The sequence below is a fragment of the Streptomyces sp. APSN-46.1 genome (assembly GCF_022815725.1).
Taxonomy (GTDB): Bacteria; Actinomycetota; Actinomycetes; order Streptomycetales; family Streptomycetaceae; genus Streptomyces.
On sequence record NZ_JALGRF010000011.1, the window covers coordinates 56,911 to 113,095 of the forward strand.

The window sequence follows — 56,185 nt, forward strand, 5'->3', positions numbered from 1 at the left end:
TCCTGGCCGCGGGTGTTCATGTACTGCGCCACGACGGCGCGGTTCTGCTCGCGTACCTCGTTGTCATCGGACATGTCGAAGTGTCGCCTCCGTGAGGATCTGCCGGGGATCTGCCAGGGGAAGGTGGACGTGCCCGGCGCGGTGCCGGTCAGACCAGGGAACTGAGGTCGCGCGGGTCCTTGCCGACCAGCGCGCGACCGTAGACCTGCTCGGGGATGCCCATGCCGAAGCCGGCGTGCCGGCTGCCCACGTTGATGTCGCGCCAGATCCGCTGGAGCGGGTTCGACTCGCTGAAGGCCGATGAACCGTAGGTGGTGACCAGCAGGTCGATCGCCTCCCGGCACTGCTGCGCCACGTGCGTGGAGTCCATCCGGGCGCGGGCCCGGGTCAGCAGGTCGGGGTTCTCGCCCGCGCGGGCGTGGCCGTCGATGGTGTCGGCCAGGCGCCGTGCGTGCAGTTTGGCGGTGTCGACCTTGACCGCGGCTGCGGCCAGGTCCAGTTGGGTAGTGGGGGAGTCCACCTGATGGGCGTAGGTGGAGCCTGCCACGGGACGAGTGTGGACCTTCTCCCGTACGTACTCCAGTGCCGCCTCCGCGCCGCCGATGAGGGATCCGATCAGTCCGATCGTGAACACCCCGGTCATGCTGTTGCGGTAGGCGTGGCTCTCGGGGACCAGGCCGTCGGTCTCACCGTTGAGGACGGGTACGTAGGGCAGCAGCCGGTGCCTGGGGATGAAGATCCCGTCCGCCACCACGGTATTGCTGCCGGTCCCGCGCATTCCGGCGAAGTGCCAGGTGTCCTTGATGGTCACGTCGGCCGCCGGCATCAGCGCGAAGTAGATCTCGGGCTTGCCCGATGCGCCACCGATCGCGATGAGGCCGCCGAACCACTCCGCGTGCAGGGAACCCGAGGCGTAGCCCCACTCCCCGGTGACCCGGACGCCGCCTTCGGTCTCCTCCACGGAGAACGCCGGCCGCCCCAGGACCTGCGCCGTGCGGGCGTCCGGATCGCTGCCCCAGACCTCGTCCTGGGCCTGGTCGGAGAAGAGCGAGACCACGTAGTTCCCGGCATTGAGCACTCCGGTGACCCACGCGGCCGAACAACAGCCGCGGCCCAGCTCGGTGGTGACGTCCAGCAGTGTGCGGACGTCCGTTTGGTATCCGCCCAGCCGCTTCGGCGTGAGAAGCCTGGTCAGGCCCGCCCCGGTGATCTTGCCGATGACGTCCTCGGAGAGCCGGCGGGTCTGCTCGCTCCCCGCGGAATCCCTGCGCAGGTCGTCCCGCAGCACGGTCGCCCGGGCCACCAGGTCGGCGTGCAGGACGTCGTCGGGGACAGCGGTCCTTTGAACAGAACTGTTCATTCCCCTTAATTCCTCCCGGCTTGATCGGGGCAACGGCTCCCGATTGAAAGAGATGCTCCGGAGTGGTTTCGGCCCGAACTTTCCCGGCCGTCCGGCAGAGTACGTCCTCGCGTCGGCCGCAGCCACCCACGTCGGATCGGACTCGTACCGGCCCGCGACCCGCGGTGTCCGACTGAGGAATTCCTCAGTTGAACGTCCGCACCGGAACGAGGCCAAGTGCGCGGTGCGCCGCTAACGTGACCTCGGTGAGGGCTGTGCCTGGCGAATGAGGCCAGTGAATTAGTTGCACCAATTGCAACACTGGAGGAGAGTTCGTATGAGCAGCAGCATCGACAAGCCTTATGATTTCGCCACCGCGGACTTCAACGCCGTCTACCGGGGCGGGGAACTGTTGGCGGACGCGGAGATCAGCAGCGTCCCGTGGGACATCGGCGAGGCCCAGCCGGGTGTGATCGAATTCGAGTCCCTGGGACGCATCCGCGGTGAGGTGCTCGACAGCGGATGCGGTCTCGGCGACAACGCCGTCTTCCTTGCCGGCCGCGGTCACCGGGTGACGGCCGTCGACGCTGCCTCGGCGGCGATCGAGCAGGCCGTCGAGCGTGCGAAGGGGACGGGCATCGAGTTCGCCGTCGCCGATGCCACCAGCCTGGCCGGATACGAGGGCAGGTTCGACACCGTGCTGGACAGTGCGCTGTTCCACACCTTGGACGCGGCGTCCCGGCAGCGCTACGTCGCAGCGCTGCACCGCGCCACCAAGCCCGGTGCCTGGCTCAACATGCTGTGCCTCGCCGACGTCCCCGGGGGCATGCCCGCGCCGCTCTCCGTGTCCGAGGCGACCGTGCGGGAGGTCCTGGCCGAGGGGGGCTGGGCCGTGACGGAGCTGCGCCGGACCATCTACTGGGGTGTGGCGGCCTCCACGAAGACGTTCCTGGCCAAGGTCGGGTCGAAGGTCGCGATCGACGACAAGGGCCGGACCCAGCTCCCCGTGTGGACGGTCCAGGCCGAGCGGGCCGCCTAGCGCTCGGCGCGTGGTTCCACCGAGTGACACTCCTGAAGGAAGGCTCTGCCGATGGCAAAGACCATCAAGCCGCTGAACCTTGAGCTCGACCGGCTCGAGGCGATGGCGGAGTCGGACTACTACAACCCGTACACGATCTTCGAGTGGCCCGACACGCTCGAAGAGGACCGCCCCTGGATGAGCGAGGACCTGGTCACGCTCGCCGGCACCGAGCACTGGGACGCACTGACGCGTGAGCAGCAGCTTGCGCTCACCCGGTTCGAGGCGGTCAACTTCTTCAGCCTCAACATCCACGGCATCCGTGAGCTGCTCAGCGAGGTCGTGCTGCGCATTCACACCAAGACGTACGCGGATGCCTCGGAGTTCCTCCACCACTTCATCGGTGAAGAGAACGAGCACATGTGGTTCTTCGGCGCCTTCTGCCTGCGCTACGGCAAGAAGGTCTACCCGGCCGGTCCGGCGGTCGGCGTCAACCGGATCGAGGGAGTCGGGGAGGCGGCCAGTGAGCTGGTCATCTTCGCCCGCATCCTCATCTTCGAAGAGATCGTCGACTACTTCAACGCGAAAATGGCGACCGATCAGGACCTGCCGCACATCGCGAGGGAGATCAACCGGGTCCACCACCAGGACGAAAGCCGGCACGTGGCGTTCGGCCGGTACATCTTCACGCAGCTGCTCGAGCAGGTGAAGGAGAACCACCCCGAGGACATCCCTGTCCTCGCCAAGTACCTGGATGCGTACCTCGACTACAGCATCCGCAGTCTGTACAACCCGGCGGTCTACCGCGATGCAGGGCTGGAAAACCCGCTCGAACTGCGGCGTCAGCTGCTTGAGCACCCGGCCCGCAAGCTCGCTCACAACCGCATTCTCAACCGTACTCAGAAATTCCTAGAGCGGTCCGGTCTCGGAGTCCAGGGGGCAGAAGCATGAGCGACAAGATCACTGCGGTGCTGGAATTCATCACGAAGCGCAACCCCGCGGTGGGCGAGGTGGGGCTCGACGACGACCTGATCGACCGCCGGGCGATCGACTCGCTGGCGTTCGTCGAGTTCCTCTACCTGCTGGAGGAGCTCGGCGGTGAGCCGATCGACCCCGAGGACATCGACGTGGACGACTTCCGCACGCTTCGCAAGATCGACGCGCGCTTCCTCGCGCGCGCGGCGAACTGATGGGGACCGCCACCGGGCGGACGGACAGTGGGCTGGGCGTGCTCGGCGCGGACGAACTCCGGCTCATCCGGGCGTTCGACGCGCTGGTCCTCTCGTGGGCCGAGCGGCTGGAGGCCGATGAGCGCCGTTACCCGGTGCTGCTGCGGGCGGAAGACCTCGAAGGCATCGACTACTACGAGAACTTCCCGCACCTGGGCCTGGCCGTCTCGACGGCCGACCCGGAACGGCTCACCGCGCTACGGGCGTCCGCCGGCCAACCGCTCACCGCGCTTCCGGCCGAGGTACTGAACGAGGCACGGCTGGGCCTGCCGTCCGCCGCCTGCTATTCGGTCTACTTCGACCTGCGCGGGCAGACCCTGCCGTCCGAGGCCAACCGGTTCACCACGGTGGCGACCTGCTACCGCAACGAGACCCGGTACGAGGGGCTGCGGCGCCTCCTCGGCTTCTCGATGCGGGAGATCGTCTTCGTCGGCGGGGGCGACGGTGCGAAGGAGCACCTGTCCGGTGCCAAGGAACTGGTGCTGGGCCTGGCGGGAAAGCTCGGGCTGGACATGAAGACCGAGGTCGCGACCGACCCCTTCTTCGACAGCAACGGCTCACGGGCCAAGATGCAGCTGCTGTTCCCGGTGAAGGAGGAGTTCATCGTCGACGGCCTGGCCATCGGTTCGGTGAACTACCACCGCAACTTCTTCGGGGAACGCTGCGAGATCAGCCTCCCGGATGGCCAGGCGGCGCACACCAGCTGCCTCGCCTTCGGACTGGAGCGCTGGGTGCACATCCTGACCGCCCGATTCGGGAGCGCGAGGTCCGCCACCGAGGCACTTCTCGAAGTGCAGTGACATCAGCCGGAGATGAACCGATGACAGACACGACCGTCCACGACACCATCGAGACCGGCACGGTCCGGGTGAACGACGACATAGAAATCGCTTACGAGCGCCGCGGGGACGGCCCCGACATCGTCCTGATCAACAACTTCTTCATGGACCGGAAGTCCTGGCGGTCGTACACCGCGAATCTGGCCTCCGGGGCGCGGCTCCTCTCCTACGACCTGCGCGGGCAGGGCGAGTCGACCCCGCAGGTCGGCGAGCCCGTCTGGGAAGACCACGTGACCGACCTGAAGGCGCTGCTCGACTCCCTCGGGATCGAGAAGGCGTTCCTGCTCGGCACTTCCTTCTCCACCCTGATCTGCCGCGACTTCGCCGTGGCGTACCCGGAGCGGGTCCACGGCCTGGTCTTCGCCGGTCCGGCGATGAGCCCCTACGGTGGCCAGCGCCTGCGCCGGATCACCAAGTCCTGGCTGAAGGCGCTGGACACCGGGGGACTGGGAGTGCTGTACGACCAGCTGTACCCGCTGGTCTCGGGCGACTACGCGGTGGAGACCGCGGGGCCGACCGGGTTCATCGGCCGGAAGCAGAACTTCCTCGGCATCCACACCCAGGAGTCGCTCCGGGCCGGACTGGCGGTGTCCGTCAAGGCACCGCTCGAACCCGAGCTGCTCAGCAAGGTCACGCAGCCCACTCTGCTGTTCGTGGGCGGCGACGACTTCTCGCTCGGGTCCAACGGGGCGGAGGAACTGGCCCGGTTGCTGCCGGACTCGGAGACGGTCACGGTGCCCCGCGGGGGGCACCTCGCGTTCCTGGAGGAGCCCGAGTGGTTCCAGAAGGAGGTCGTGGCCTTCGTCTCCCGGGTCATCGGGGCGGATGCCTGAGTCAGCCCTGACCGACGGCCGGCCCGCGGGAATCCTGTTGGAGGTCGCGCGGGTCGACCCTCCGCACGGCCCGGCCGAGCAGCGCCGTGCCGGCCGTACCGCGGCCGGCACGGCGCTCCGGCGTGCCGGCTCGGCTGTGCTGACGGTGGGCCGCCGCTCCGACGGCGCTCCGGTGTTCCCCGACGGTTTCGCCGGTGCGATCACACATACGCCATCCTTCGCCGTCGCGGTCGTCGCCCGGGGGGTCACCGGCATCGGCGTGGACCTGGAGACGGGCCACCTCGGACCGGGGCTGGACCGCTACCTCCTCAACGACACCGAGCGGGCACTGCTGTGGCCGGACCGGAGCCGGCAGACGCTGCGTCGCCTGTTCGTCGCGAAGGAGGCCGGATTCAAGGCACTCTCCGACTGCAGGCCGGCCCATGGCGGTCTCTTCTGGCGGGTTCGCCTCAGCCGGTCCGACGGCCTGCTGTGGGCCCGGGCCGGAGCGGACCGGGCTCTCGTCACGCTCGGCGGCACGAGGGCTTTCGCCTTCGCGGTCGCCGTTCGGCACTCGACGACCCATCAGGCATAACCAACAGTTCTGGTATCCACAAAAACAAGGTCTTGGACTTCTGGTACCGGGTTCGGCGAGCATTCAGGTGCGACACCGTACGCCCGCCCTCCGACACCAGTCCCCCGCTGGCGGGGGGCGGGCCACCACCCTCCGACTCCGGGCCCCACGCCGCGCGCCCACCGAGAGGAACGAACATGAGCACCGGGCATGACGTGCCTGACCCCACCATCGCCCTTGGACCGGCGATCGGGGAACTGTCCGGACGCGTGAGCGGTCCGGTCCTGCTGCGCGGTGACGAGGCGTACGACGAGGAACGCACCGGTTATCAGACCTTCGGGGTCCACCGCCCGGCCCTGGTCGTCGGCGCGACCCGTGCCGAGGACGTGCGAGCGGCCGTGGAGTTCGCCGCCGCCCACGATCTGCCGGTCGCGGTCCAGGCCACCGGCCACAGCCCCGCTCCGGCCGCCGACGGCGGACTGCTGGTCACCACCCGCCGGATGACGGACGTGACGATCGACCCCGAGGCCCGCACCGCCCGGTTCGCCGCCGGTGTCACCTCCCGGCAGCTGATCGAGGCGGCCACCCCGTACGGGCTGGCCCCGCTCAACGGGAGCGCCCCGGGCGTCGGCGCCGTCTCCTACATGCTCGGCGGCGGCCTGGGCCTGATGGCCCGCCGCCACGGATACGCCGCCGACCACATCCGCGCCATCGACGTCGTCACGGCCGACGGGCAGCTGCGTCATGTCACCGGCGAGAGCGACCCCGACCTGTTCTGGGCACTGCGCGGCGGTCGCGGCAGCCTGGGCGTGGTCACCGGCCTCGAAGTGGACCTCGTACCCGTCGAACGCCTCTACGGCGGCGGCCTCTACTTCGACGGCAGCCTCGCCGAGCACGTCGTCAACGCCTACCTGCGCTGGACCGGCACCGTCCCGGACGAGATGACCTCGTCCATCGCGCTCGTCCCGCTCCCCGACATCCCGGCGCTCCCGCCGCCGCTGCGGGGACGGTACGTGGTGCACGTACGGGTGGCCTACCTGGGTGACGCCGAGACCGGCGAGCGGCTGGTCGCGCCGCTCCGGGCGCTCGGCCCGGCCCTGGCCGATTCCGTACGCGAACTGCCGTACGCCGAGTCCGGCTCGATCCACAACGACCCGGTGCAGCCGGCCCCGTACATCGGGACCAATGCCATGACCCGCGACCTCGACGAGGGCCTGGTCAAGACGGTGCTCGAACTGACGGGCCCCCAGGCCCCGGTCACCTGCATCGTGGAGATCCGCCACCTCGGCGGCGCCCTGGCCCAGCCGCCGGCGGTGGCCAACGCGGTCGGCAACCGCGACGCGAGGTACATGCTCGCCGTGCTGAACCGGGTCGCACCCGACAACCTCGACGCCACACGGGCCGCGCACGCCCGGCTGATCGAGGCCCTGGAGCCCGTCACGACCGGCCGCTCCCTGAACTTCCTGTACGGCGAGAACGCCACTGCCGAACAGGTACGCATGGCCTACGACCCCAAGGACTACCTGCGCCTGAGGGAAATCAAGGCCGTGTACGACCCCGCGAACATTTTTCGCCTCACGCACAACATCCCGCCGATCAATGTCCAGAGCATCCGCTAGCTCGGCCGGCAGAAGGAATTCACATGGAAAAGAAGTGGTGGACACTGTTAGCGGTGTGCGGGGGCACCTTCATGCTCCTGCTGGACACGACGATCGTGTACGTCGTCATGCCCCCCATCCAAGAGGACCTGAACGCCAGCTTCGCCGATCTGCAATGGGTCATTGACGGCTATTCACTGGCACTCGCCACGCTGCTGCTGACCAGCGGAACGCTCGCCGACCGGTTCGGCCGCAAGCGGCTCTACGGCATCGGTGTGGTCGTCTTCACCATCGGCTCACTGCTCTGCGGTCTGGCCCAGTCGCCCCTCATGCTGGTGCTCTCCCGCATCGTGCAGGGCGTCGGCGGCTCGGTGATGTTCGCGACCGGCCTGGCCCTGCTGGCGGGCGCGTTCCGGGGCAGGGAACTCGGCACCGCCTTCGGCACCTGGGGCATGGTCACCGGCCTCGCCTCCGCGATCGGCCCGGTCGCGGGTGGTCTGATCACCGCCGGCATCAGCTGGCGGGGCATCTTCCTCATCAACGTGCCGATCGGCATCGCGGTCGCCGCGATCGTAATGCTGCGGGTGGACGAGGCGAAGTCCCCCTTCGCCCGGAAGCTCGACTGGCCGGGCTTCATCCTGCTCACAGGCGGTCTGGCCACGCTCGTCTACGGCCTCATCCTGGCCGGTGAGTCCGGCTGGTCCGACTCGACCGCGCTGACGTTCCTGATCTCCGGCGCGGTCCTGCTGATCGCCTTCCTCGTCGTCGAGTCGAAGGTCGAGCAGCCGATGTTCGACCTGGGACTCTTCCGGATCCCCACCTTCCTCGGCGGGGCCATCGCGGCGTTCGCCATGAACGGCTCCCTCTTCGCGATGTTCCTGTTCCTGGCGATCTACTTCCAGGAAGTGCTTGAGTACTCCTCGCTGGAGACCGGGCTCCGGCTGCTCACCGCCTCCGTGGCGATGCTGGTCGCCTCGAACATCGCCGGCAGGCTGAGCAGCAAGCTCCCGGCGCGGGTCCTGATCGGTGGCGGCCTCATCCTGGTCGGCGTCGGGCTGCTGCTGATGGGCAACGTGGACGCGGACACGGGCTGGACCCACTTCATCCCCGGCTTCGTGCTCGGCGGCATCGGCGCCGGCCTGGTCAACCCGCCCCTGGCTTCCACCGCGATGGGCGTGGTGGACATGTCCAGGTCGGGTATGGCCGCAGGCACGAACAGCACCTTCCGCCAGCTCGGTGTCACGGCGAGCGTCGCGGTGCTGGGCTCCATCTTCGCCGCCATCATCGGCGACAAGCTCGCCGGCGGGCTGCGCGGCACCCCCGAACTGGCGGGGCGCAGCGCGGAACTCACCGCCCAGGTCCGGGGCGGCGACATCGGTGCCGCGGTCGCCTCCACCCCCGAGCAGTTCCACGAGAAGGTCAACGATCTGGCCCTGTCGGGGTTCGTGGACGGGATCAACACCCTGCTCGCCATCGCGGCCGGACTGGCCCTGATCGGCGGCGTGCTGGCCCTGCTGCTGATCCGCGCCAAGGACTTCGTGGCCAACCAGCAGCCCAAGCCCGCTCCGGCGGCGGACGCCCCGGGACGTCCGGTGGCGGCCGAGAGCTGATCCGTCGTACGGCACCGCCGGCCCCGACTCATCCGAGTCGGGGCCGGCGGTGTTGCCTCGTATACGGGGACCGCTCAGCCGGTGGCCAGACCGGCCGTGACCGAAACCAGCCGGTCGGCGGGCGCTGTGAGGAAGGAGTGGCGGCAGTGCGCCAGCAGTTCCCGGAGAGCCGCGCTCTTGCCCGAGTTGTATACCAGGGACAGCACCGCGAGTGTCTCGATATCGTCGATGACGAGCGTCTCCAGGCCGTCGTAATGGGCGGCCATGGACTCGGAGAGGACGGCGACGCCGAGGCCGCGGAGGGCCAGGTTGGCCACGGTGCTGGGCGCACTGGCCTGCAGCGCTATGTTCGGCCGGATTCCCTGGGCCGCGCAACCCTGGTCGAACACGGCACGGATCCCGGTGCCTTCGGGCAGGGAGACGATCGGGTAGGCGCTGATGTGGTCGAGCGTGACCCGCGCGGATTCGGCGAGGGGATGGCCGAAGGGAACGGCTGCGACCAGCCGTTCGCTGATGATCGGCATCGCTTCCAGACCCTGCGGAGGCTCGTCGGCGGTGCCGATCAGGGCCAGGTCCGCCACACCGCCGCGAACCTGCTCGATGAGCTCGTCGGAGTTGTGCTCGGCCAGCGTGATCTCGACCCCCGGATGGGCCCGGTGGAAGGAGGCGAGGGCGTCGAACAGCGGGGTGACCGTGCACGCGGTGACCATGCCCACGGTGAGCCGGCCACGGAGCAGTCCGTTCACTTCGGCGACCGCGTGGCGCGCGGCCTCGGCAGCCGCGAGGGCCGCCCGGGCGTGGCTGAGAACCGCCTCTCCGGCCGAGGTCAGACTCGCAGTGCGACCGGAGCGATCGATCAAGGTCGCACCCAGGTCGTGTTCCAGCTGGCGGATCTGGGCGCTGATCCCGGGTTGGCTGATACGCAGTCGTTCGGCGGCCCGGGTGAAGTTGGATTCCTCTGCGACGGCGATGAAGTACCTCAACTGCCTGAGTTCCATAGCCGTTGATTATAACGCTGATCAGGTTGATTGATTGGACTTGTGAAGATGCGGCGTTGGAGACTGGTAGTGCTGAAAGTCAGCCATGCACGGAAGGACCCCTGTGTCGGAGAACGAGAAGGCATTGAAGCCGGAAGACCTCACCCGTCTGTTCGTCGAGCGTGCCAATGCGGGCGATGCGGCCGGTATCGCCGCGCTGTATGAGGAAACCGCTGTCATGGCCTACCCTCCGGGCAGCGTCACGGAAGGCCGCGAGGCCATCCGCGAGCTTTGGGGAAAGGTTCTGGCGCACGCCCCGAAATTTGAGCAGGAGACCCCGCTGCCCACCCTGATCAGTGGCGACATCGCCCTGACCTCCACTCCTCCCAAGGACGGCTCGGGAGCCCGTGCGCAGGTGGTCCGCCGCCAGCCCGACGGTACCTGGCTGCGCCTGCTCGACCAGCCGGAGTTCAACCCGCCCACGCGCTGACGGAGGGCTGGCGGGAGCCGGTCAGGGCCCTTCGGGGTCGTGACCGGCTTATTGATCTATGGGCAGGGGTCAACGAAACTGTCTGGGAAGACTGTTGGCTTCTCCACCACGACTCGACGACAGCAGTCGGAACAGGAGGGCGCGGCAGGGCGCCGCACAGGCTCGCACCACCAGAGGAACCTTCCGGCTAGGTATCGACCCAGCCGGACACCACTGCGTGTGCGATGCAGACCGTCAATTGCCTCGGCCGAAATCGGCCTCGATCGTTCAACGCGCCTGACTTCACATGGCGATCTATCGCCTATCTCACGAAGAGAGGTTGTTAGGAATGGGTGAAACCGGGGGAGCCCTCGACTTCGAGGAGCAGTGCGTATCTGCTGAGCTATGGGACGCTCAAGTCGGCAGACTTGCGGTTGTTCGCGTTCCGATTCGATCAATTCAAGCCGGTGACTCGCCGCGACTGGAAGGTGAGAGCGCTGACCACATAGAGACTCTCGCTCAGTCGAATGTCTCGCTGCCTCCGGTCATCGTACACCGTTCCACGATGCGTATCGTCGACGGAACGCATAGATGGAGAGCGGCTGCGCTCAGGGATCAGGACGAGATCGAGGTCCAGTTCTTCGACGGTAGCGAGAAGGAGGCATTCCTCCTCGCCGTCAAACAAAATGCCCGTCACGGATTGCTTCTGACCCGGGCCGAGCGAAATGCCGCGGCAACACGCATCATCCACTCGCACCCCCAGTGGTCGGACCGGATGATCGCCGCCGCCGCAGGCCTCTCACCCAAGACCGTGGGTGCGATCCGCAAGCGTTCAGGTGAGACCATTCCTCAGTTGAACGCGCGCGTGGGGCGCGACGGGCGCTCCCGGGTGGTGGACGTCACGGAGGCCCGCCGGCTCGCCCGCGACTACGTCGTCGAGCACCCCGGCGCGACCTTACGGGAGATCGCCACCGGCGCGGGTGTGTCCCTGGCGACCGCCCGCGACGTCCGGGCCGCGGTCCGGCGGAGCGAGAATCCGCTTGCGCCGAAGCCGCAGGAGCAGCCCGATGAGCAGCAGGCCGCCATTCCGATCCGCGACAGGGCCGTCGGCTCCCCCTCGGTGGGAGAGGCCCTGGTGAACCTGAAGCGGGATCCGGCGGTCAGGTTCACCGACCAGGGGCGTCTCCTGCTGCGGCTGCTCGATTTCAATTCGCTCACCACGGAGCAGTGGAGACAGCTGGTCGAGAACATCCCGACCCATTGGGTGCCCACCGTCGCTGCTGTTTCCCGTGAGCTTGCCGAGGGCTGGCGCAACGCCGCGCAGCAGATGGACGAACGGGCCAGGTCGGTCGGCGACTTGAAGGGTGTGGCCAGAACGGCCGCAGCGGAATCACGCCGGTCGTCACAGGGGCAACGGGCCATCTGACGCGCTCGCGATCGAACGAGCCCGAATTCGAGCACATGTGGCCTCTATGATCTGAGCATGACAATTCTTTTATCCGGTGCGACCGGAAAAATCGGCCGGCATGTGGTGGACAACCTGCTCGCGGCGGGAAAGGACGTACGCGCACTGAGCAGGCGACCGGATAGGGCCGGCCTCCCGCCCGAGGTCACGGTGGTCGAAGGGGACCTGACCGTGCCGGAGAGCCTGACCGCAGCCCTGGACGGGGTCGAGAGCGCCTTCCTCTTCCCCGTCCTGGAGGCCATCCCGGACTTCGTCGCATCGGCGAAGCGGGCCGGCGTCCAGCGGATCGTCCTCTTCACCGGAGCCTGGGCAGCAGGCCACACGGAGCGTGACATCGGGTCGTGGGTCTACCCCCGCTACCGGGCCGCTGAGGCCGCACTGGAGAGCAGCGGCGTGGCGCAGTGGACGATCCTGCGGCCCGCACCGTTCCAGACGAACATGCTGTGGTGGGCGTCCTCGGTCCGCGCCGAGAGCGTGGTCCGGGCGCCCTACCCGGCAGCGACGTGCCCGCTGATCCACGAGGCCGACATCGCGGCCGTCGCAGCCTTGGCCCTGACGGAGGACGGCCATCACGGTGCGCGCTACACCCTGACCGGGCCGGCGGCCGTCTCGCAGACGGAACAGGTCGCGGCGATCAGCGGCGCGATCGGGCGCGAGATCCGCTTCGAGGAACTGACCGCCGATCAGTGGCGCGAGTCCACGGGGAAGTTCCTGCGGCCGGGCATCGTCGGTGACCTGCTGCGGGAGTGGTCCGAGACGGCGGCGGACCCGTCCTGCGCGCTCCCCGTGCTGACGACCGTGGAGGAGCTCACCGGCAAGCGGCCCCGCTCCGTCGACGAGTGGGCCGCCGATCACGCCGCAGACTTCGCCTGACGCGCAGGCCAGCCATGGACATGACGGAGCGGATGTCACAAGGTGGCGGCCATGGAGTTCACCCGCCTGGGCCGCACCGGCCTGACTGTTTCGCGTCTCTGCCTCGGAACCATGAACTTCGGCGTGCACACCGAGGAGGCCGACGCCCACCGCATCATGGACACCGCTTCGGAGTTGGGGATCAACCTCTTCGACACCGCCGACATCTACGGCTGGCCGGCGCAACGGGGACTGACCGAGACCATCATCGGCAACTGGCTGGCGCGGGGCGGCGGCCGTCGAGAGAAGACGGTGATCGCCACCAAGCTCTACATGGACATGGGTGACGGGCCCAACGAGGGGAAACTCTCGGCCCTCCACATCCGCCGCGCCGTGGACGCCAGCCTGAAGCGGCTGCAGACCGACTACATAGACCTGTACCAGATGCACCACGTGGACCGGGACACTCCGTGGGACGAGATCTGGCAGGCCATGGAGGTTCTGGTCGCCCAGGGGAAGATCATTTACGTCGGCTCCAGCAACTTCGCCGGCTGGCACCTGGCCCAGGCCCAGGAGACCGCCAAGGCGCGGAACTTCCTCGGCCTGGCCAGTGAGCAGTCGCTCTACAACCTCCTGGAGCGCAAGCTCGAACTCGAGGTCATCCCGGCCGTGCAGAACTACGGCCTCGGCCTGATGCCCTGGTCACCCCTGCACAGCGGGCTGCTCGGCGGTGTGCTGCGCAAGGAACGCGAGGGCGTCCGGCGGACCGTCGCCCGAGCCGCCGCGGCGCTCGTGGCCAAGCGCGACGCGATCCAGGCCTACGAGGACCTGGCCGCGGAGATCGGTCACGAGCCCGGCGACATCGCCCTCGCCTGGCTGCTCGCCCAGCCGGCGGTCACCGCCCCGGTCGTCGGCCCCCGCACCCTCGACCAACTGCACACCTCCGTCCGTGCGCTGGAGCTGACCTTGGAGCCGAAGGTGCTGACCCGCCTGGACGAAATCTTCCCGGGCTACCGCCCGGCCCCGGAGGAGTACGCCTGGTGACACGAGCCCACCGGGGCCTGCCGCTCCTTCGGAGGGGCGGTTCAGCAGGAGAGAAAAGTGCTGGCTCCTCCGTGCCAGGAGACTCGCAGGAACTCCCGAGCTCGGGTGCCTGGGTACCGACACCTTGTTGCCGTAGATGCGCTGGTGTGTGTCTGCTGCGATGAACAGGTCGTCCGGCCCCGGTGTCACCAGAGCGCGCAGCATGCGCCATTGCACGCCAAGCCCGGCCCGCCGAAGCCCGTCCAGCGGCCCGCCGGGGACCGCTACCGGGTTGATCTGGCCGGAGGCGTCCTGTGGGACACCATCCGGTACGGGCGGCCCCGCGCTCCGGGACGGCGGCGGCTCAGCGATCGACCGGGAGGCCCGTGGGCTCCTTGACGCGCTTCATGATGATCTGGGAGTTCACCTCGGTGATCCCCGCCAGGGCCGTGAGCTGCTCGATCCAGAGGCGTTCGTACGCGCGCAGGTCCGCGACGGCGATCCGCAGGAGGCAGCCGGGACTGCCGAACAGGCGGTAGGCCTCGATGACGTCGGGGATGTCCTGGAGGGCGGCCTCGAACGCCTCGACGGCCTCGCGGTCGCGCCGTACCTCCACGGAGACCAGCACCTCGAAGCCGCGCCCCACCGCCTCGGGGTCGATCACCGCGCGGTAGCCCTGGATCACCCCGTCCTGTTCCAGCTGGCGCACGCGGCGCATGCAGGGGGAGGGGGTGAGGCCCACGCGCTGGGCGAGCTCCTGGTTGCTGAGGCGGCCGTCCCGCTGGAGCTCGCGCAAGATTTCACGGTCAATGGCGTCCATCGAGCAATTATCCCCCGCCCAGTGTTGCGGCGCGGCCAGAACTGGCAATCGCGTTGCGCGTGGATTTCTCTAATATTGCTGCTTCGGACACGTGTGCGCCCGCTCGTCGGCGCCCGACGAGGTTTTCAGGGAAGGGCGGCCATGGGACGGATCGTCGTCATCAGCACCGGTGGGACGATAGCCAGCCGCTGGCAGGGTTCCGGCTTCGCGGCCGACGCCGACGGCAGCGAGGTCATGGCCACCGCGCCGCTGCCCGAGGGCGTCACCGTCGAGGTGGTGGACCTGTTCAGCGTGAACAGCCCCCGGCTGACCACGGCCCACCAGCTCACCCTGCTGCGCACCGTGCACGAGGTACTGGCCGACCCGGGCGTGGACGGCATCGTCGTCACCCACGGCACGGACACGCTGGAGGAGTCGGCGTTCCTCGTCGACCTGCACCACCACGACGCGCGCACCGTGGTGTTCACCGGCTCCCAGCTCCCCATGGGCACGGCCGACGGGGACGGCCCGGAGAACCTCTACGACGCGCTGCTGACCGCGGCGACGACGCGGGGCCTCGGCGTGCTGATCACCTTCGCCGGACGGGTGCACGCGGCGCGGGGGACCGTGAAGACCCAGGCCGTGGCGCTGGACGCGTTCGCCGACCCCTCGAAGGAACTGCTCGGGAAGATCGGCTTCGGCAGGGTCGCGATGCTGCGCACCCCGCAGCGGCCGGAGCCGCTGGCGCTGCCCGCGATGCCGGAGTTGCCGCCGCGGGTGGACATGGTGATGCACCACGCCGACGGCGACCCGGTACTGCTGAACGCCGCCGTCGAGGCGGGCGCGCGCGGGATCGTCCTCATCGGGACGGGGGCGGGCAACGCGACCCCGGAGATCGTGGACGCCGTACGGGCCGCGGTGGCGCGGGGCGTGCTGGTGGCGCTGACCACGCGGGTCGCGGCCGGGCCGGTCACCGAGATCTACACGCACGGCGGGGCGGTGGACCTCGTCGCCGCCGGGGCCGTCCCGACGGGGACGCTGCGTGCCGGTCAGGCCCGTATCGCCGTCCTGGCGGCGCTGCTGTCCTCCGCGGACCCGGCCGAACAGGCACGCGTGCTGCGCGAAGCGCTCTCGGCCCCCGGTCCGGCCCTGATCAACGCCTGACGCGGCGGTTCGCCGCTGCGCGGAGCTTCTCTCCCCGCCCCGCCCTTTCGCCGTTTCCCGGGCTCTGCCCGGACCCGCGCCTCAAACGTCGGCGAGGCTGGATCTTTCAGCCTCGCCGGCGTTTGAGGCGCGGGGGTCCGGGGGCTGGCCCCCGGCAGCGGCGCCGCGCTCGGTGGTCAGGCCTGGCCGAAGGCCGTCAGGATGTGGTCCGCCGCCAGGGTGGGCGTGAGGGAACCCTCGCGGACCCGGGCTTCCAGCCCAGGCGCCAGCTCCCGGACGCCCGCATTCGACCGCAACCGCTCCAACAGCTCGTCCCGGACCATCGACCAGGTCCACTCCACCTGCTGCTCGGCCCGCTTCGCGGAAAGGCGGCCGTTCGCGTCCAGCAGCCGGCGGTGCTGCTCCAGCCGGTTCCAGACCTCGTCCAGCCCCGAAGACTCCCGCGCGCTGCACGTCAGGACCGGCGGGGTCCACGCCGCGTCGGCCGGGTGCATCAAGCGCAGCGCGCCCGACAGTTCGCGAGCAGCCGCCTTCGCGTCGCGCTCGTGCGGGCCGTCCGCCTTGTTCACCGCGAGGACGTCCGCCAGTTCCAGGACGCCCTTCTTGATGCCCTGCAACTGGTCGCCCGTACGGGCCAGGGAGAGGAGCAGGAAGGAGTCGACCATTCCGGCCACCGTCGTCTCCGACTGCCCGACACCGACCGTCTCGACGAGGACGACGCCGTAGCCCGCCGCCTCCATCACGATCATCGACTCGCGCGTCGCCTTCGCGACCCCGCCCAGTGTTCCGGCGGAGGGGGAAGGGCGGACGAACGCCGCCGGGTCCACCGCGAGGCGTTCCATCCTCGTCTTGTCGCCCAGGATGGAACCGCCCGTGCGCGTGGACGAGGGGTCCACCGCCAGCACCGCCACCCGGTGGCCCAGACCCGTCAGCATCGTGCCGAACGCGTCGATGAAAGTGGACTTGCCGACTCCCGGCACACCGCTGATGCCGATCCGGCGGGCCCGGCCCGAGTGCGGCAGCAGCTCGGTCAGGAGTTGCTGGGCCAGCGCCCGGTGCGCGGGCAGCGTGGACTCGACGAGCGTGATCGCGCGCGCGATGAACGCGCGCTTCCCGTCGAGCACCCCCTTCGCGTACGCCTCGATGTCGATCTTCGGCATCGTCCCGCGCCGCCTACAGCTCGTGACCGAGATCCGCGGCCAGCCGCGTCACCAGGTCGTGGGCCGCGTCCGGGATGACCGTGCCCGGCAGGAAGACCGCCGCCGAGCCCATCTCCAGCAGCGTCGGCACGTCCTGCGGCGGGATCACGCCGCCCACCACGATCATGATGTCCTCGCGCCCTTCCTCCGCCAGCTGCTCGCGCAGCGCCGGCACGAGGGTCAGGTGGCCGGCCGCCAGCGACGAGACGCCCACCACGTGGACGTCCGCCTCGACGGCCTGGCGGGCCACCTCCGCGGGGGTCTGGAACAGCGGGCCGACGTCCACGTCGAAGCCCAGGTCGGCGAAGCCCGTCGCGATCACCTTCTGGCCGCGGTCGTGACCGTCCTGGCCCATCTTGGCGACCAGGATGCGCGGACGGCGACCCTCCGCCTCCTCGAACCGGTCCACCAGCGCACGGGTGCGCTCCACGGACGGGGACTCGCCCGACTCGGTGCGGTACACACCCGAGATCGTACGGATCTGGCTCGCGTGCCGCCCGTACACCTTCTCCAGCGCGTCCGAGATCTCACCCACCGTCGCCTTCGCCCGCGCCGCGTCCACGGCCAGTGCGAGCAGGTTGCCGTCGCCGCGGTCGGCCGCGTTCGTCAGCGCCCGCAGGGTGTCCTGCGTGACCGCCTCGTCGCGCTCCTCGCGCAGCCGCCGCAGCTTGGCGATCTGCTGGCTGCGCACCGAGGAGTTGTCCACCTTGAGCACGTCGATCTGCTCGTCGGTGGCCACCCGGTACTTGTTGACGCCGATCACCGGCTGGCGGCCCGAGTCGATGCGCGCCTGCGTACGGGCCGCGGCCTCCTCCACCCGCAGCTTCGGGATGCCCGCGTCGATGGCCTGCGCCATGCCGCCGGCCGCCTCGACCTCCTGGATGTGCTGCCAGGCCCGCCGCGCCAGGTCGTACGTCAGCTTCTCGACGTACGCGCTGCCGCCCCAGGGGTCGATGGAGCGGCAGGTCCCCGACTCCTGCTGGAGCAGCAGCTGGGTGTTGCGGGCGATGCGCGCGGAGAAGTCCGTCGGCAGCGCGAGGGCCTCGTCGAGGGCGTTGGTGTGCAGCGACTGGGTGTGGCCCTGGGTGGCCGCCATCGCCTCGACGCAGGTGCGGGTGACGTTGTTGAAGACGTCCTGCGCGGTCAGGGACCAGCCCGAGGTCTGCGAATGAGTGCGCAGGGAGAGGGACTTGGCGTTCTGCGGGTCGAACTGCTTGACCAGGCGCGCCCACAGCAGGCGGGCGGCGCGCAGCTTCGCGACCTCCATGAAGAAGTTCATGCCGATCGCCCAGAAGAACGACAGGCGCGGCGCGAACGCATCGACGTTCAGGCCGACTTCCTGCCCGGCGCGCAGGTACTCCACGCCGTCGGCGAGGGTGTACGCGAGCTCCAGGTCGGCCGTCGCGCCGGCTTCCTGGATGTGATAGCCGGAGATGGAGATCGAGTTGTACCGGGGCATCTTCTGCGAGGTGAACGCGAAGATGTCGGAGATGATCCGCATCGAGGGCTTGGGCGGGTAGATGTAGGTGTTGCGGACCATGAACTCTTTGAGGATGTCGTTCTGGATGGTCCCGGCGAGCTTGTCGGGGGAGACGCCCTGCTCCTCCGCCGCCACGATGTAGAGGGCGAGGACGGGCAGCACCGCGCCGTTCATCGTCATCGACACCGACATCTTGTCCAGCGGGATCCCGTCGAACAGCTGCCGCATGTCGTAGATCGAGTCGATCGCCACGCCCGCCATGCCGACGTCGCCCGTCACGCGCGGGTGATCGCTGTCGTAGCCGCGGTGCGTCGGCAGGTCGAAGGCCACCGACAGGCCCTTCTGGCCGGACGCGAGGTTGCGCCGGTAGAAGGCGTTCGACTCCTCGGCCGTGGAGAAACCGGCGTACTGCCGGATCGTCCAGGGCTGGTTGACGTACATCGTCGGGTACGGGCCTCGCAGGTACGGGGCCACGCCCGGGTAGGTCTGGAGGAAGTCCAGGCCCTCCACGTCACGCCCGGTGTACAGCGGTTTGACGCCGATGCCCTCCGGGGTCTCCCACAGCAGGTCGCCGCCGGCGGTCCCGGTGGACTCCTTCACCGCCGCGCGCCACTGCTCCTCGGACCCGGCGGCGCCGTGGCCGCCGAGCGCGAGCTCGGAGAAATCGGGGATGCTCACAGAGCGACTCCCATCCGGTCGAGTACGGAGGACAGCACGGCGACCGCGTCGCAGCCGGCGAAGACGTACTCGTCCACGGCGGGCGCGGCGGTGCCGGGGCGGCCGGCGAGGAACACGGTCGTGGCGCCGGCCGAGCGCAGGGCGGCCGCCACGGCCTCGGCCTGCTCCTCGTACAGGGCGTCACTGGAGCACAGCACGGCCATGCCGTCCGCGCCGCTCGCGGCGTACGCCTCGGCGGCCGTCGCCGGGTCCACGGAGACCGGGTCGTGCACGGGCTCGATGCCGCCCGCCTGGAACAGGTTCGAGGCGAAGGTGGCCCGCGCGGTGTGCGCGGACGCCGGTCCCAGTGCGGCCAGGAAGATCCTCGGCCGGGCGCCGGTCGCGGCCCGGTGCGCGTCGCTGCGGGCGCGCAGCGCCTCGTACGCCTCGTCACGCCGGACGCGGGGCAGTCCGCCGGTGGGCGCGGGGGGAGCGGGCTCCCGGACGACGGGCTTCTCCGAGAGCAGCGGGAACTCGCTGACGCCGGTGATGGGTTCGCGGCGCTTGGCCAGCTTCTTGGAGCGCTCGGCCCAGGTGGCGGCCAGCCGCTCCGCGACCAGGCCCGAGCGCAGGGCGGCGGCCTGGCCGCCCGCCTTCTCGATCGTCTGGAAGAACTCCCAGGCGGCGTGGGCCAGTTCGTCGGTCAGCTGCTCCACGTAGTACGAGCCGCCCGCCGGGTCGATCACCCGGGCGAGGTGCGACTCCTCCAGCAGGATCGTGGAGGTGTTGCGGGCGATGCGGCGCGCGAAGGCGTCCGGCAGGCCGAGCTCCTGGTCGAAGGGGAGCACGGTGACGGAGTCGGCGCCGCCCACGCCCGCCGCCACGCAGGCCACGGTGGTGCGGAGCATGTTCACCCACGGGTCGCGCCGGGTCATCATCACCGGCGAGGTGACGGCGTGCTGGCGCTGGGCGCCCGCCTCCGGCGCTCCGCAGGCATCGGCGACGCGGGCCCACAGGCGGCGGGCGGCGCGCAGCTTGGCGATGGTGAGGAACTGGTCGGCGGTCGCTGCGTAGCGGAACTCCAGCTGGCCGAGGGCCGTTTCCATGGTGAGGCCGGTGCCGGCGGTGAGGCCGTTGCCGGTGGTGAGGGCGCGGAGGTAGGCGACTCCGGTGGCCAGGGACAGGCCCAGCTCCTCGGCGGCCGAGCCGCCCGCCTCGTGGTAGGGCAGGGCGTCCACGGTCAGGGTGCGTACGTGGGGCCAGGCGGCGGCCGTCTCCCGGGCGAGGGCGGCGGCTGCGGCGAGGTCCAGGGCCTCTCCCGTACGGGCCTCGTGGCCCAGCGGGTCGGCGCCGAGGCGGGCGCGGGCGGCCTCGGGGGACACCTCGCGCTCCTCGTACAGGGCCAGCAGCGCGCGGGCGGCGTCGGCGTAGTCGGCCCCGGCGTCGAGGGACACCGGCGCGAGGTCGAGGTAGACGCCCTCCAGGGCGCGGGCGAGGCCGTCGACGGGGATGCCGCCCCGGCCGACGGTGAGCCACAGCGAGGTGGTGCCGTTTTCGAGGTCGGCGAGGGCCGCCTCGTTCAGCCGCGCCGGATCCGTGCCCGTGAACCGCTGGCGCACGTCCCAGCCGGCGACGGAGGCCCCCTCCGGCGTGCCGCCCCGTACGAAGGGGGCGAAGCCGGGGAAACCGGTGTCGGCGGCGTTCTCGCGCGCGGTGTAGAGCGGGCGGGTGGTGAGCCCGTCCTCGAGCTTGGTGGACAACGCTTCTTCAGCTGCCTCGCCGGATACTTCCTTGCCCGACTTGCGTAGTACGCCTTCAACCAGGCGCTGCCACTGCTCATGCGTCGCGTCAGGGAACTCGGCGGCCAGGGAAAGCCCGTCGTCAGGCAGGACCGTCATGGCTCGAATGCTAGGGGGGTGCTCTGGGATGGACCATAACCACTGGATGTGATCTCCCCCTCTCATGTGAGACGGGAGGGGTCACGAAAGAGCGGATACGGTCGCGGCGGCGCGGGTCGCGGTGCGCGTGGGTCGCGGCGGCGTGGGTCGCGGCGGCGCGGGCCGCGTGTGCGCGGGGGTCGCGTGCGCGCGCGGGGGAGTACGGCGGGGCTCGTGAGTGGGGCGCGTGCGCGCGGCGGGCGAAGGCGCGGGCGTGGTTGGCGGGGTGGGGGCCGGTGCCGGGGACGGGGTGGGGTGTTGTCCGGGACTGCATGATTTTTGGCGCCCTGGCGGGAGCTTTCGCCGTGCGGCGGCACTGAGCGCCACAAATCACGTTTTACGTCCCGGACAACACCCCACCCCGTCCCCGTCCCCGGCAATATTCAGCCGCGCCGGCGTTTGAGGCGCGAGGGTCCGCGGGCTGGCGCCCGGCACACTCCAGCCCCGGCTGGCCATCCTCAGCCTCGGCCGGCGATTGAGGCGCCCGGGGTGCGGGTTTACGAGGGGCGGCGGCGTGGCGGTCGCGTTGCGGGGCCGTGAAATCCGGCCACGGTTTTCGGCCGTCGCCCGCGCTGCGGGACCGCGAGAAAGCCCAGGTCGCAGGCCGTGCGGTGGACCCCAAGGCAGCGTAACCGGCGGGGCCCGGCGAGGGTTGACCCCCAGCGGAGGCGCTGACAGGCTCCGAGTCATGTCCGCGACCGAACTTCTCGCCCCGCGGCTCCACACCCCCGGCCCCTGTACCGCGCCGGGCGAGTGTCAGGGCCGCTGTCCGGCCCCCCGCCGCGCCGTCTGAGTCACGGGCCGCCCCCGCGCCGTCGAGCGCTCCCCCGCCGTCTGACGCCCCGCGCCGTCCGAGGGCCGCGCCCGTCGCCTGACGCCCCGTCGCCCCCACGCACCCGAGGCCCCGTCGCCCGAGGCCCCGACGTCGCGTTCGGTCCCCAGGACCCGTTCGGTCCGTGCCCGTACCCCACCGCGCCCTGCTCGGCGTACGCGTACCCCCATTTCTTCCGCTGCGGAAACAAACCCCAGGGAGTCCCCATGGCCACCGCCATCCCCACCCTCACCGTCACGAAGATCGGCGGCCGCATCGGTGCCGAGATCGGCGGTGTCCGCCTGGGCGGCGAGCTGCCCGCCGGCACCGTCGCCGAGATCCGCGACGCCCTCCTCGCCCACAAGGTCGTCTTCTTCCGCGGCCAGGACCACCTCGACGAGGCCGGTCACGAAGCCTTCGCCGGGCTGCTCGGCGCGCCGGTCGCGCACCCCACGGTTCCGTCCGCGGACGGCCGCTACGCCCTCGGCATCGACTCCCACTACGGCGCCCGCGCCAACCAGTGGCACACCGACGTCACGTTCGTTCCCGCGTACCCCGCCTTCTCCATCCTCCGCGCCGTCACCGTCCCCCCGTACGGCGGCGACACCCTCTGGTCGAACACCGCCGCCGCCTACGCCCACCTCCCCGAGCCGCTCCGCGCCCTCGCCGACAGCCTGCGCGCCGTCCACTCCAACGAGTACGACTACGCCGCGCTCAAGCCCGACGCCCTCCCCGAGGCCCTCGCCCAGTACCGCGAGGTGTTCACGTCCACGAAGTTCCTCACCGAGCACCCCGTCGTCCGCGTCCACCCCGAGACCGGCGAACGCTCCCTGCTCCTCGGCAACTTCGTCCAGCGGATCAAGGGCCTCACCGGCCACGACTCCCGCGCCCTGTTCGACCTGTTCCAGTCGCACATCGAGAGCCCCGAGAACACCGTCCGCCGGCCATGGCGGGCCGGGGACGTCGCGATCTGGGACAACCGTGCCACCCAGCACTACGGGGTCGACGACTCCGACGACCACGAGCGCACCCTGCGGCGCGTGACGGTGGACGGCGACGTCCCCGTCGGTCCCGACGGCGTTCCGTCCCGGCTGCTCAGCCCCGAGGCCGTCCCGGACCCGGCCTTCGGCATTCCCTCCGGCGCGTCCACCGCGTCCACCGCCTCCACCGCGTCCGCCTGACCGCCCGCCCCGCAAGGAGAGCCCCCGTGCCCCGACTGCTCGCCCTCACCGGCAGCCCCTCCGCCCACTCCCGTACCGCCGTCGTGGCCGACCACGTGCTGCGCCGCCTCTCCCACTCCGGCTCCGGGTTCGAGACCGCGCACCTCGCCGTACGGGAACTGCCCGCCGCCGACCTCCTCTCCGCCCGCCGCGGCGAGCCGGAGATCCGCCGGGCCCTCGAAGCCGTCGCCGAGGCCGACGGGGTGATCGTCGCGACCCCGGTCTACAAGGCCTCGTACACCGGTCTGCTCAAGGCCTTCCTCGACCTGCTCCCGCAGGACGGCCTGGCCGGCAAGACCGTTCTGCCGCTCGCCACCGGCGGCAGCCTCGCCCATGTCCTGAGCCTCGACTACGCCCTGCGCCCCGTCCTGGCCGCGCTCGGCGCGCGGCACGTCACCGCCGGCCGGTTCGTCCTCGACTCCTCCGTCGAGCGCGGCGAAGGCCCCGACCGGCTGCGGCCCGAGGCGGAGCTGGACCTGTTCCAGGCCGTCGACGAGTTCGCCGAAGCCCTGCGCGCCGCCGAAGCGGCCTCCCTCACCACCGCCCTCTGACCCGTACCGACAAGGACCCGTCATGCCCGCAGCCCTCAGCTCGACCACCACCTCCCGACGCCAGTTCCTCGCCCTGCTCGGCATCTCGGCGGCCGCGGTGAGCTGCGGCACGGCCACCGCCACCGGCGGCTCCGGCGGCTCCGGCGGCTCCGGCGGCGCCAACCAGGTCACGACCCTCAAGTACCAGGGCGCGGTGGGCAGCGTCACCCTCCCGGAACTCGCCGCCGACCTCGGCCACCTCGGTGACCTCACCCTGGAATGGGTGGGCAACACCATCAGCGGCCCTCAGGACATCCAGTCCGCGGCCACCGGGCAGACCCACTTCGGCAGCGCCTTCAACGGGGCGGTCATCAAACTCGCCGCCGGCAAGGCCCCGATCAAGGCCGTCATCTCCTCCTACGGAGTCGACCAGTACGCGTACGGCGGCTACTACGTCCTGGAGGACAGCCCGATCCGCTCCGCCCGCGACCTGATCGGCAAGAAGGTCGGCATGAACACCCTGGGCGCCCACTACCAGGCCCTGCTCGACATCTACCTGAGTCGCAACGGCCTCTCCAAGGCCGACGCGGCCAAGGTCGAGCCCCTCGTCGTCCCGCCCGTGAACACCGAACAGGTGCTGCGGCAGAAGCAGATCGAGGTGGGCGTGCTGACCGGCGTCCTGCGCGACAAGGCCCTCGCGGCCGGCGGGATCCGCCCGCTGTTCAGCGACTACGACCTGCTCGGCGAGTTCAGCGCCGGCACGTACGTGATGACCCGGCGCTTCATCAAGGAGAACCCCGACACCGTCCGGACCTTCACCACCGGCGTCGCCCGGGCCATCGAGTGGTCCCGCACCACCCCGCGCGAGGAGGTCATCGCCCGGATGACCGAGATCGTCAAGAAGCGCGGACGCAACGAGGACACCTCGACCCTGCGGTACTGGCGCTCGTACGGCATCGCCGAAACCGGCGGCCGCGTCGAGGACGGGGAGTTCCCGCTCTGGATCGACTGGCTCGCCGAGCGCGGCGAGGTCAAGAAGGGGCAGCTGAAGGCGGCCGACCTCTACACCAACGAGTTCAACGGATACGGGAAGGGCTGAGCGGCGCCATGGCGAAGATCGTGTTCGAAGCGGTGACCAAGACCTTCCCGACGAAGGGCAAGAAGAGCAGAAGGAGCAAGGGTGAGTTCACCGCCCTCGACGGCATCGATCTGGAGATCGAGGCGGGCGAGTTCGTGGTCGTCGTCGGCCCCAGCGGCTCCGGCAAATCCACCCTCCTGGACCTCCTCGGGGGCCTGACCCGCCCGACCTCCGGCCGGATCCTGCTCGACGGCGAGCCAGTCACCGGGCCGGGGCTGGACCGGGGCATCGTCTTCCAGCAGTACGCGCTGCTGCCGTGGCGCACCGCGCTGGGCAACATCGAGTTCGGTCTGGAGGCCACCGGCGTCCCGCGTCGTGAACGGACGGCGCGCGCACGGGAGTTCCTGGACCTGGTCGGCCTGACCGGATTCGAGGACCGGCATCCGCACGAACTCTCCGGCGGCATGCGCCAGCGGGTGGCGATCGCGCGCTCGCTGGCCTACGACCCGGACGTGCTGCTGATGGACGAGCCGTTCGCGGCGCTCGACGCGCAGACCCGCGAATCGCTCCAGGACGAACTACGGCGCATCTGGCAGCGCACGGGCAAGACGGTCGTCTTCATCACGCACGGGATCGAGGAGGCGGTGTACCTGGGCCAGCGGGTGGCCGTGATGACCTCACGGCCCGGCCGCGTGAAGGAGGTCGTCCCGGTGTCCCTCGGCATCCGCGGCGCCGGGGCCACGGGCGAGGATCTGCGCTCCAGCCCGGAGTTCGCCCGACAGCGCCACGAGATCTGGACCCTGCTCCACGACGAGGTGGCCCGCGCCCAGCGACTGGAGAAGGAGGAGGCCACCGTATGAGCACCGGAACCGACACGACGATCGCCGCCCTGACGGGCCTGGCCCCGCCGGTGACGGACACCGCGTCCGCCGCGTCCGCCGGGCCCGCCGTACGGACTCCAGCGCGCCCGCGGTCGCACCCGGCCGGGGGAGTGGGGCGGGTGCTGCGCGCGGCCGGGCTCCGCTCGGCGGCCGTCCTGGCGCTGCTCGCCCTGTGGGAGACCGCCCCGCGGCTCGCCCTGGTGGACGCCACCTTCCTGCCGCCGGTCAGCGAGGTCGCCAAGGCCTGGTGGGAACTCCTCGCGGACGGCCGGCTCGGGGAACACGCCCGGGCCAGCCTGGTCCGCTCCCTCGGGGGCTTCGGCATCGCGGTCGCCGTGGCCGTGCCGCTGGGCCTGCTCATCGGCTGGTACCGGCCCGTGGCGGTGCTGCTCGGCCCGCTGCTGGAGGTGTTCCGCAACACGGCCGCCCTCGCGCTGCTGCCGGTATTCGTGCTGCTGCTCGGCATCGGGGAGACCTCGAAGGTGTCGATCGTCGTCTACGCCTGCGTGTGGCCGATCCTGCTGAACACCATCAGCGCCGTGGGGAACGCGGACCCGACGCTGGTGAAACTGGCCCGGTCGATGGACCTGTCCACGCCGAGGCTGTTCCAGAAGGTGATCCTGCCGGCGTCCGTACCGGCCGTCTTCACCGGGATCCGGCTGGCGGGGGCGGTCTCGATCCTGGTGCTCGTGGCCGCCGAGATGATCGGCGCCAAGGCCGGCCTCGGGTACCTGATCAACGCGTCGCAGTTCAACTTCGCGATCCCCCAGATGTACGCGGGCATCGTCACGATCTCCGCGATCGGCGTGGCCTTCAACCAGCTCCTGGTCACGATCGAACGCCGCCTCAGCCTCTGGCGCATCCCCACCTGAACTACCCGAATACCCCGAGCTGAACTACCCCGAATACCCCGAGGAACAGACATGACCGCACCGCGGACCCTCCACCTCAACGCCTTCCTCATGAACGCAGGCCACCACGACGCCGCCTGGCGGCACCCCGACAGCAGCCCCGAGCGCGTCACCGACCTCCGGTACTTCCAGGAGCTCGCCCGGACCGCCGAGCGCGGACGGCTCGATTCCATCTTCTTCGCCGACGGCCTCGCCCTCTGGGGCAAAGCCCGCTACAACGCCCTCGGCGGGTTCGAGCCGCTCACCCTGCTCTCCGCCATCGCCGCCGTCACCGAGCACATCGGGCTCATCGCCACCGTCTCCACCACCTTCAACGAGCCCTTCCACACCGCCCGGAAGTTCGCCTCCCTCGACCACATCAGCAACGGCCGCGCCGGCTGGAACATCGTCACCTCCGGCACCGTCGACGAGGCCCGCAACTTCGGCCAGGACGAACACCTGGAGCACCGCCTCCGCTACGACCGGGCCCGCGAGTTCCTCGACGTCGCCACCAAGCTCTGGGACAGCTGGGAGGACGACGCGATCGTCCTCGACAAGGAGCGCGGTATCTACGCCGACACCGACAAGCTCCACCCGGCCGCCCACCGCGGCGAGTACTTCGGCGTCGCCGGTCCGCTCAACGTGCCGCGCTCCCCCCAAGGGCACCCGCTCCTCGTGCAGGCCGGCTCCTCCGAGGACGGCAAGGAGTTCGCCGCCCAGTACGCCGAGGCCGTCTTCACCGCCCAGCAGACCCTCGCCGACGGGCAGACCTTCTACAAGGACCTCAAGTCCCGCCTCGCGAAGTACGGCCGCGCCGACGGCGACCTGCTCGTCCTGCCCGGCATCGCGCCCGTCATCGGGTCCACCGAAGCCGAGGCCAAGGCGCTGGAGCGGCAGCTCACCGACCTCCAGGTCCCCGAGTACGGCCTCGCGCAGCTCTCCGGCATGCTCGGTGTGGACCTCACCGGCCACCCCCTCGACGGCCCGCTGCCCGAGCTTCCCGAGGAGCGGGACATCAACGGCAACAAGAGCCGTTTCACGCTCGTCGCGGAACTCGCCCGCCGCGAGGGCCTGACCCTGCGCGAGCTGATCGCCCGCCTCGGAGCCGGGCGCGGCCACCGCGTCGTGGCCGGGACCCCCGAGCAGATCGCCGACCAGCTGGAGGAGTGGTTCACCCGGGGCGCCGCCGACGGCTTCAACATCATGGCGCCCGTCCTGCCCACCGGTCTCACCGCGTTCGTCGACCACGTCGTGCCGATCCTCCAGCAGCGGCGCCTCTTCCGTACCGAGTACACCGGCCGCACCCTCCGCGAGCACTACGGCCTGGCCCGCCCGGCCAACCGCCACACACCGGCGCGGCCGCCGGTCGTCTCCTGAGCGGGCCGTGCCGCCGGAGCGCGTGTGTCGTCGCTCCGGCGCACGGGCCGACAGGTCGGACGGTCAGGTCAGACGGTCAGGTCAGACCGTCAGGACGATCTTGCCCCGGGTACGGCCGGCGGCGCTCAGCTCCCAGGCCTTCGCGGCATCGGCGAGCGGCAGCGCGTGCTCCACGTTGACCGTCAGCTTCCCCGCGTCCGCCAGTTCGGCCAGGAAGGTCAGGTCGGCCGTGTCCGGGCGCACCCACAGCTGGTGCGCCCCCTTGGCGGCGGCCTCGTAGTCGGCGATGGAGACCACGCGTCCGCGCTCCTTGACCAGCGACTGGAGCGTCTCGATGACGTCGTCCCCGTAGAAGTCGAGGCCCGCGTCCACGCCTTCGGGCGCCAGCTCGCGCACCCGGTCCGCCAGGCCCTCGCCGTAGAGCACGGGCTCGGCGCCGAGCGAGCGCAGGTAGTCGTGGTTGTGGGCGCCGGCCGTGCCGATGACGCGCAGGCCGAGGGCCACCGCGATCTGCACGCCGAAGGAACCGGTGCCGCCGGCCGCGGAGTGGATGAGGACGGTCTCGCCGGCCTTGAGGCCCACGCGGGTGAGCGACTGGTAGGCGGTGAGGCCCGCCAGCGGGATTCCGGCGGCCTGCTCGAAGGTCAGCTCGCGCGGCTTGCGGGCCAGCGTCCGGACGGGGGCGGAGACCAGTTCGGCGTACGTGCCGAGCTCCACCCACTCCTTGCGGACGTAGCCGTACACCTCGTCGCCGACGGCGTGGTCGAAGGTGTCGGGGCCGACGGCCTCGACGACTCCGGCCACGTCCCAGCCGGGTATGACCGGGTAGCGGACCTCCAGGATGGGATCGAGGTAACCGGCGGCGAGCTTCCAGTCCACCGGGTTGACGCCGGCGGCCTTGACGCGGACGAGCACTTCGCCCGGGCCCACCTTGGGCTGCGGGACGTCAACGAGCGTGAGACTGTCGGAAGTTCCGTACGCGCTGTATGTGATTGCCTTCATGATCGCCACCAACGGGGATCCGTACGCGGCTATTCCTCAGGCGGGCAGGGTGTTGTGGTGCGAGCGCCGGCGGGCCGCGCTGAACAGCGCCTGGATCTGGGCGCCCGACTGCTCCACGTGATCCAGCGGGGACGGGAACGGCAGCCGTACGTCGCGGTGTCCGCGCGCCTGCTCAAGGCGCAGGGTGATTCCGTACCGGTCCATGGCGACGGGCAGGGCCCGTACGACCGCGCCGGCGGTGTCGCGCGCGGGCGGCGGGACCAGGCGCAGCAGCAGGGTGACGAGTTCGGCGTGGTCGTCGAGGAGGTGCGTGAGCATCCCGGCCTCGTAGGGGGCGAGGGGATCGGGGGCCGCGGCTTCCAGCTCTTCGAGGCCGACGGAGGAGCGGCCGTCGGCGGTCTCCAGGACGGCCTGGACGAACTCCACGCAGGTGGAGCCGGAACCGTACGGGGTGAGCAGCCGGCCCAGCACCGTGACGCGGGCGCGCACCCGGTCGCGCACCGGGGTCGGGGCGATGTCGGTGAACTCCAGCCGGATCGCGGGCCGGTGCTCGGCGGCCCCGCCGGGTTCGGCGGGGTGCAGGTGGACGTGGCCCATGGGGTCGGTGCCGTCGAGGTGGCGGACCTCGGTGCGCAGGCCGTCGGTGACGACGGTCATGGAGTGGGCGGCGGCCAGGACCGACCGGACCCGCTCGGCATCGGTGGGCAGGGCGGCGGGCGCGGGGCGGGCGGCCGGGGTGTCAGGGGCACCGGACTTGCGCATGCGGATCTCTCCATCGTCCCGAGTGGGTCACTGGGTTCAATTACGGCTCGGTTCACTTAGGGTTGCCTAACCTAACCTATCTGCTCCGTCGGGAGTAGCCCGCGTCCCTCGTGTCGTTGTTGGGCTGAACGGGTGAAACGCGAGAGGATGGGGGGATGCACAAGAAGCGCGCGGCCGAGGCGGCCCGGTGAGCAGGTACGACGTCACCGACGAACAGTGGGAGGGGCTCGCGCAGGTGGTGCCGCTGCGCAGTCGCAACGAATGGCCCTCCCGGGTGGACCACCGCACGATCCCCACGGCGCCGGGGGCGTCCGCGGCGGAGCAGCGGCGCTTCGTCGTGATACGGGTCCAGATCTTCGCCGACGCGCGGGAGGTGGCCGAGTACCTGATCGCGCAGATCCCGGTGCTGCTCGACCTCACCGGCGCGGACAGTGAAGTGGCCAAGCGGATCCTGGACTTCAGCAGCGGCGTGGTCTTCGGGCTGGGCAGCGGGATGCACCGGGTGGACCGGAACGTCTTCCTGCTGGCGCCCGTCGGGACCGAGGTCGAGGGGATCGCGGCCGCCGCCGTCCCCCGATCGTAGGAAGGTGGCGCCGACGGAACGGTTCGCCGGGCCCATGGGGGGCCCGGCGGCCCGTAGCGTCCGGCGCATGGACGCCCCCGCCGCCACCGCGTTAACCGACGCCCCCGCAGTCCCCGCCCCCGCCACGCCTGTTGACGCCGCGCTTGTTGACGCGCGCCCGCCCGGCCCGCCGACTCCGGACGCCCTCGTTCCCGCGCCGCGTGGTGACGCCGCCCCGGCCGGCCGGCTGCCGGGTACTGCCGCCGGTGCCAGGTCCGGTGCCAGGTCCGGCGTCGGTGCCGGTGCCGGTGTTGCGCCGGGACCCGCCGCTGCCGGGCCGGCCGGCCCGGCGGTGGCCGCCGCCGCCCCCGTCCTGCCCGCGCACGCGACACAGCGGCCCGCCGTCACCGAGCTGCGGCTCTCCGCCTTCGCCTCGCACCGGCGCGCCGTCTTCCCGCTCGGGCCCGTCACCCTCTTCGCCGGGCCCAGCGGCAGCGGCAAGTCCCAGACCCTGGCCGCCTACGAGGCACTGGCCGGGCTGGGTTCCGGGGCCACCCTGGAGGAGGTGTTCCCGGATCCGCGAGCCCTGGTCCCCGACGGGGCCGTCCCCGACGCCGAGCGGCGCCGCGGATTCCGCGTCGGCTGCACGGTCGGCGGACCCGTCGGCCCGGTCCGGCTCGACCTGGCCGTGCAGGCCGAGCCCGCGCTGCGCGTCGTCGGGGAGCGGCTCTCGGTGGACGGCGAGATCCTGCTCAGCACCGCGCTGCGCGACCCCGGGCGGCGCTCCGTACAGGCCGCCTGGCTCACCGGGGGTTCCGTCGGCGTCACCAGGGCCCCGCTGCCCGACGACCGGCTCGGCACCGCCCTGCTCCCGCTCCGCGTGGCCGGCGCCACGGCCGGGCAGCGGCGGGTGCTCGCCGCCGCCGAGCAGGTGGTGGTGGCCCTGCGCTCGGTGTTCCCCTGCGATCCCCGCCCGGAGCGGATGCGCGCGCCCGTCCCGCCGGGGGAGGGGCGGCTGCTGGGCGACTGCGCCAACCTGGCCGACGTACTGCGCCGGACCCGCCACGAGTGCGGCACCCGACACGCGCTGCTGGCGGAGGCGGCCCGGGCCGGCTGCGCGGGCGTGGTCGCCGGTCTGGACGTACGGGCTCCCGCGGCGGGCGGCCCGGTCACCGCGCTGCTGGACCGCGGCCCCGGCCGGCCCGGCACCGAACTCGGCCGGCTCGGCGCGGGCGAGCTCCGCTTCCTCGCGCTGGCGCTCGTCCTGCTGACCGGGCCGGGGGTGCTGGCCGTGGACCCGGCCGCCGAACTCCCGTCCGCGCGGCAGGCGCTGACCGTGCTCGCCGACGGCCTCGACCGCGATATGGACCGGCGGCAGAGCGCCGAACTGCTGCGGGTGGCCCTGCTGGCGTGCGGGCGGGGCCATGTCCGGCTGGTGGCCTCGGTGGGGGAGGAGTGCGCGGGAGCCGCGCGGCTGCTCCCCGGTGTCTCGATGGTAGACCTGTCGTCATGAGTGACGTACGAGATGTGGGCGGCGAGAACGCGGGTGGCGCAGGGGGCGCCGGTGACACCGGTGGCACGGGGGGCGGCACCGGGGGCGGGTCGGAGGAGCGGCTGGGGCAACTGCAGCGCCGGCTCGCCGAGTTCGCGGCGGCGCGGGGCTGGGGGCCGTACCACACGCCCAAGAACCTGGCGGTGGCGCTGAGCGTGGAGGCGTCGGAACTGGTCGAGATCTTCCAGTGGCTGACGCCGGAACAGTCGGCGAAGGTCATGGAAGAGCCGGAAAGCGCGCACCGCGTGGCCGATGAGGTGGCCGACGTGCTCGCGTATCTCCTGCAGTTCTGTGAGGTTCTCGGGGTGGATGCGCTGGATGCGCTCGCGGCGAAGATCGAGAGGAACGAGCTCCGCTTCCCGGTACCGGGTACTCCGACACCGAATTGTCACTCTTCGGAGTGATGGCGTCGTCCACAATCATGTCTCTGTCCAGAGATTTCCGAATACCCCTGGCTTTACTGGCTCGTTGCCTTCACTCTGGGTAGTGGGAGAACGGCAGGATGTCGTGCGGACGGGGGACGGCATATGGATGCGGTACGGCTCATCGCAGCGGGCCGGCACGCGCTGGCACAGAGTGGGGCTGCGTGGGGCATCGTGGGCGAGGCCTGGCAGGCCCAGGCACTCGCGCAGGGGATAGGGAGCTGGCTGGCGGTCACCGGGCCGCCGGAGCTGAGATCGGAGGCACGGGGGCTGGGTGAAGCCGGGGGAAGAGGCTGCGGGGTGCTCGACAGAGCGGCCCTGCGCGGCGAGGGCAGCGCGCCCGACCGTCCGCCGCGGGCGGCGCAGCTGACCGAGGTGGGGGATGTCCGGCAGGCGCTGCTCGGACTTCAGGCGCTGCTGGGCGAGGTGGGCATAGCCCTGGTCGGGGTGGCCTGCGGGACCGATGACGAGAGCCTGTACTGGCAGTGCATAGAGTCGATCGACGCGGCTGACGAGTCGAGCGATCGGGTACGGGCGCTCCTGCGCCGGATGGTGGTCCGCGAGCGGGGGTCCGCCTCGGGCGTGGCCTGAGAAGGCGGGGCCGCGGGCTCGGATGGGGTCCCGCCGCGCGCGACGGGACCCGCACGGTCAGAACGACCGGTCGGAGTGGTGCTCGCCCTCGGCGCCGCGGCCGGCGGTGCCGTGGCTGCCCGGAGCCAGGGTGGTGCCGGTGGGCGTGCGGTCCGCGGAGTGCTGGAGGTCGGCGTCGAGCTGGGAGAGGTCGGCGTTCAGCGCCGCCATCAGCTCTTCCATCTGCTGCAGCAGGCCCTTCGGCGCGCCGCTGCCCTGGACGGGTCCCGCGGACTCCTGGCGTGCTTGGTCGTGTGCTGCCTGTCCGGTCTGTCCGGTCTGTCGGGGGGTCTCCGGCACGGACTCGTGGGACATGGCGGCCTCCTCGGCCCTGGCCCTTCCAAGGCGGAAGGGGGCGGTGGACGCACCGGCGATAGGCCGCCGGCGCGCGGGCCGGGCGGTCCGGCTCCGTCCGAGCCAACGATCTCCATCCTCGCCGGTCACTGGCGGGGGCGGCGGTGGGCCATCCGGATGACGGAGATTCACCCGGCAGGGGCGGGATGGGGCCGGCTTCGTGGGGTCCCCCCCCGGAGGAGGCTCCCCGGAGGAGGGCTGCCCGGCGGTAGCTGGGGGAGAGGTGGCCGAGGGGGGCAGGATGGAGGTATGGATCTCCGTATTTTCACCGAGCCCCAGCAGGGCGCCAGCTACGACACCCTCCTGACGGTCGCCAAGGCCACCGAGGATCTCGGCTTCGACGCGTTCTTCCGGTCCGACCACTACCTGCGGATGGGATCCGCGGACGGTCTGCCCGGCCCCACCGACGCGTGGATCACCCTCGCGGGCCTGGCCCGCGAGACCAAGCGCATCCGGCTGGGCACGCTGATGACGGCCGGCACCTTCCGGCTGCCCGGGGTGCTCGCCATCCAGGTGGCGCAGGTCGACCAGATGTCCGGTGGCCGCGTCGAACTCGGCCTGGGCGCGGGCTGGTTCGAGGAGGAGCACAAGGCGTACGGGATTCCCTTCCCGGCGGAGCGGATGGCCCGGCTGGAGGAGCAGCTCGCCATCATCACCGGTCTGTGGGCCACGGAGCCCGGCGCCACCTTCGACTACGCGGGCATCCACTACCAGGTGGAGAACTCGCCGGCCCTGCCCAAGCCGGCCCAGGCCAAGGTGCCCGTGCTCGTCGGCGGCCACGGCGCGAAGCGCACCCCGCGCCTCGCCGCCCGGTACGCGGACGAGTTCAACATGCCGTTCGCGTCGATCGCCGACAGCCGCCGCCAGTTCGCCCGCGTCCGCGGGGCCGTCGCGGAGGCGGGGCGCAAGGCGGAGGAACTCGTCTACTCCAACGCCCTCGTGGTGTGCGTCGGCAGGAGTGACGCCGAGGTGGCCCGCCGGGCCGCCGCCATCGGCCGCGAGGTGGACGAGCTCAAGGCGAACGGCCTGGCGGGCTCCCCGGCCGAGGTCGTGGAGAAGATCGGCGCCTACGGCGAGATCGGCTCCTCGCGGATCTACCTCCAGGTGCTCGACCTCGATGATCTGGACCACCTGGAGCTGATCTCCTCCCAGGTGCTGTCCCAGCTCGGCTGACGGAGGAGGAACACCCGTGCCGCGTGCGTCCGGCCCGCTCGCCGAGGCCCTGGCCCGCAAGGCCGTGCTCCTGGACGGCGGGCTGAGCAACCAGCTCGCCGACCAGGGCTGCGACCTGTCCGGCGGCCTCTGGTCGGGCCGGGTGCTCGCCGAGCGGCCGGAGCAGGTGGCGGCCGCGCACGCGGCGTACGCCCGGGCCGGCGCGGAGGTACTGATCACCGCGAGCTACCAGGTCGGGTACGAGGCCTTCGCCGCCCACGGCTACGGGCCCGCCGAGACCACCTCGCTGCTGGCCCGCAGTGTGCGGCTGGCGGCCGACGCCGCCCGGGCGGCGGACCACGAGGTGTGGGTGGCCGCCTCGGTCGGGCCGTACGGGGCGGTGCTCGCGGACGGCTCCGAGTACCGAGGCCGGTACGGACTCAGCCCGCGCCGGCTGGCCGGCTTCCACCGCCCCCGCATCGAGGCACTGCTGGCCGCGGGGCCTGACGTACTGGCCCTGGAGACCATCCCGGACGCGGAGGAGGCCGAGGCCCTGCTGGGCGTCCTCGCCGGGACGGGCGCCGCGGCCTGGCTGAGCTACACGGTGGAGGGGGGCCGCACCCGGGCCGGCCAGCCGCTCGCCGAGGCCTTCGCCGCGGTGGCCGGGGCCCCGGAGATCATCGCGGTCGGCGTCAACTGCTGCGACCCCGCGGATGTCCTCCCGGCCCTCGAAGCGGCGGCGGGCGTCACCGGCAAACCCCTGCTGGCCTACCCCAACGACGGTTCGGTCTGGGAGGCCGCCACCCAGACCTGGCACGCCCCCGAGCACCCCGATCCCTGGCCCACGGCGGCCTGGCGGCGCGCGGGCGCCCGCCTGATCGGCGGCTGCTGCCGCATCGGCCCCGACCGCATCGCGGAGCTGGCGGCCGACCCGGGCCGGCGTACGGCACGGCGTACGGGCAGGCGTACGGGCGGCTGAAGATCAGCGGTCGTCCATCGCGGCAGCGCACTCGGGGCACACCAGGTCCGCGTACGCCGGGTCGTACCAAGAGGACTCCGGCTGCCCGGACGGGTTCCACTCGGCCGTTCGCATGGCGAAGGTGTCCTTGCCGCACATGGTCCTCGGGCCGCGCGCGGTGGTGCTCCCCGGGGCCGCGGGCGCGGCGTGCACCCGGCGGACGGACGGCCTCTCCCCGAGTGGCAAGTCCGCGGCCACCGGCTTGTCCAGCTCGTACACCACGACGATGCCGCTCATGATTCGACGGTAGGCGACCGGTGCGGGACCCGCTCACCAGGAGGAGCCGGCCGGCATGTAGACCGGCATGTAGACCGGCATAAAAACAGGAGGCGGTCAGGGCGCGTGACCAGCGACAATCGGCCATGTGTTCCTGACGATCTCCACCACCGGCATCCCCGAACGACCGGCCACCGACCTGGGCTTCCTGCTGCACAAGCATCCCGGGAAGGCGCAGACGTTCTCCACCTCCCACGGCACCGCCCACGTGTTCTACCCCGAGGCCTCGGCCGAACGGTGCACGGCGGCCCTGCTGCTGGAGGTGGATCCCGTCGCGCTCGTGCGGCGCGGTCAGGGCAAGGGCCGGGGCGGAGCGCCCGACGCCGCGCTCGCGCAGTACGTCAACGACCGGCCGTACGCCGCGTCCTCGCTGCTCGCCGTCGCACTCAGCGCGGTGTTCGGCAGCGCCCTGAGCGGCCGCTGCACCGCGCGCCCGGAGCTCCCGGAGCAGGCGCGCCCGCTGCGGGTCGAGATCCCGGCGCTCCCCGCCCGGGGCGGTGCGGAACTCGTGCGCAGGCTGTTCGGCCCGCTGGGCTGGGACTCGGTGGCGGTGACATCCGTACCGCTCGACGAGCAGTTCCCCGAGTGGGGCGAGTCCCGGTACGTACGGCTCGTGCTGGAGGGCGAGCTGCGGCTCGCCGACGCGCTGCGGCAGCTGTACGTACTGCTGCCCGTGCTGGACGACGCCAAGCACTACTGGGTCGCACCCGACGAGGTGGACAAGCTGCTGCGCGCCGGAGACGGCTGGCTCGCCGCGCACCCCGAGCACGCGCTGATCACCTCCCGCTACCTGGCCCGCCACAAGCACCTCACCCGGGACGCCATGGACCGGCTGGAGCTGGTCCGCCTGGCCGAGGCCGACGGCAGCGAGGTCGAGGAGCTCGACAACGCCGTCGCCGAGGCGACGTGCACCGAGTCCGCCGAGTCCGCCGGGTCCGCTGAGTCCACTGGGTCCACCGAAGACACAGCCGAGCGGACGGTGCCCCTCGCCGTGCGGCGGCGCGAGGCGATCCTCGCCGCGCTGCGCGCCGCCGGCGCGGCCCGGGTCCTCGACCTGGGCTGCGGACAGGGCCAGCTGGTGCAGGCGCTGCTCAAGGACGTCTCCTTCACCGAGATCGTCGGCGTGGACGTGTCCATGCGGGCCCTGAACCTGGCCGCCAAGCGGCTGCGGCTGGAGCGGCTGGGGGAGCGCCAGAGCGACCGGGTCCGGCTGCTCCAGGGCTCCCTCGCGTACACCGACAAGCGGCTGGCCGGGTACGACGCGGCCGTGCTCAGCGAGGTCATCGAGCACCTGGACCTGCCGCGGCTGCCCGCGCTGGAGTACGCCGTGTTCGGCGCGGCCCGCCCCCGCACGGTCCTCGTCACCACCCCGAACGTCGAGTACAACGTCCGCTGGGAGTCCCTGCCCGCCGGCCACGTCCGGCACGGCGACCACCGCTTCGAGTGGACCCGCGAGGAGTTCCGGACCTGGGCGGCCGCGGTCGCCGAACGGCACGGCTACGCCGTCGCGTTCGTTCCCGTCGGGGACGACGACCCCGAGGTGGGGCCGCCGACCCAGATGGCCGTCTTCACCCAGGCCGTCCTCACCCAGAGCGCCGCAACCGACAACGACACCTCGAAGGAGGACCGGGCAGCATGACCACCACCGACAGCAAGCGCGTCCTTCCCGTCACCGACCTGTCCCTCGTCGTCCTGATCGGGGCCACCGGATCCGGCAAGTCCACCTTCGCCCGCAAGCACTTCAAGGCGACCGAGGTCATCTCCTCCGACTACTGCCGGGGCCTGGTCGCCGACGACGAGAACGACCAGAGCGCCAGCAAGGACGCCTTCGAGGTCCTGCACTACATCGCCGGCAAGCGCCTCGCCGCCGGCCGCCTCACCGTGGTCGACGCCACCAGCGTCCAGCAGGAGGCCCGGCGCCAGCTGGTCCAGCTGGCCCGGCAGCACGACGTACTGCCCATCGCGATCGTCCTCGACATGCCCGAGGAGGTGTGCGCCGAGCGCAACGCCGCCCGCCCCGACCGGGCCGGGCTGCCCCGCCAGGTCATCCAGCGGCACCGCCGCGATCTGCGCCGCTCGCTGCGCGGCCTGGAGCGCGAGGGCTTCCGCAAGGTGCACGTGCTGCGCACCGTCGAGGAGGCCGACGCCGCCGAGGTCGTCCTGGAGAAGCGCTTCAACGACCTCACCCACCTCACCGGCCCCTTCGACATCATCGGTGACATCCACGGCTGCGCCTCCGAACTGGAGACCCTGCTCGCCAAGCTGGGCTACGAGGACGGCGCCCACCCCGAGGGCCGTACCGCCGTGTTCGTCGGCGACCTCGTCGACCGGGGCCCGGACAGTCCCGGCGTCCTGCGCCGGGTGATGGGCATGGTCACGTCCGGCAACGCGCTGTGCGTGCCCGGGAACCACGAGAACAAGCTCGGCCGTTACCTCAAAGGATCCAAGGTCCAGCAGACCCACGGTCTCGCCGAGACCATCGAGCAGCTGGGCCGCGAACCGGAGGAGTTCGTCCAGGAGGTCCGGGAGTTCATCGCGGGCCTCGTCAGCCACTACGTGCTCGACGGCGGCAAGCTGGTCGTCTGCCACGCCGGGCTGCCCGAGAAGTACCACGGCCGCACCTCCGGCCGGGTCCGCTCGCACGCCCTGTACGGGGACACCACCGGCGAGACCGACGAGTTCGGCCTGCCCGTGCGCTACCCGTGGGCCGAGGACTACCGGGGCAAGGCCGTCGTGGTCTACGGTCACACCCCGGTCCCGAACACCGCCTGGATCAACAACACCATCTGCCTCGACACCGGCGCCGTCTTCGGCGGCAGGATGACCGCCCTGCGCTGGCCCGAGCACGAACTGGTCGACGTACCTGCCGAGAAGGTCTGGTACGAGCCCACCCGCCCTCTCGCCGCCGAGGCGCCGGGGGGACACGAGGGCAGGCCGCTGGACCTGGCCGACGTGCACGGGCGCCGGATCGTGGAGACCCGGCACCTGGGCAACGTCACCGTGCGCGAGGAGAACGCGGCGGCGGCCCTGGAGGTCATGAGCCGCTTCGCGGTGGACCCCCGGCTGGTGCCGTACCTGCCGCCGACCATGGCGCCGACGGCGACGTCCCGGGAGGACGGCTACTTGGAGCACCCGGCCGAGGCGTTCGCGCAGTACCGCAAGGACGGCATCGCGCGGGTCGTGTGCGAGGAGAAGCACATGGGCTCCCGCGCCACCGTCCTGGTCTGCAAGGACGCCGCGGCGGCCCGCGAGCGGTTCGGTGTCGAGGGGCCGACCGGCTCCGTCTACACCCGCACCGGGCGGGCGTTCTTCCACGACCCGGAGGTCACCGAGGAGGTCCTCGCCCGGCTCCGCGCGGCGATCACCGACGCCGGCCTCTGGGAGGAACTGGCCACCGACTGGCTGCTGCTCGACGGGGAGCTGCTGCCCTGGTCGCTGAAGTCCGGCGGCCTGTTGCGCAACCAGTACGCGGCCGTGGGCGCGGCCTCCCGGGCCGTCTTCCCGGACGCCATCGCCGCCCTGGCGGCGGCCGGTGCCCGGGGCATCGACACCGCGGAGCTGCTGGAGCGCCAGCGGGGCCGGGCCGTCGACGCGGCCGCCTTCACCGAGGCGTACCGCCGCTACTGCTGGACCACCGACGGGCTGGACGGCGTCCGGTTCGCCCCGTTCCAGCTGCTGGCGGCGGCCGGGCGCTCGCTGGCCGCCGTACCGCACGACGAGCAGCTGGCCTGGCTGGACCGGCTCGTCGCCGCTGACGAGGCGGCCGGCACCGGGCTGCTGCGCCGCACCGGCCGGATCCTGGTGGACACCGCGGACGAGGACTCCGTACGGGCCGGCACGGACTGGTGGCTGGAGCTGACGGCCGCGGGCGGCGAGGGCATGGTCGTCAAGCCGCTCCAGGCGTACGCCAAGGACGGCAAGGGGCGCCTCGTCCAACCCGGCGTCAAGGTGCGCGGGCGCGAGTACCTGCGGATCATCTACGGCCCGGAGTACACGCGTCCGGACCACCTGGAGCGGCTGCGCGAGCGCTTCCTCGGGCACAAGCGCTCCCTGGCCCTGCGCGAGTACGCGCTCGGGCTGGAGGCGCTGGACCGGCTGGCGGCCGAGGAGCCGCTGTGGCGGGTGCACGAGGCGGTGTTCGCGGTGCTCGCCCTGGAGTCGGAGCCGGTCGACCCCCGGCTCTGAGCCGCCCGTAAAGCCCGTCCGTAAAGGCGGGGCCCCCATACGGCCTGGAATTAGGTCGTATGGGGGAACTTTCGTGGAGAACGCCGGGGAAACCACCGGCGGGATCGTTCATCCAGGACAGCGGAGTGTCCGCGACCCTGGAAGGACGGAACGTCACCTATGAAGATGACCGCGCGCGGAAGCATTGCGGCGCTCATGACCTGTATGGCGGCGGCCGGCGCGGCCTCCCCGGCCGTGGCCGACTCGGTGCCGGTGGGTGTCCCGCTGGAAGTGCTGGAGACCACGCTGGGCGTGGACGCGCCGCGCGTGGGCACCGGGGTTCCCGCGCCGATGGTCGGCGCGCCCGAGGCGCCCCGCCACCACACGGGCGACCTGCTGCCGGTCCCGCTGCTGCCGGTGCTGCCGATCGACGCCGAGCTCGGCCGGACCCTCGTCACCTCCCCGGTGCCGAACCTGCTCGGCGCGAAGGAGACGGACGGCGAGGGTTCCCTGGAGTCACCGGCGACCACCCTGCTCGCCCGCACCCCCGGCGCGGTCGTCGGCGCCCCGCTGACGATGCCGGACGCGGGCAACTACGGGATCCCGAACGTGGTTCTGCCCAAGCTGGGGCTGACCGCCCCGGAACTCATCGGCGCCCCGTCGGCGCTCCTCGGCCTCACGACTCCGCGCTGAGCGGACGCCAGGTCAAAAAGCCGTCCGGTCTGGGAACGTGTACGACATGGGATTCCATGTCGATTCCGAGACCGGGCGGCTTCGCCGCGTCATCCTCCACCGGCCCGACCTGGAGCTGAAGCGGCTCACACCGAGCAATAAGGACGCCCTCCTCTTCGACGACGTGCTGTGGGTGCGCCGGGCCCGCCAGGAGCACGACGGCTTCGCCGACGTGCTGCGCGACCGGGGCGTGGAGGTGCACCTCTTCGGAGAGCTGCTGACCGAGGCCCTGGACATCCCCGAGGCGAGACACCTCGTACTGGACCGGGTCTTCGACGAGAAGGAGTACGGGCCGCTCGCCACCGACCACCTGCGTTCCGCCTTCGACGGGCTGTCCTCGGCCGATCTCGCGGAGGCCCTGGTCGGCGGGATGACCAAGCGGGAATACCTGGAACGGCACGCGGAGCCGGTCTCGGTGCGCTTCCACGCCCTGGACATGGACGGCTTCCTGCTGGGGCCGCTGCCCAACCACCTGTTCACCCGGGACACCTCCGCCTGGATCTACGACGGGGTGTCCATCAACGCCATGCGCTGGCCGGCCCGGCAGCGCGAGACCGTGCACTTCGAGGCGATCTACAAGCACCACCCGCTCTTCACCACCTCCGGAGCCTTCCACTACTGGTCGCAGGGTCTGGCGGACTACCCCTCGACGATCGAGGGCGGGGACGTCCTGGTCATCGGCAAGGGCGCGGTGCTCATCGGGATGAGCGAGCGGACCACCCCGCAGGCGGTGGAGATGCTCGCGCGGGGCCTGTTCGCCGCCGGCTCGGCCACCAGCATCGTGGCGCTCGACATGCCCAAGCGACGGGCCTTCATGCACCTGGACACGGTGATGACGATGGTCGATGGAGATACGTTCACTCAGTACGCGGGGCTCGGCATGCTGCGCTCCTACACGATCGAGCCGGGCGACGGGGCGAGCGAGCTGAAGGTGACCGACCACCCGGCGGAGCACATGCACCGGGCGATCGCGGCGGCCCTCGGCCTGGATTCGATCCGGGTGCTGACCGCCACGCAGGACGTGCACTCGGCGGAGCGCGAGCAGTGGGACGACGGCTGCAACGTGCTGGCCGTGGAACCGGGGGTGGTGGTCGCGTACGAGCGGAACGTGACGACCAACACGCATCTGCGCAAGCAGGGCATCGAGGTCATCGAGATCCCGGGCAGCGAGCTGGGGCGGGGGCGGGGCGGCCCGCGGTGCATGAGCTGTCCGGTGGAGCGGGACGCCGTGTGACGGGTTGACGGGTTTGACGCCAGTTCTGTATATCAATACGGAGTATCGTATATAGTTCCAACATCCCCTGTCCGTGCGACTCTGGAGCGTCCCCATGGCCACCGACCTCGTCGGCCGCAGTTTCCTCAAGGAGCTCGACTTCACCGCCGCCGAGTTCTGCGGCCTCGTCGAGCTCGCCGCCGAACTCAAGGCGGCCAAGAAGGCCGGAACGGAACAGCGGCGGCTCCAGGGCAAGAACATCGCCCTGATCTTCGAGAAGACCTCCACCCGCACGCGCTGCGCCTTCGAGGTGGCCGCGGCCGACCAAGGCGCCTCCACCACCTACCTCGACCCCTCCGGCTCCCAGATGGGCCACAAGGAGTCGGTCAAGGACACCGCCCGGGTGCTGGGCCGCATGTTCGACGGGATCGAGTACCGGGGCGACAGTCAGGAGGTCGTGGAGGAACTCGCCGCGTACTCCGGCGTGCCCGTCTTCAACGGACTCACCGACGACTGGCACCCCACCCAGATGCTGGCCGACGTACTCACCATGACCGAGCACGGCGCCAAGCCGCTGGACCGGATCGCCTTCGCCTACCTCGGCGACGCCCGCTTCAACATGGGCAACTCCTACCTGGTGACCGGCGCGCTGCTGGGCATGGACGTACGGATCGTCGCGCCCAAGGCCTACTGGCCGGCCGAGTCCGTGGTGGCGCGGGCCCGCGAGCTCGCCGCGGCCGCCGGGGCCCGGATCACGCTGACGGAGGACGTGGCCGAGGGCGTGTCGGGGGCCGACTTCGTCGCCACCGACGTATGGGTGTCCATGGGCGAGCCCAAGGAGGTCTGGGACGAGCGGATCGAGGCGCTGGCCCCGTACGCCGTCACCATGGACGTGCTGCGCGCCACCGGCAACCCCGACGTGAAGTTCCTGCACTGCCTGCCGGCCTTCCACGACCTGGGCACCGAGGTGGGCCGGGAGATCCACGAGCGGCACGGGCTGGACTCGCTGGAGGTGACGGACGAGGTGTTCGAGTCGGCGCACTCCGTCGTGTTCGACGAGGCCGAGAATCGGCTGCACACGATCAAGGCCGTCCTCGTCGCGACGCTCGCGGCCCCCGCCGCATAGTCATACGGCGCGCTTTCCGGCGCGCCCATGTGTCGCGTTTCTGTGACGGCAGTCACGACTCAGTGATACCGTCGAGAACGTGAGCCCCTTCACCGGTTCCACACCAGCGACCGAACGGTGGCGCCACCTCCGGGTGACCCGGCAGGACGGCGTGGCCACCGTCACCCTCGACCGCCCCGAAAAGCTGAACGCGCTCACCTTCGGCGCCTACGCCGACCTGCGCGATCTGCTCGCCGAACTGTCCAGGGAGCGTTCCGTGCGCGCCCTCGTGCTCGGCGGCGAGGGGCGCGGCTTCTGCTCCGGCGGCGACGTGGACGAGATCATCGGCGCCACCCTCGCCATGGACACCGCCCAGCTCCTCGACTTCAACCGGATGACCGGCCAGGTCGTCCGCGCCCTGCGCGAATGCCCCTTCCCGGTGATCGCCGCCGTCCACGGGGTGGCCGCCGGCGCCGGGGCCGTCCTCGCGCTCGCCGCCGACTTCCGGATCGCCGACCCCACGGCCCGCTTCGCCTTCCTCTTCACCCGCGTCGGCCTCTCCGGCGGGGACATGGGCGCCGCGTACCTGCTGCCCCGGGTCGTCGGCCTCGGCCACGCCACCCGGCTGCTGATGCTCGGAGAGCCCGTACGCGCGCCCGAGGCGGAGCGGATCGGCCTGCTCAGCGAGGTCACCGACGAGGGCAAGGCCCACGTACGGGCCGCCGAACTGGCCGCCCACCTCGCCGCCGGGCCGGCCCTCGCGTACGCGCAGACCAAGGCGCTGCTCACGGCCGAGCTGGACATGCCGCTGGCCGCCTCGGTGGAGCTGGACGCCAACACCCAGGCGCTGCTGATGAACGGCCAGGACTACGCGGAGTTCCACGCCGCCTTCACCGCGAAGCGGCCCCCGGAGTGGAAGGGCAGGTAGTCCCATGTCCGCTTGCGCCATGAGGGTCGCCGTCGTGGGCGGAGGGCCGGGCGGGCTGTACGCCGCCGCGCTGCTGGCCCGGCAAGGGCACACCGTGGAGGTCTGGGAGCGCAACGCGCCGGACGACACCTTCGGCTTCGGCGTGGTGCTCTCGGACGAGACCCTCGACGGCATCGAGCGGGCCGACACCGCCGTCTACGCCGCCCTCGGCGCGGAGTTCGTGCGCTGGGACGACGTGGACGTGGTGCACCGGGGACGGCTGCTGACCTCCGGCGGCCACGGATTCGCCGCGCTCGGGCGGCGCCGGCTGCTGGAGATCCTGCACGAGCGCTGCGCGGACCTCGGGGTCCGGCTCCGGTTCCGCGCCGCGGCCCCCGACGCGTTCGAGCTGGCCGCCTCCCACGACCTCGTCATCGCGGCGGACGGGGTGCACAGCGCGACCCGCGAGCGCGGGGCCGCGCACTTCGGGCCGACGGAGACGGCCGGGCACTGCCGGTACATCTGGCTCGCCGCCGACTTCGCCCTCGACGCCTTCCGCTTCGAGATCGCGGAGACCGAACACGGGGTCATGCAGCTGCACGCCTACCCGTACTCGGCCGACGCCTCGACGGTGATCGTGGAGATGCGGGACGAGGTGTGGCGGGCGGCGGGCTTCGACCTGTGCGACGAGAGCGAGTCGGCGGCCCGCTGCGCCAAGATCTTCAGTGAGGCCCTGCGCGGGCGGCCCCTCCGGGGGAACCGCTCGGCGTGGACGCGGTTCCGCACCGTCGTCAACGCGCGCTGGTCGCACGGCAACGTGGTGCTGCTCGGTGACGCGGCGCACACCGCGCACTTCTCCATCGGCTCCGGCACCAAGCTGGCCGTCGAGGACGCCCTCGCGCTCGCCGAAGCCGTGGCCGCGCAGCCGGACGTACCCGCGGCCCTGGCCGCGTACGAGACGGCGCGGCGCCCGGCGGTGGCCAGCACCCAGCGCGCCGCCGCCGCCAGCATGCGGTGGTTCGAGGAGCTCGCCGGGTACGTGGACCAGCCCGCCCGGCAGTTCGCCTTCAACCTGCTCACGCGCAGCCGCCGCGTCACCCACGACAACCTGCGGCTGCGCGACGAACGGTTCACGCGGGCGGTGGAGCGGGACTTCGGCTGCCCGGACGAGGGCACACCGCCGATGTTCACCCCCTTCACCCTGCGCGGCCTGACCCTGCGCAACCGGGTCGTGGTCTCGCCGATGGACATGTACTCGGCCGACGGCGAGGACGGGGTGCCCGGGGACTTCCACCTGGTCCACCTCGGCGCGCGGGCGCTGGGCGGGGCCGGGCTGGTGATGACCGAGATGGTCTGCGTGAGCGCCGACGGCCGGATCACCCCCGGCTGCACCGGCCTGTACACGGCCGGGCAGGCGGTCGCCTGGACCCGGATCGCGGACTTCGTCCACACCTCCGCGCCCGGCACGGCGCTCGGGGTCCAGCTGGGCCACTCGGGCCGCAAGGGCTCCACGCGGCTGATGTGGCAGGGCATGGACGACCCCCTCCCGGAGGGCAACTGGCCGCTGGTCGCCGCCTCCGCGCTGCCGTACCGGCCGGGCGTCTCTGCCCTCCCGCGCGCCCTGACGACGGCCGAACTCGCCGCGGTCCGCTCGGACTTCGCGGCCGCCGCCGTACGGGCCGCCGACTGCGGCTTCGACCTGCTCGAACTGCACTGCGCGCACGGCTACCTGCTGTCCGGGTTCCTGTCCCCGCTGACCAACCACCGCACCGACGCCTACGGCGGTCCGCTGGAGAACCGGCTCCGCTTCCCGCTGGAGGTCTTCGACGCCGTCCGCGAGGTCTGGCCGGACGACCGGCCCATGACGGTCCGCCTCTCGGCCACCGACTGGGCCCCCGGCGGCACCTCGCCCGAGGACGCCGAACGGATCGCCGCCGCCTTCGCCGCCCACGGCGCGGACGCCATCGACGTCTCCACCGGCCAGGTGGTGGCGGACGAGACCCCGGAGTACGGGCGCTCGTACCAGACCCCCTACGCGGACCGCATCCGCAACGCCCTGGGCGTCCCGGTCATCGCCGTCGGCGCCATCTCCTCCTGGGACGACGTCAACTCCCTGCTCCTGGCGGGCCGAGCCGATCTCTGCGCCCTCGGCCGCCCCCACCTCTACGACCCGCACTGGACCCTGCACGCGGCGGCCGACCAGTCCTACGCGGGCCCGTCCGCCCCCTGGCCGCCCCCGTACCGCGCGGGCAGCCGCAAACCCCCGACGGGCCGCGCTTAAGGCGCTGCCCGGGCGGACGAGGCCTACGGTTCCACGAACCGCGCGCCCGCGTCGCGCAGGCGGGCGTGGAGGTCGGCGAAGACCGCCGCCGCGCGGTCGCCCGGCCAGTCCGCGGGGAGCAGCGCGCGCGGCAGTCCCGGGTCGGCGTACGGGAGGCGGCGCCAGGTGTCCAGGGCCAGGAGGTAGCTCCGGTACGCCTGCTCCGGGGTCGGCTCGGGGCCCGACTGGAGGGCGCGCAGAACGGGTTCGTGCCGGTCGAGGAATTCCTCGTGCTGCTTGGCCAGCGCCGTCAGGTCCCACCAGCGGGCCACCGCCTCGGCGGTCGGGGCGAAGCCTAGGTGGGCGCCGCGGAAGAGCTCCACGTACGCCGTCAGGTGCAGCCGGTCCAGGGTGTGCCCGGTCTCCTCGGCCAGGTGGGCCGGGGTGATCCACACCCCCGGCGCCACATTCCCGAAGCCCAGCCGGGCCAGCCGGGAGCGCAGCAGGTGCCGCTTGTTCCGCTCCTGCTCCGGGACGGAGAACACCGCGAGGAGCCACTCCTCCGAGAGATCGGCGGCGGCCCCGTAGATCCGCCGGTCGCCGTCCTCCAGCAGCTGCCGGGCCTCCTCGGAGAGCTCGTAGGCCGCCGAGCCGTCCGCCGCCCGGGCGGGCAGCAGGAAGCCGCGCCGCTTCAGCCGGGACACCGACGAGCGGACCGAAGGGGCGTCCACGCCGACCGCGCCCAGCAGGCGGATCAGCGCGGACACCGGTACGGGTCCCTCGAAGGCCCGCCCGTAGGCGCCGTAGAAGGTGACGATCAGGGATCGCGGGGTGTGCTGCTCGGCCACGGGTTCACTCTAGATCGCGCAGCCGGAACCGCTGTAGTTTCCCGGTGGCGGTCCGGGGCAGGGCGGGCAGGAAGACGAAGGACCGCGGGCATTTGTGCGGGGCCAGCTCGGACCGCATGAAGGTGCGCAGGGCCTCCTCCGTCAGCACCACACCCTCACGTGTGACGGTGTACGCGACCACGATCTGCCCGCGCCGCTCGTCGGGGTGCCCGACCACCGCCGCCTCCACCACGTCCGGGTGGCGTAGCAGGGCCTCCTCGACCTCCGGTCCCGCGATGTTGTAACCGGAGGAGATGATCATGTCGTCGGCCCGGGCGACATACCGGAAGTACCCGTCCGGATCCCGTACGTAGGTGTCCCCGGTCAGGTTCCATCCGTCCCGTACGTACTCCCCTTGCCGCGGATCGGCCAGATAGCGGCACCCCACCGGGCCCCGCACCGCCAGCAGCCCCGGTTCGTTGTCCGCGACCGGCCGTCCCGAGGCGTCCACCACCCGGGCCTGCCAGCCCGGGACCACCCGTCCGGTCGTACCCGGCCGGATGTCCTCGTCGGCGGCGGAGATGAAGATGTGCAGCAGCTCCGTGGCCCCGATGCCGTTGATGATCCGCAGGCCGGTGCGCTCGTACCAGGCCTGCCAGGTGGCGGCCGGCAGGTTCTCGCCCGCCGAGACGCAGCGCCGCAGGGAGGACAGGTCGTAGGCCCCGACGTCGTACGGGCCCAGGGCGTCCAGCATCGTCCGGTACGCGGTGGGCGCGGTGAACAGGACGGTGACCCGGTGTTCGGCGACCGCGGGCAGCAGCAGCCGCGGCGTGGCCTGCTCCAGCAGCAGCGAGCAGGCCCCGGCGCGCAGCGGGAAGACGACGAGCCCGCCGAGCCCGAAGGTGAACCCGAGCGGCGGGCTGCCCGCGAAGACGTCGTCGGGGCGGGGTCTGAGCACCTCGCGGGAGAAGGTGTCGGCGACGGCCAGCAGATCGCGGTGGAAGTGCATGCAGCCCTTGGGGCGCCCGGTGGTGCCGGAGGTGAAGGCGATCAGGGCGACGTCGTCGGCGGAGGTGTTCACGGCCGTGTAGGGCTCCGGGTGGGCCTCGGCCAGGCGCAGCAGGTCGTCCGGGGCCTCGCCGCCGTACGCGGTGATCCGCAGCCCCGGTACGTCGGCCTTCGCCAGGTCGTCGAGCACCGCCACATGGCACAGGGCGTGCCGCACCTCGGCCATGGCGCATACCGTGGCGAGCTCCTGCGCGCGCTGCTGGGCCAGTACGGTGACGGCCACCGCGCCCGCCTTCATTACCGCGAGCCACGCGGCCGCGAGCCACGGCCCGGTGGGGCCGCGCAGCAGCACCCGGTTGCCGGGGACCACCCCGAGATCGGAGGTGAGCACGTGGGCGAGGCGGTCGACGCGCTCGCGCAGAGCGCCGTACGTCCACACCTCGCCGTCACCGCCGCGGAACGCCGGGCGGTCGGGCCCGAACCGGGCGATGGTGGCGTCGAGCAGCTCGGCCCCGCAGTTCAACCGGTCCGGATAGGACAGCCCGGGCAGCTCGAAGAGCAGCTGCGGCCAGGTGTGGGCGGGCGGCAGGTGGTCGCGGGCAAAGGTGTCGGCGTGAGCGGAAGGCTTGAGCTCCAAGGCGGGTTCGCCCCCTTGCGACGGTCCGGGCCCCTTGGGTGTGGGACCGAGTGGGTCGAGCCGGCCGTGCGATTGCTTCACGAGCGTATCGTGATGGTGACGGTAGTCAATGGGACGCGATAGATCGATGAATGCGGGGACACTCGGATGACCGGATTCGCGCTCGGACCGGAACAAGAGGAGTGGTGCGCGCGGCTGCGGGCCCTGTCGGCGGACCGGCTGAAACCGCTGGCGGAGAAGGGGGAACCGGGGCGGGTCAACCGGCCGCTGCTCGCGGCGCTGGGCGAGGAGGGATTGCTGGAGCGGGTCTTCACCTCCGGCGCGCTGGAGCTGTGCCTGCTGCGCGAATCCCTCGCGTACGGCTGCACGGAGGCCGAGACCGCACTGGCCCTCCAGGGTCTGGGAGCCCACGCGGTGCTGCGCGCGGGCAGCACCGCACAGCGCGAGCGCTGGCTGCCGGGCGTGCGCGCAGGGCGGGCGGTGGCGGCCTTCGCGCTGAGCGAGCCGGGGGCGGGCTCCGACGCGGCCGCCCTGGCCCTGTCCGCCGGCCGGGACGGCGCCGGCTGGCGGCTCACCGGGGAGAAGTGCTGGATCTCCAACGCCCCGGAGGCGGATTTCTACACCGTGTTCGCCCGAACGGGTGAGGGGCCGGGTGCCAAGGGGGTGACGGCCTTCCTCGTCCCGGCGGACCGCCCGGGCCTGACCGGGGAGCCGCTCGACATGCTCTCCCCGCACCCGATCGGCTCGCTGGCGTTCGACGGGGTGCCGGTCGGCCCCGAAGACCTGCTCGGCGAGCCCGGGCAGGGGTTCCGGGTCGCCATGGACACCCTGAACCTGTTCCGGCCGAGCGTCGGCGCCTTCGCGGTCGGCATGGCCCGGGCCGCGCTGGACGCGACGCTGGCGCACACGGCGGGCCGCACCGCCTTCGGCGGGGTGCTGGGCGACCTCCAGGCCGTGGCCCACCGGGTGGCCGAGATGGCCACCCGTACCGAGGCCGCGCGGCTCCTGGTCTACGCGGCGGCGGGAGCGTACGACAGCGGCGCCCGGGACGTCCCGCGCCGGGCGGCGATGGCGAAGCTCCTCGCGACGGAGACGGCCCAGTACGTGGTGGACCACGCGGTCCAGCTGCACGGCGCCGTCGCCCTGCGCCGGGGCCACCTGCTGGAACACCTGTACAGGGAGGTGCGGGCGCCGCGGATCTACGAGGGCGCGAGTGAGGTGCAGCGCACGATCATCGCGAAGGAGCTGTACAAGGAGTTGCGCAAGGGGTTGCGTGAGGGGTCGCGCGAGAAGTCGCACCAGGAGCCGCACGAAGGGGTGGCCGCGCGATGAGTCTGGAACGGGTCAATCCGGCGGAACTCTCCCCGCCGACGGGCTTCTCGCACGCGGTGACGGCCACCGGCGGGCGACTGGTCTTCCTGGCGGGCCAGACCGCGCTGGACGGCTCCGGCAAGGTCGTCGGAGAGACCCTGCCGGAGCAGTTCGAACGGGCGCTGGCCAATCTGCTGGCCGCGCTGGCGGCGGCCGGCGGCGCCCCGGCCGACCTGGCCCGAGTCACCGTGTACGCCGTGGACGTGCCGGCGTACCGGGAGCACGCGCCCGAACTCGGCCGTATCTGGCGGAGGCTGGCGGGGCGTGACTACCCGGCGATGGCGGTGATCGGCGCCGTCCGGCTGTGGGACGAACAGGCGCTGGTGGAACTGGACGGTATCGCCGTCGTCGCCTAGGCCGAGCACGGCGCCTCCTGGAGGCTCGGCCTCGTCCCCACCTGCTGGCTTTGACAGTGGGCTGGGGGCGAGGCACGGTTGAAATGGCCCCTTTTGGGACTCTTCGCGTTCAATACACGGAGGTGTATGGATATGCGTCGTGGGATCGTAGCGGCAGCCGTTGCGGGCGCCGCAGGGATCACGCTCGCTCTGATGCCCGTCAGTGGCGTCGCGGCCGCGGGTCTCCCGGAGACCCAGCCGACCACCCAGAGCGGCGGCGGCTGGTGTTCCTATGACTGGCGTGGGGACTGGCGTGGGGACTGGCGCGATTGCTACCGGAACAATTGGAACTGGGACAACGACCGCTGGGACAACGACCGCTGGGACAACGATCGCTGGGACAACGACCGCTGGAACGACCGCAACTGGTACGGCAACTGGAACAACTACGACAACTGGAACAACGGCCGCTGGTAACGCGGCCGTTGGTGGTTGACGGTTGACCGGTCAGCGACCGCCCTCCAGCAGTGTCCCCATCCATTCCTCGATACCCGCCACCGTACGCGGCAGGGCGCCCGACATCAGTCGGGCGCCCGTCGCCGTGATGACGAGGTCGTCCTCGATGCGCACGCCGATGCCCCGCAGCTCCGCCGGAAGGGTCTCGTCGTCCGGCTGGAGGTAGAGGCCCGGCTCCACCGTCAGGACCTGACCCTCCTCCAGCACGCCGTCCAGGTACGTCTCGGCCCGCGCCTGCGCGCAGTCGTGCACGTCCATGCCCAGCATGTGCCCGCTGGCGCACAGCGTGTACCGCCGGTGCAGGTCGCCCTCCGCGTTCTTCAGGACGCCCCACTCCGCGAGGCCCTCCGCCATGACCCGCATGCCGGCCCGGTGGAAGTCCCGGAAGGTCGCGCCCGGGCGCAGCGCGGCGATGCCCGCCTCCTGGGCGGCGAGGACCAGTTCGTAGATCTGCCGCTGAACGGGGGAGAAGCGGCCGGACAGCGGGAGGGTGCGGGTGACGTCCGCCGTGTAGAGGGTGTCCGTCTCCACGCCCGCGTCCAGCAGCAGCAGCTCGTCCGGGTTCAGCCGGCCGTCGTTGTGGATCCAGTGCAGCATGCACGCGTGGGCGCCTGAGGCCGCGATCGTGTTGTATCCCGTGCCGTTGCCCTCCGCGCGGGCGCGCAGGCCGAAGACCCCCTCGATCCACCGCTCCCCGCGCGGGTGTGCCAGGGCCTGCGGCAGGGCCCGTACGACGTCCTCGAAACCGGCCGCCGTGTGGTCCACGGCCAGTTGCAGCTGGGCGACCTCCCAGGTCTCCTTCACCAGGCGCAACTCCGAGAGCGCGGAGGCGAGTTCGGCGTCGGTCGCCGCGTCGCGGCCCCGCGGTGAGCCCAGCGTGTCCAGGTGCGCGCAGCGCAGGCCGGTCAGGCGCTCGGCCTCCGCCAGGTCGGGGCGGCGGCCCACCCAGAACTCCCCGTAGCGGCGGTCCCGGTAGAACTCCTCGTTCCCGTCGGCGCGCGGCGAGCGCGGCCGCAGGTACAGCACCGCCTCGTGGGCGTGCGGGCCCGCGGGCTCCAGGACCAGGACGTGGCCCGCCTGGTCCTCGCCCGTCAGTCCCGTCAGCCAGGCGTACGCGCTGTGCGGGCGGAAGCGGTAGTCGGCGTCGTTGGACCGGACCTTGAGCTCCCCGGCGGGGACGATCAGCCGCTCGCCCGGGAACCGCGCCGAGAGCCGGGCCCGGCGTCCGGGGGTGACGGCGTACGCGGGCACCCGGTCGGTGTCGGGCAGCGGCGACGTGGACCAATTGTCGGCCATGAACCGGGACAACTCGGGGGATACGGGCAGGTCGTGGCTGCCCGTGTTCAGGCCGGAGGCGGCGCCGGAGGGGGTGTCGGTCATCGGGGGCTCCCTCAAGAAGGTGCGAACTGGTGGGCGCACAGGTCTTGTCAGTGCAATTTCACATTACTATGTTACAGCTCACATCGCGGCACGTTAATCCCCGTCAAACGCCGTGTGAAGCAGGGCACTTCGCCCCTCTCGGGGCAGTTCACGCACCACTTCCCCCACCTCCCCTCCCAACCAGGAGTCATTGGTGTCCCAGCACAGAGCTGTGCGTACGTCCCTCCTTTCCGCCGCCGTGGCGGTCACCCTGCTGGCCTCCGCCGGCCAGGCCGTGACCCAGGCCGCCGAGACCGGCGCCCCGGTTCCCGCCACCTTCGCGGCCGCCGCGACGGGGCCGGCCGCGGACCGTGAGTCCCCGGGGGTGAACCCGTTCGACGAGGTCGACCGCCTCGCCAACGCCAAGGAGGCCACCCCGGCGCCCGCCCCGGCCCCCGGCGGCCGGTCCGTCACCGGCGGCGAGGTGCCCGGCGCCGCCACGGCCGCCGCCACGGCCGCCGCCACGGTCGCCGCCGCGACCGCCGAACGCACCGAGAAGAGCCGCAAGCTCGCGGCCACGGCGCCCACCGCGAAGAGCGTCGCGGCGGGCGTCCCCTGCACCCTTGACGGGATCAAGAACCTCTCCCCCGAGCAGTTCGCCGACTTCCTCGGCGACCAGGCCGTCCTCGCCGACGGCTGTCTGCGCGGCCTGATCTGGACCTGGGACGCCCGCCTGGCGCCCGTCATGTCCGACGCCCACGTCCAGGCCGTCTCCCGCCGGATATCCGGCCTGGCCGCCTCCCACGACGGCCGTAACTCCTCCCACCTGGAGGAGATGTTCACGTACCTGCACGCCGTGGCCTACCACGACTACTCCCGCTCCGAGATCGACGTCACCGACGCCCCGACCGTCGACGCCATGCGCCGGGCCATCGCCGACTTCGGCAACGCCGCCCGCACCTTCGATATGACGGCCTCCAACGCCCGGACCCTGCGCGAGGCCCTCTACGCGGCCAGCGCGCCCGGCCTGCGCCAGCATCAGCTCGGCCTCATCGCGAAGGTCCTGGCCACCATGGACCCGTCGCACCCCGCGACGAACCAGGATGCCGCCTGGGCGGGCGCGGCCCTCGCCGCGCTCTCCGTCAACTACCTCGGCGTCTACCCGGGCAACAACGACACCGCCTTCCACGCGGCCGTGGCCGCCGACCCCTCCTACCGCGCGGTCTTCAAGGCCTTCGCCGGCTACACCCACCTCAAGGACACGGCGAACGCCTGGGTGGCGCGCGACGCCCTCGGCGAGTACGGCCGCTTCGGCCAGGTCCCGGCCCTCAAGGACCAGGTCGTCGCCGACCTCGGCACCCTGCTGGAGCCCGTCAAGTCCGCCTTCGGCAACGGCAGCGAGCAGTGGGCCAAGATCGTCTCCTGGCTGAACTTCTACGAGGCCTGCAAGCAGTACGGGGTGTGCAAGGAGGACATCGAGAAGCAGCTCTTCCCCTACACCTACTCCTACGACAACGGCGCCATCAAGGTCCGCACCGGCCTGGACCAGGCCACCGTCGACCAGCTCTACTACGCGAGCAAGCAGGTCAAGTCCCAGTTCCACCGGGTCCTGGGCACCGAGCAGCCGCTCGCCGGAGACCCCAACACCACGCTGAACATCGTGCTGTACGCCTCCCGCGCCGACTACGTGAACTACCACCCGATCCTGACCGGCTACGGCACCAACAACGGCGGCATCTACATCGAGAACGGCGCCACCTTCTACACCTACCAGCGCCGCGTCCCGCAGGACTCCTCCCTCACCCTCGAAGAGCTCTTCCGCCACGAGTACACCCACTACCTCAACGGCCGCTACGCCGTCCCCGGGTTCTTCGGGGAAGGCCCCTGGTACGAGGGCGACCGCACGACCGCCATGGACGAGGGCACGGCCGAGTTCTTCGACGGGGCCACCCGCGACAACGGCATCGCCGTCCGCAAGTCCCTGGTCAAGAGCATCATCAGCGACACCTCCGGCGGCGGCCCCCGCATGTCGGTCGAGCAGCTGCTCAACGCCACCTACGACGGCGACGGCTTCCGCTTCTACAGCTACGCCGGCACCTTCTTCGAGTTCCTGTGGACCGAGAAGCCCAGCCTGCTGCGCGAGATGTACACCCACCTGCGCAACAACGACGTGACGGCCTACGACGCCTGGCGCCACCGCCTGAGCTCCGACACCTACCTCCAGCGCGACTACGACCGCTTCCTGGACGCGCAGATCGCCAAGGTGAACGAGCTCTACGTACCGAACACCACGTTCACGCCCAACGCCCAGCTGCGCGACTCCGCGCTCGCGTCGGTGAAGTCGAGCTTCGCGACGGCCACCTACAACACCCCGGACTGCGTGGAGAACGGGACGGCCGGCAAGCGCCGCTTCGTCTGTACCGGGCGGATCACCGCGAACCTGAAGAACTGGCGCAGTGACGACCAGAACTTCAAGGACATGTCCGAGACGGTCGACTACTTCATCCTCGACCGGGCGGGCGCCGCCTCCAACAACCTGGCCGACATGAACTGCTCCTTCGGTCCGGTGGAGGTCTGGAGCAACAAGGTGGCGGGCACGTCCGGCTACAGCTGTGACGGACCGCTGCGCGACTGATCCGGTGACCGGGCCGGTCCCTCGCGGGACCGGCCCGGTCAACCTAGGCACCGACTAAAGAATGTGACATATTACTGCCGTGCCCAAGAGACATCCCCTGGACGTCGTGATCATCGGCGCCGGTGTCGTCGGCGCCGCGTGCGCGTACTACGCCCGCCGCGCCGGACTCTCCGTGGCCGTGGTCGACCGCGGCTCCGTCGCGGGCGGCACGACCGGTGCCGGGGAAGGCAATCTGCTCGTCTCCGACAAGGAGGCGGGCCCCGAGCTCGACCTCGCCCTGCTGTCCGCCGGGCTCTGGCGCGACCTCGCGGCGCTCCTCCCGCGGGGAATCGAGTACGAACCCAAGGGCGGCCTCGTCGTCGCCTCCGACGAGACCACCCTGAAGGCCCTGCGCGGCTTCGCGGACGGCCAACGCGCCACCGGAGTCGAGGCCGTCGAGGTCGGACCGGGGGAACTCGCCGAGCTGGAACCCCACCTGACCCCGGGCCTCGCCGGCGGCTTCCACTACCCGCAGGACGCCCAGGTCCAGCCGGCCCAGGCGGCGGCGCGACTGCTGGCCGCGTCGGGGGCCGAGGTGTACCTGGGGGAGGAGGTGACGGACCTCCTCCTGGAGCGCGGCACGGTACGCGGAGTCCGCACCCCACGCCGCGAACTCCTGGCCCCGGCCGTCGTCAACGCCGCCGGAACCTGGGGCGGCCACGTCGCCGGACTCGCCGGAGCGACCCTCCCGGTACTCCCGCGCCGCGGCTTCGTCCTGGTGACCGAACCGCTGCCCCGCATCGTCCGCCACAAGGTCTACGCCGCCGACTACGTCGCGGACGTGGCCAGCGGCTCCGCGTCGCTCCAGTCCTCGGCCGTGGTCGAGGGCACCCCGGCGGGCCCGGTCCTGATCGGCGCCACCCGCGAACGCGTCGGCTTCGACCGCACCCTCTCCACCGAGGCCCTGCGCCGCCTCGCCACCCAGGCGGCGGCGCTCTTCCCGGTCCTCTCCGACGTCCGGATCCTCCGCACCTACCACGGGTTCCGCCCGTACCTCCCGGACCACCTCCCGGCCATCGGCCCGGACCCCCGCGTCCCCGGCCTGCTGCACGCCTGCGGCCACGAGGGCGCGGGCATCGGCCTGGCCCCGGCGACGGGACTGCTCATCACCTCCGCCCTCACTGGCACGGAACCCGCGCTGGACCCCACGCCGTTCCGCCCGAACCGCTTCGACGAACCCCCTGCCGGGGCCGGGGACGGGCCGGGGTGTCGTCCGGGACGTAAAACGTGATTTGTTGGCGCTGCCGCGCCTCAGCTGATTCAGCTCCGACCAGGCGCCATAAATCATGAGTCCCGGACGACACCCCGGCCCGTCCCCGGACCCGGCCCGCACCGCCCCCCTGAGGAGGACCCCCTGATGCGCAGCCCCCGCGACCTCGTCGGAGGCAGCCCGGCGGCGACGTACCCCATCGCCTTCGACGGCCGCGAGCTGACCGCGCAGGAGGGCCAGTCCATCGCCGCCGTCCTCTGGTCCGCCGGGATCCTCGCCTGGCGGACCACCCGCGAGACCGCCGCCCCG

At 71.6% G+C, this 56,185-nt stretch carries 52 protein-coding genes (2 of these 52 running past the window's edge); 38 read left to right on the forward strand and 14 right to left on the reverse strand.

Translation table 11 applies throughout. The features are described 5' to 3' along the window. Both MTF65_RS24375 and MTF65_RS24380 read right to left on the reverse strand, forming a co-directional pair. A protein-coding gene (locus tag MTF65_RS24375; protein ID WP_243631069.1) for a PhzA/PhzB family protein crosses the window boundary here: on the reverse strand, positions 1-74 show its 5' end (the start). It extends 388 nt beyond the left edge of the window; the window shows 74 of its 462 coding nt (coding positions 1-74); it begins with the start codon at positions 72-74; its stop codon lies off the left edge, out of view. Between the two features lie 74 nt (positions 75-148). Then, entirely contained in the window at positions 149-1,360 is a 1,212-nt protein-coding gene (locus MTF65_RS24380) for an acyl-CoA dehydrogenase family protein (RefSeq protein ID WP_243631070.1), read from the reverse strand. A 316-nt stretch (positions 1,361-1,676) separates the two neighbouring features. On the opposite strand from MTF65_RS24380, the gene MTF65_RS24385 reads away from it, so the two are divergent. The 8 genes from MTF65_RS24385 to MTF65_RS24420 all read left to right on the forward strand — a co-directional run bounded on the left by MTF65_RS24385 (position 1,677) and on the right by MTF65_RS24420 (position 9,019). After that, the gene (locus MTF65_RS24385) at positions 1,677-2,378 is read left to right on the forward strand and encodes a bifunctional 2-polyprenyl-6-hydroxyphenol methylase/3-demethylubiquinol 3-O-methyltransferase UbiG (protein ID WP_243631071.1); all 702 of its coding nucleotides are present in this window, start codon (positions 1,677-1,679) and stop codon (positions 2,376-2,378) included. 51 nt (positions 2,379-2,429) lie between these two features. Further along, complete coding sequence (locus MTF65_RS24390) at positions 2,430-3,308, forward strand: diiron oxygenase (protein ID WP_243631072.1); 879 nt, start codon at positions 2,430-2,432, stop codon at positions 3,306-3,308. Next, on the forward strand, positions 3,305-3,547 hold the full coding sequence (locus tag MTF65_RS24395) for an acyl carrier protein (RefSeq protein ID WP_243631073.1): 243 nt from the start codon (positions 3,305-3,307) through the stop codon (positions 3,545-3,547). The genes MTF65_RS24390 and MTF65_RS24395 overlap by 4 nt, the downstream gene beginning before the upstream one ends. Next, a complete protein-coding gene (locus tag MTF65_RS24400; protein WP_243631074.1) occupies positions 3,547-4,386 on the forward strand; it encodes a hypothetical protein in 840 nt (279 codons plus the stop codon). The genes MTF65_RS24395 and MTF65_RS24400 overlap by 1 nt, the downstream gene beginning before the upstream one ends. Before the next feature lie 20 nt (positions 4,387-4,406). Continuing rightward, positions 4,407-5,258, forward strand: coding sequence for an alpha/beta fold hydrolase (locus MTF65_RS24405; RefSeq protein ID WP_243631075.1), 852 nt, complete (start codon positions 4,407-4,409; stop codon positions 5,256-5,258). Further along, positions 5,251-5,832 (forward strand): hypothetical protein, encoded by a 582-nt coding sequence (locus tag MTF65_RS24410; RefSeq protein ID WP_243631076.1) that lies wholly within the window; start codon positions 5,251-5,253, stop codon positions 5,830-5,832. The genes MTF65_RS24405 and MTF65_RS24410 overlap by 8 nt, the downstream gene beginning before the upstream one ends. 176 nt (positions 5,833-6,008) lie before the next feature. Beyond that, on the forward strand, positions 6,009-7,430 hold the full coding sequence (locus MTF65_RS24415; RefSeq protein WP_243631077.1) for an FAD-binding oxidoreductase: 1,422 nt from the start codon (positions 6,009-6,011) through the stop codon (positions 7,428-7,430). A gap of 23 nt (positions 7,431-7,453) precedes the next feature. Next, positions 7,454-9,019: an MFS transporter gene (locus MTF65_RS24420; RefSeq protein WP_243631078.1), complete on the forward strand. Its 1,566-nt coding sequence runs from the start codon at positions 7,454-7,456 to the stop codon at positions 9,017-9,019. Positions 9,020-9,093: 74 nt separating this feature from the next. Here MTF65_RS24420 and MTF65_RS24425 read toward each other — a convergent pair whose 3' ends face one another. Continuing rightward, a complete protein-coding gene (locus MTF65_RS24425) occupies positions 9,094-10,017 on the reverse strand; it encodes a LysR family transcriptional regulator (RefSeq protein ID WP_243631079.1) in 924 nt (307 codons plus the stop codon). A 103-nt stretch (positions 10,018-10,120) separates the two neighbouring features. On the opposite strand from MTF65_RS24425, the gene MTF65_RS24430 reads away from it, so the two are divergent. From MTF65_RS24430 to MTF65_RS24445, 4 genes are all read left to right on the forward strand, one after another. Continuing rightward, positions 10,121-10,486 (forward strand): nuclear transport factor 2 family protein, encoded by a 366-nt coding sequence (locus MTF65_RS24430; RefSeq protein WP_243631080.1) that lies wholly within the window; start codon positions 10,121-10,123, stop codon positions 10,484-10,486. Between the two features lie 328 nt (positions 10,487-10,814). Continuing rightward, on the forward strand, positions 10,815-11,891 hold the full coding sequence (locus MTF65_RS24435) for a ParB N-terminal domain-containing protein (protein WP_243631196.1): 1,077 nt from the start codon (positions 10,815-10,817) through the stop codon (positions 11,889-11,891). 57 nt (positions 11,892-11,948) lie between these two features. Further along, positions 11,949-12,803 carry an NAD(P)H-binding protein gene (locus MTF65_RS24440; protein WP_243631081.1) on the forward strand — a complete coding sequence of 285 codons (855 nt, stop codon included), beginning with the start codon at positions 11,949-11,951 and terminating at the stop codon, positions 12,801-12,803. 51 nt (positions 12,804-12,854) lie between these two features. Beyond that, positions 12,855-13,826: an aldo/keto reductase gene (locus tag MTF65_RS24445; protein WP_243631082.1), complete on the forward strand. Its 972-nt coding sequence runs from the start codon at positions 12,855-12,857 to the stop codon at positions 13,824-13,826. Positions 13,827-14,169: 343 nt separating this feature from the next. On the opposite strand, the gene MTF65_RS24450 is transcribed toward MTF65_RS24445, so the two are convergent. Next, a complete protein-coding gene (locus MTF65_RS24450) occupies positions 14,170-14,625 on the reverse strand; it encodes an Lrp/AsnC family transcriptional regulator (protein ID WP_243631083.1) in 456 nt (151 codons plus the stop codon). 141 nt (positions 14,626-14,766) lie between these two features. Between MTF65_RS24450 and MTF65_RS24455 the strand changes: the two genes are divergently transcribed. Continuing rightward, positions 14,767-15,768, forward strand: coding sequence for an asparaginase (locus MTF65_RS24455; RefSeq protein ID WP_243631084.1), 1,002 nt, complete (start codon positions 14,767-14,769; stop codon positions 15,766-15,768). Between the two features lie 176 nt (positions 15,769-15,944). On the opposite strand, the gene meaB is transcribed toward MTF65_RS24455, so the two are convergent. The 3 genes from meaB to MTF65_RS24470 are packed head-to-tail and all read right to left on the reverse strand — an operon-like array spanning position 15,945 to position 21,002. Next, positions 15,945-16,928: a methylmalonyl Co-A mutase-associated GTPase MeaB gene (meaB, locus tag MTF65_RS24460; RefSeq protein ID WP_243631085.1), complete on the reverse strand. Its 984-nt coding sequence runs from the start codon at positions 16,926-16,928 to the stop codon at positions 15,945-15,947. 13 nt (positions 16,929-16,941) lie between these two features. Next, on the reverse strand, positions 16,942-19,125 hold the full coding sequence (gene scpA, locus MTF65_RS24465; protein WP_243631086.1) for a methylmalonyl-CoA mutase: 2,184 nt from the start codon (positions 19,123-19,125) through the stop codon (positions 16,942-16,944). Next, positions 19,122-21,002 carry a methylmalonyl-CoA mutase family protein gene (locus MTF65_RS24470; RefSeq protein WP_243631087.1) on the reverse strand — a complete coding sequence of 627 codons (1,881 nt, stop codon included), beginning with the start codon at positions 21,000-21,002 and terminating at the stop codon, positions 19,122-19,124. Before MTF65_RS24470 ends, scpA begins: the two co-directional genes overlap by 4 nt. A gap of 1,077 nt (positions 21,003-22,079) precedes the next feature. Between MTF65_RS24470 and MTF65_RS24475 the strand changes: the two genes are divergently transcribed. From MTF65_RS24475 to MTF65_RS24500, 6 genes are read left to right on the forward strand one after another with little or no spacing between them, the layout of a single operon-like run. Next, a complete protein-coding gene (locus MTF65_RS24475) occupies positions 22,080-23,033 on the forward strand; it encodes a TauD/TfdA family dioxygenase (RefSeq protein ID WP_243631088.1) in 954 nt (317 codons plus the stop codon). 26 nt (positions 23,034-23,059) lie between these two features. After that, positions 23,060-23,623, forward strand: a complete 564-nt coding sequence (ssuE, locus tag MTF65_RS24480; protein WP_243631089.1) for an NADPH-dependent FMN reductase — start codon at positions 23,060-23,062, stop codon at positions 23,621-23,623. Between the two features lie 22 nt (positions 23,624-23,645). Beyond that, positions 23,646-24,701: an ABC transporter substrate-binding protein gene (locus MTF65_RS24485; RefSeq protein WP_243631090.1), complete on the forward strand. Its 1,056-nt coding sequence runs from the start codon at positions 23,646-23,648 to the stop codon at positions 24,699-24,701. 8 nt (positions 24,702-24,709) lie between these two features. Then, positions 24,710-25,540, forward strand: a complete 831-nt coding sequence (locus MTF65_RS24490) for an ABC transporter ATP-binding protein (RefSeq protein ID WP_243631091.1) — start codon at positions 24,710-24,712, stop codon at positions 25,538-25,540. Continuing rightward, positions 25,537-26,433 (forward strand): ABC transporter permease, encoded by an 897-nt coding sequence (locus MTF65_RS24495; RefSeq protein WP_243631092.1) that lies wholly within the window; start codon positions 25,537-25,539, stop codon positions 26,431-26,433. The genes MTF65_RS24490 and MTF65_RS24495 overlap by 4 nt, the downstream gene beginning before the upstream one ends. Before the next feature lie 51 nt (positions 26,434-26,484). Beyond that, positions 26,485-27,828 (forward strand): LLM class flavin-dependent oxidoreductase, encoded by a 1,344-nt coding sequence (locus MTF65_RS24500; RefSeq protein WP_243631093.1) that lies wholly within the window; start codon positions 26,485-26,487, stop codon positions 27,826-27,828. Between the two features lie 81 nt (positions 27,829-27,909). On the opposite strand, the gene MTF65_RS24505 is transcribed toward MTF65_RS24500, so the two are convergent. Together MTF65_RS24505 and MTF65_RS24510 are read right to left on the reverse strand one after the other, a co-directional pair. Further along, positions 27,910-28,830 carry an NADP-dependent oxidoreductase gene (locus MTF65_RS24505; RefSeq protein WP_243631094.1) on the reverse strand — a complete coding sequence of 307 codons (921 nt, stop codon included), beginning with the start codon at positions 28,828-28,830 and terminating at the stop codon, positions 27,910-27,912. A 36-nt stretch (positions 28,831-28,866) separates the two neighbouring features. Further along, on the reverse strand, positions 28,867-29,592 hold the full coding sequence (locus MTF65_RS24510; RefSeq protein ID WP_243631095.1) for a DUF2470 domain-containing protein: 726 nt from the start codon (positions 29,590-29,592) through the stop codon (positions 28,867-28,869). A 187-nt stretch (positions 29,593-29,779) separates the two neighbouring features. On the opposite strand from MTF65_RS24510, the gene MTF65_RS24515 reads away from it, so the two are divergent. The 4 genes from MTF65_RS24515 to MTF65_RS24530 all read left to right on the forward strand — a co-directional run bounded on the left by MTF65_RS24515 (position 29,780) and on the right by MTF65_RS24530 (position 32,719). Further along, complete coding sequence (locus tag MTF65_RS24515) at positions 29,780-30,175, forward strand: cell division protein SepF (protein ID WP_030012729.1); 396 nt, start codon at positions 29,780-29,782, stop codon at positions 30,173-30,175. 67 nt (positions 30,176-30,242) lie between these two features. Beyond that, positions 30,243-31,667, forward strand: a complete 1,425-nt coding sequence (locus tag MTF65_RS24520) for an ATP-binding protein (protein ID WP_243631096.1) — start codon at positions 30,243-30,245, stop codon at positions 31,665-31,667. A gap of 101 nt (positions 31,668-31,768) precedes the next feature. Beyond that, positions 31,769-32,110, forward strand: coding sequence for a nucleotide pyrophosphohydrolase (locus tag MTF65_RS24525; protein WP_243631197.1), 342 nt, complete (start codon positions 31,769-31,771; stop codon positions 32,108-32,110). A gap of 123 nt (positions 32,111-32,233) precedes the next feature. Next, positions 32,234-32,719: a DUF6099 family protein gene (locus tag MTF65_RS24530; protein WP_243631097.1), complete on the forward strand. Its 486-nt coding sequence runs from the start codon at positions 32,234-32,236 to the stop codon at positions 32,717-32,719. 57 nt (positions 32,720-32,776) lie between these two features. Here the strand turns inward: MTF65_RS24530 and MTF65_RS24535 are convergent, their stop codons facing one another. Continuing rightward, complete coding sequence (locus MTF65_RS24535) at positions 32,777-33,073, reverse strand: hypothetical protein (RefSeq protein ID WP_243631204.1); 297 nt, start codon at positions 33,071-33,073, stop codon at positions 32,777-32,779. A 288-nt stretch (positions 33,074-33,361) separates the two neighbouring features. On the opposite strand from MTF65_RS24535, the gene MTF65_RS24540 reads away from it, so the two are divergent. Continuing rightward, on the forward strand, positions 33,362-34,285 hold the full coding sequence (locus MTF65_RS24540; RefSeq protein WP_243631098.1) for an LLM class F420-dependent oxidoreductase: 924 nt from the start codon (positions 33,362-33,364) through the stop codon (positions 34,283-34,285). Between the two features lie 16 nt (positions 34,286-34,301). Beyond that, on the forward strand, positions 34,302-35,243 hold the full coding sequence (mmuM, locus tag MTF65_RS24545) for a homocysteine S-methyltransferase (RefSeq protein WP_243631099.1): 942 nt from the start codon (positions 34,302-34,304) through the stop codon (positions 35,241-35,243). A 3-nt stretch (positions 35,244-35,246) separates the two neighbouring features. Here mmuM and MTF65_RS24550 read toward each other — a convergent pair whose 3' ends face one another. Further along, on the reverse strand, positions 35,247-35,519 hold the full coding sequence (locus MTF65_RS24550) for a hypothetical protein (RefSeq protein WP_243631100.1): 273 nt from the start codon (positions 35,517-35,519) through the stop codon (positions 35,247-35,249). Positions 35,520-35,646: 127 nt separating this feature from the next. On the opposite strand from MTF65_RS24550, the gene MTF65_RS24555 reads away from it, so the two are divergent. The 7 genes from MTF65_RS24555 to MTF65_RS24585 all read left to right on the forward strand — a co-directional run bounded on the left by MTF65_RS24555 (position 35,647) and on the right by MTF65_RS24585 (position 45,960). Next, on the forward strand, positions 35,647-37,197 hold the full coding sequence (locus tag MTF65_RS24555) for a 3' terminal RNA ribose 2'-O-methyltransferase Hen1 (protein WP_243631101.1): 1,551 nt from the start codon (positions 35,647-35,649) through the stop codon (positions 37,195-37,197). Further along, positions 37,194-39,743 carry a polynucleotide kinase-phosphatase gene (locus MTF65_RS24560; protein ID WP_243631102.1) on the forward strand — a complete coding sequence of 850 codons (2,550 nt, stop codon included), beginning with the start codon at positions 37,194-37,196 and terminating at the stop codon, positions 39,741-39,743. The genes MTF65_RS24555 and MTF65_RS24560 overlap by 4 nt, the downstream gene beginning before the upstream one ends. 159 nt (positions 39,744-39,902) lie before the next feature. Beyond that, positions 39,903-40,415, forward strand: coding sequence for a hypothetical protein (locus tag MTF65_RS24565; RefSeq protein ID WP_243631103.1), 513 nt, complete (start codon positions 39,903-39,905; stop codon positions 40,413-40,415). 46 nt (positions 40,416-40,461) lie between these two features. Continuing rightward, on the forward strand, positions 40,462-41,688 hold the full coding sequence (locus MTF65_RS24570) for an arginine deiminase (RefSeq protein WP_243631104.1): 1,227 nt from the start codon (positions 40,462-40,464) through the stop codon (positions 41,686-41,688). A gap of 94 nt (positions 41,689-41,782) precedes the next feature. After that, positions 41,783-42,793 (forward strand): ornithine carbamoyltransferase, encoded by a 1,011-nt coding sequence (gene argF, locus MTF65_RS24575; RefSeq protein WP_243631105.1) that lies wholly within the window; start codon positions 41,783-41,785, stop codon positions 42,791-42,793. A 79-nt stretch (positions 42,794-42,872) separates the two neighbouring features. Continuing rightward, the gene (locus tag MTF65_RS24580) at positions 42,873-43,700 is read left to right on the forward strand and encodes an enoyl-CoA hydratase family protein (protein ID WP_243631106.1); all 828 of its coding nucleotides are present in this window, start codon (positions 42,873-42,875) and stop codon (positions 43,698-43,700) included. Between the two features lie 19 nt (positions 43,701-43,719). Beyond that, positions 43,720-45,960 carry a bifunctional salicylyl-CoA 5-hydroxylase/oxidoreductase gene (locus MTF65_RS24585; protein ID WP_243631107.1) on the forward strand — a complete coding sequence of 747 codons (2,241 nt, stop codon included), beginning with the start codon at positions 43,720-43,722 and terminating at the stop codon, positions 45,958-45,960. A 23-nt stretch (positions 45,961-45,983) separates the two neighbouring features. Here MTF65_RS24585 and MTF65_RS24590 read toward each other — a convergent pair whose 3' ends face one another. Together MTF65_RS24590 and MTF65_RS24595 are read right to left on the reverse strand one after the other, a co-directional pair. After that, entirely contained in the window at positions 45,984-46,787 is an 804-nt protein-coding gene (locus MTF65_RS24590; protein ID WP_243631108.1) for a PaaX family transcriptional regulator C-terminal domain-containing protein, read from the reverse strand. A gap of 4 nt (positions 46,788-46,791) precedes the next feature. Next, the gene (locus MTF65_RS24595) at positions 46,792-48,411 is read right to left on the reverse strand and encodes an AMP-binding protein (RefSeq protein ID WP_243631109.1); all 1,620 of its coding nucleotides are present in this window, start codon (positions 48,409-48,411) and stop codon (positions 46,792-46,794) included. A gap of 147 nt (positions 48,412-48,558) precedes the next feature. On the opposite strand from MTF65_RS24595, the gene MTF65_RS24600 reads away from it, so the two are divergent. From MTF65_RS24600 to MTF65_RS24610, 3 genes are all read left to right on the forward strand, one after another. Further along, a complete protein-coding gene (locus MTF65_RS24600) occupies positions 48,559-49,743 on the forward strand; it encodes an acyl-CoA dehydrogenase family protein (protein WP_243631110.1) in 1,185 nt (394 codons plus the stop codon). Further along, positions 49,740-50,138: a RidA family protein gene (locus MTF65_RS24605; RefSeq protein WP_243631111.1), complete on the forward strand. Its 399-nt coding sequence runs from the start codon at positions 49,740-49,742 to the stop codon at positions 50,136-50,138. Before MTF65_RS24600 ends, MTF65_RS24605 begins: the two co-directional genes overlap by 4 nt. A 192-nt stretch (positions 50,139-50,330) precedes the next feature. Beyond that, complete coding sequence (locus MTF65_RS24610) at positions 50,331-50,594, forward strand: hypothetical protein (RefSeq protein ID WP_243631112.1); 264 nt, start codon at positions 50,331-50,333, stop codon at positions 50,592-50,594. A 30-nt stretch (positions 50,595-50,624) separates the two neighbouring features. Here the strand turns inward: MTF65_RS24610 and MTF65_RS24615 are convergent, their stop codons facing one another. Beyond that, positions 50,625-52,013, reverse strand: a complete 1,389-nt coding sequence (locus MTF65_RS24615) for an aminopeptidase P family protein (protein ID WP_243631113.1) — start codon at positions 52,011-52,013, stop codon at positions 50,625-50,627. 193 nt (positions 52,014-52,206) lie between these two features. On the opposite strand from MTF65_RS24615, the gene MTF65_RS24620 reads away from it, so the two are divergent. The 3 genes from MTF65_RS24620 to MTF65_RS24630 form a co-directional block, all read left to right on the forward strand. After that, complete coding sequence (locus MTF65_RS24620) at positions 52,207-54,627, forward strand: collagenase (protein WP_243631114.1); 2,421 nt, start codon at positions 52,207-52,209, stop codon at positions 54,625-54,627. Positions 54,628-54,706: 79 nt separating this feature from the next. Further along, positions 54,707-55,897, forward strand: a complete 1,191-nt coding sequence (locus MTF65_RS24625) for an FAD-binding oxidoreductase (RefSeq protein WP_243631115.1) — start codon at positions 54,707-54,709, stop codon at positions 55,895-55,897. A gap of 126 nt (positions 55,898-56,023) precedes the next feature. Next, positions 56,024-56,185, forward strand: partial view of a (2Fe-2S)-binding protein gene (locus tag MTF65_RS24630; RefSeq protein ID WP_243631116.1) — the 5' portion only. It continues 150 nt past the right edge of the window; the window shows 162 of its 312 coding nt (coding positions 1-162); its start codon is at positions 56,024-56,026; the stop codon falls past the right edge of the window.

What these genes read in the sequence shown, in the direction of transcription:
- MTF65_RS24540 (WP_243631098.1), top strand. Translation starts at nt 33,362, where the DNA reads ATGGATCTCCGTATTTTCACCGAGCCCCAGCAGGGCGCCAGCTACGAC.
- MTF65_RS24485 (WP_243631090.1), top strand. Translation starts at nt 23,646, where the DNA reads ATGCCCGCAGCCCTCAGCTCGACCACCACCTCCCGACGCCAGTTCCTC.
- MTF65_RS24440 (WP_243631081.1), top strand. Translation starts at nt 11,949, where the DNA reads ATGACAATTCTTTTATCCGGTGCGACCGGAAAAATCGGCCGGCATGTG.
- MTF65_RS24505 (WP_243631094.1), bottom strand. Translation starts at nt 28,830, where the DNA reads ATGAAGGCAATCACATACAGCGCGTACGGAACTTCCGACAGTCTCACG.
- MTF65_RS24450 (WP_243631083.1), bottom strand. Translation starts at nt 14,625, where the DNA reads ATGGACGCCATTGACCGTGAAATCTTGCGCGAGCTCCAGCGGGACGGC.
- MTF65_RS24470 (WP_243631087.1), bottom strand. Translation starts at nt 21,002, where the DNA reads ATGACGGTCCTGCCTGACGACGGGCTTTCCCTGGCCGCCGAGTTCCCT.
- argF (WP_243631105.1), top strand. Translation starts at nt 41,783, where the DNA reads ATGGCCACCGACCTCGTCGGCCGCAGTTTCCTCAAGGAGCTCGACTTC.
- MTF65_RS24600 (WP_243631110.1), top strand. Translation starts at nt 48,559, where the DNA reads ATGACCGGATTCGCGCTCGGACCGGAACAAGAGGAGTGGTGCGCGCGG.
- MTF65_RS24565 (WP_243631103.1), top strand. Translation starts at nt 39,903, where the DNA reads ATGAAGATGACCGCGCGCGGAAGCATTGCGGCGCTCATGACCTGTATG.
- MTF65_RS24500 (WP_243631093.1), top strand. Translation starts at nt 26,485, where the DNA reads ATGACCGCACCGCGGACCCTCCACCTCAACGCCTTCCTCATGAACGCA.
- MTF65_RS24420 (WP_243631078.1), top strand. Translation starts at nt 7,454, where the DNA reads ATGGAAAAGAAGTGGTGGACACTGTTAGCGGTGTGCGGGGGCACCTTC.
- MTF65_RS24445 (WP_243631082.1), top strand. Translation starts at nt 12,855, where the DNA reads ATGGAGTTCACCCGCCTGGGCCGCACCGGCCTGACTGTTTCGCGTCTC.
- MTF65_RS24615 (WP_243631113.1), bottom strand. Translation starts at nt 52,013, where the DNA reads ATGACCGACACCCCCTCCGGCGCCGCCTCCGGCCTGAACACGGGCAGC.
- MTF65_RS24415 (WP_243631077.1), top strand. Translation starts at nt 6,009, where the DNA reads ATGAGCACCGGGCATGACGTGCCTGACCCCACCATCGCCCTTGGACCG.
- MTF65_RS24490 (WP_243631091.1), top strand. Translation starts at nt 24,710, where the DNA reads ATGGCGAAGATCGTGTTCGAAGCGGTGACCAAGACCTTCCCGACGAAG.
- MTF65_RS24535 (WP_243631204.1), bottom strand. Translation starts at nt 33,073, where the DNA reads ATGTCCCACGAGTCCGTGCCGGAGACCCCCCGACAGACCGGACAGACC.
- MTF65_RS24410 (WP_243631076.1), top strand. Translation starts at nt 5,251, where the DNA reads ATGCCTGAGTCAGCCCTGACCGACGGCCGGCCCGCGGGAATCCTGTTG.
- MTF65_RS24520 (WP_243631096.1), top strand. Translation starts at nt 30,243, where the DNA reads ATGGACGCCCCCGCCGCCACCGCGTTAACCGACGCCCCCGCAGTCCCC.
- MTF65_RS24605 (WP_243631111.1), top strand. Translation starts at nt 49,740, where the DNA reads ATGAGTCTGGAACGGGTCAATCCGGCGGAACTCTCCCCGCCGACGGGC.
- MTF65_RS24495 (WP_243631092.1), top strand. Translation starts at nt 25,537, where the DNA reads ATGAGCACCGGAACCGACACGACGATCGCCGCCCTGACGGGCCTGGCC.
- MTF65_RS24475 (WP_243631088.1), top strand. Translation starts at nt 22,080, where the DNA reads ATGGCCACCGCCATCCCCACCCTCACCGTCACGAAGATCGGCGGCCGC.
- MTF65_RS24390 (WP_243631072.1), top strand. Translation starts at nt 2,430, where the DNA reads ATGGCAAAGACCATCAAGCCGCTGAACCTTGAGCTCGACCGGCTCGAG.
- MTF65_RS24405 (WP_243631075.1), top strand. Translation starts at nt 4,407, where the DNA reads ATGACAGACACGACCGTCCACGACACCATCGAGACCGGCACGGTCCGG.
- MTF65_RS24425 (WP_243631079.1), bottom strand. Translation starts at nt 10,017, where the DNA reads ATGGAACTCAGGCAGTTGAGGTACTTCATCGCCGTCGCAGAGGAATCC.
- MTF65_RS24570 (WP_243631104.1), top strand. Translation starts at nt 40,462, where the DNA reads ATGGGATTCCATGTCGATTCCGAGACCGGGCGGCTTCGCCGCGTCATC.
- MTF65_RS24610 (WP_243631112.1), top strand. Translation starts at nt 50,331, where the DNA reads ATGCCCGTCAGTGGCGTCGCGGCCGCGGGTCTCCCGGAGACCCAGCCG.
- MTF65_RS24395 (WP_243631073.1), top strand. Translation starts at nt 3,305, where the DNA reads ATGAGCGACAAGATCACTGCGGTGCTGGAATTCATCACGAAGCGCAAC.
- MTF65_RS24435 (WP_243631196.1), top strand. Translation starts at nt 10,815, where the DNA reads ATGGGTGAAACCGGGGGAGCCCTCGACTTCGAGGAGCAGTGCGTATCT.
- MTF65_RS24455 (WP_243631084.1), top strand. Translation starts at nt 14,767, where the DNA reads ATGGGACGGATCGTCGTCATCAGCACCGGTGGGACGATAGCCAGCCGC.
- MTF65_RS24530 (WP_243631097.1), top strand. Translation starts at nt 32,234, where the DNA reads ATGGATGCGGTACGGCTCATCGCAGCGGGCCGGCACGCGCTGGCACAG.
- MTF65_RS24560 (WP_243631102.1), top strand. Translation starts at nt 37,194, where the DNA reads ATGACCACCACCGACAGCAAGCGCGTCCTTCCCGTCACCGACCTGTCC.
- MTF65_RS24400 (WP_243631074.1), top strand. Translation starts at nt 3,547, where the DNA reads ATGGGGACCGCCACCGGGCGGACGGACAGTGGGCTGGGCGTGCTCGGC.
- MTF65_RS24380 (WP_243631070.1), bottom strand. Translation starts at nt 1,360, where the DNA reads ATGAACAGTTCTGTTCAAAGGACCGCTGTCCCCGACGACGTCCTGCAC.
- MTF65_RS24385 (WP_243631071.1), top strand. Translation starts at nt 1,677, where the DNA reads ATGAGCAGCAGCATCGACAAGCCTTATGATTTCGCCACCGCGGACTTC.
- MTF65_RS24510 (WP_243631095.1), bottom strand. Translation starts at nt 29,592, where the DNA reads ATGCGCAAGTCCGGTGCCCCTGACACCCCGGCCGCCCGCCCCGCGCCC.
- MTF65_RS24585 (WP_243631107.1), top strand. Translation starts at nt 43,720, where the DNA reads ATGAGGGTCGCCGTCGTGGGCGGAGGGCCGGGCGGGCTGTACGCCGCC.
- MTF65_RS24550 (WP_243631100.1), bottom strand. Translation starts at nt 35,519, where the DNA reads ATGAGCGGCATCGTCGTGGTGTACGAGCTGGACAAGCCGGTGGCCGCG.
- meaB (WP_243631085.1), bottom strand. Translation starts at nt 16,928, where the DNA reads ATGCCGAAGATCGACATCGAGGCGTACGCGAAGGGGGTGCTCGACGGG.